Genomic DNA, 57,671 nt, shown 5'->3' with positions numbered 1-57,671 from the left:
TCCCCGGCGAGCTCTACGAAGCCGCCGAGATGGACGGCGCCAGCGCCTGGCAGCGCTTCCGCCACATCACCCTGCCCGGGCTGCGCACGGTCAGCATGACGGTGATCCTGCTCTCCACCATCTGGACCTTCAACATGTTCCCGGTGATCTTCCTGCTGACGCGGGGCGGACCGGGAGACTCCACCGAGATCCTGGTGACCCAGGCCTTCCGGGAGGCCTTCATCACGAGCCCGCGCGACTTCGCCGTCTCCGCGACGTGGGGCGTACTGATCCTCCTGCTGCTCATGATCTTCGCGCTGGTCTACCGGCGCTCGCTGCGCAAGCAGGGAGAGGTGTGGTGACCATGACCAGCACGCGTACCCGGGGCAGCCGCTCCCCCCTCGCCTCCGTCGGCCTGCACGCGACCCTCGTCGTCGCCTCCGTCATCGCCGTCTTCCCGGTCCTGTGGATCCTGCTGACCTCGCTCAAGCCCGCGCAGCACGCGATCACCACGGACTTCGTCAAGGAACCCACGCTCAGCAACTACACGTACCTGCTGGAGTCGAGCCACTTCCTCGACTGGTTCCTCAACTCCGTCCTGGTCGCCGGCGTGACCACCGTCCTCGGTGTCTTCATCGCCGCCACCACCGGATACGCGGTCAGCCGGTTCAAGTTCCCCGGCATGAAGCCGCTCATGTGGACCCTGCTCATCACGCAGATGTTCCCCATGGCCATCCTGATCGTCCCGCTCTACAACCTGATGGGACAGCTCGGGCTGCTCAACCAGCCCGTCGGCCTGATCATCACCTACCTCACCATCGCCGTGCCGTTCTGCGCATGGATGATGAAGGGCTTCTTCGACACCATCCCGGTCGAGATCGACGAATCCGGCCGCGTCGACGGACTCAACCCGTTCGGCACCTTCTGGCGGCTGATCCTCCCGCTCGCCAAGCCCGGACTCGCCGTCACCGGCTTCTACGCCTTCATCACCGCCTGGGGCGAGGTCGCCTACGCCTCCGCCTTCATGGTCGGCGAGGAGAACCTCACCCTGGCCGGCGGTCTGCAGACCTTCGTCACCCAGTACACCTCCAACTGGGGTGCGATGAGCGCCGCCTCGGTCCTCATCGCGATCCCCGCGGCGATCTTCTTCGTTTTCGCCCAGCGTCACCTCGTCGCCGGGATGACGGCAGGCGCCACCAAGGGCTGACCACCCGAGCCTGCCCGTTCCACCTCCCGGCCCGACCTCTCCAAGGACGACATGACCCAGCACCTCGCCGACGCACTTCCCACCGCCACCGGCACCACGCCCGGCTGGTGGAGAGACGCGGTGATCTACCAGGTCTATCCGCGCAGCTTCGCCGACTCCAACGGGGACGGCATGGGGGACCTCGAAGGCATCCGCAGCCGCCTGCCCCACCTCAAGGAGCTGGGCGTCGACGCCGTCTGGCTCAGCCCCTTCTACGCCTCCCCGCAGGCCGACGCCGGCTACGACGTCGCCGACTACCGGGCCATCGACCCCATGTTCGGCACCCTGCACGACGCCGACGCCCTGATCCGCGAAGCCCACGGCCTGGGCCTGCGGATCATCGTCGACCTCGTCCCGAACCACTGCTCCGACCAGCACGAATGGTTCAAGCAGGCGCTGCGCGAAGGTCCCGGGTCCCGGCTGCGGGAACGCTTCCACTTCCGTCCCGGCAAGGGCGAGAACGGCGAACTGCCGCCCAACGACTGGGAGTCGATCTTCGGCGGGCCCGCCTGGACCCGGGTCGCGGACGGCGAGTGGTACCTGCACCTCTTCGCCCCCGAGCAGCCCGACTTCAACTGGGAGCACCCGGCCGTCCAGGACGAGTTCCGCTCCATCCTGCGGTTCTGGCTCGACCTCGGCGCCGATGGCTTCCGCGTCGACGTCGCCCACGGCCTGGTCAAGGCACCCGGCCTGCCCGACCTCGGCGCCAGGGACCAGCTCAAGCTGCTCGGCAACGACGTCATGCCCTTCTTCGACCAGGACGGCGTCCACGAGATCTACCGCTCCTGGCGCCGGATCCTCGACGAGTACGAGGGCGACCGCGTCCTGGTCGCCGAGGCCTGGACCCCGACCGTCGAACGCACCGCCCGCTACGTGCGCCCCGACGAGATGCACCAGGCCTTCAACTTCCAGTACCTGACGGCCGACTGGAACGCGGACGCCCTGCGCGAGGTCATCGACGGCTCGCTGGCCGCGATGCGCCCCGTCGGCGCCCCCACCACCTGGGTGCTGTCCAACCACGACGTCACCCGCCACGCCACCCGCTACGCCAACCCCGCCGGCCTGGGCACCCAGCTGCGCGAGCCCGGCGACCGCGAGCTCGGTCTGCGACGGGCCCGCGCGGCGACCCTGCTGATGCTGGCGCTGCCCGGTTCGGCGTACGTCTACCAGGGCGAGGAGCTCGGCCTGCCCGACGTCACCGACCTGCCGGACGAGGTCCGCCAGGACCCGTCGTTCTTCCGCGCGGCCGGACAGGACGGCTTCCGCGACGGCTGCCGCGTGCCCATCCCGTGGTCGGGTACGCAGGCCCCGTACGGCTTCGGCACCGGCGGCAGCTGGCTCCCGCAGCCGGACTCCTGGGCCGAGCTGAGCGTCGAGGCGCAGACCGGCGACCCCTCCTCCACCCTGGAGCTGTACCGGGCCGCCCTGCGGCTGCGCCACGAGCACCCGGACCTGGGCGCGGGCGAGTCGGTGGACTGGCAGGAGGCCCCCGCGGGCGTCCTGGTCTTCCGTCGCGGGGACTTCCTCTGCGCGGCGAACACCACCGGCTCGGCGGTGCGGTTCCCCGTCACCGGCGAGGCCCTGCTGTCCAGCGGCGCGACGGTCGAGGACGGCGTGCTGCCGGCCGACACCACGGTGTGGTGGCAGGTGACGTCGGGGTGACCTCCCCCCTCCGGCTGACGGACATCGCCGCGCAGGCCGAGGTCAGCGAGGCGACCGTCAGCCGTGTGCTCAACGGGAAGTCGGGCGTCGCGGCCGGCACCCGGCACAAGGTGCTGGCCGCGATGGACCTGCTCGGCTACGAGCGGCCCGTGCGGCTCAAGCGCCGCAGCAACGGCCTGGTCGGACTGCTGATCCCGGAGCTCACCAACCCGATCTTCCCGGCGTTCGCGCAGGTCATCGAGCAGGCCCTGGCCGGGCACGGCTACACGCCGGTGCTGTGCACGCAGACCCCCGGTGGGGCCACCGAGGACGAGCTGGTGGAGCAGCTGGAGGCGCGGGGCGTCACCGGCATCGTCTTCCTGTCCGGGCTGCACGCCGACGCGCACGCGGACCCCGCCCGCTACCAGCGCCTCGCCTCCCGCGGACTGCCGTTCGTGATGATCAACGGCTTCAACGAGCAGGTGAACGCCCCCTTCATCTCCCCGGACGACCGGGCGGCCGCCGAGATGGCCGTACGGCACCTGCAGGACCTCGGGCACGAACGGATCGGGCTGGCCATCGGGCCGACCCGGTACGTGCCCTCGGCCCGCAAGGAGCAGGGCTTCCGCGGCGTCGTCCCGGATGCCGAGGCCGAGGGGCGGATCCAGCGCACCCTCTTCACGGTCGAGGGCGGGCACGCCGCGGGCGGCGCCCTCCTCGACCGCGGCTGCACCGGCATCGTGTGCGGCAGCGACCCGATGGCGCTCGGGGTGATAAGGGCCGTGCGCGAGCGGGGCCTGCGGGTGCCGGAGGACGTGTCGGTCGTCGGATTCGACGACTCGCCGCTGATCGCCTTCACGGACCCGCCGCTGACGACGGTCCGCCAGCCGGTACGGGCGATGGCGACGGCCGCGGTCGGGGCCCTGCTGGAGGCGGTGTCGGGAACCCCGGTCCAGCGCACGGAGTACGTCTTCCAGCCGGAACTGGTGGTCCGCGGCTCGACGGGACAGGTGCCGGGGTAGAGGGGCGGGGCGGGGCCACCCCCGCGGCCCCGCCCTCCGGGCGTGGTGTGGTCGGGGCACGGCGGCAGCCGACGGGGCGGTGCGGGGGAGCGGGAGCCGTGAGGGGCGGCGGCTTCGACGGTGCGGGGTGGTGGTGGGGGCGGGATCCACGCGGGCGGCATCAGTGACGCGTATGGGGGTTTTCCGTCAGTCCCATCGTCTCTCCGTGTCGTGCCGGTCCGTCAAGGGCGCTCCTTCGTCGCGTCGCTTCGCGATGTCGCTGCGCTCCACCCTTGACCGACCGTCCCGCCCCGGAAATCCGAAAGACTGCCGGGAAACCCCCAAAGGAACGGGCCGGGAGCAGAAAGACACTTAAGGGGCGGTGCCCTGCGCGGGCGAAGCCCGGTACGCCCCAGATCGCTACGCGCTCCTGCCAGAAGGCGTCTGCGAGCCCCGTGGGCTGGTCACAAGCCGCCCACATTCGCTACGCGCTTCTCGATCACGCGACTGCGAGCCTCTTGGGCCGGTCATAGGCCGCCATCGATCGCTACGCGCTCCTCGAAGACGGCGTCCGCCCCCAGTCTGGGGCTGATCGGGGCGAATGGGAGGGCCGAAGGCCAATCCATCGGCTCAGCCGAACTCCACCCCCGTCTGGGCCACTGTGAGATCCCATCCGTGCGTCCAGACCAGGGTAATTGGGGCATATTGACGGCTCTTTGAGGCGCACACCCTCCCAGGCCCGGATCGGCTTCGCCTCAGCCGTCATCTACCGCTTTTCCAGCCCCCGGCAGCCCGCAGGCGCCGTCCGTGAAGGAAGGTATATGCGGCTTATGTCCAGCCCAAGGGGCTTGCAGACGCCTTCCGGCAGGAGCGCGTAGCGATCGATGGCGGCCTATGTCCAGCCCAAGGGGCTTGCAGACGCCGTCGGGCAGGAGCGCGTAGCGATCGGGGGCGCACCGGGCTCCGCCCGGGCCTTCCGGCCGCCCCGTCTGTGTCTTTCTGCCCCCGGCCCGTTCCTTTGGGGGTTTCCCGGCAGTCTTTCGGATTTCCGGGGCGGGACGGTCGGTCAAGGGGGGCCGAAGGCCCTCGCGAAGCGACGCGACGAAGGAGCGCCCTTGAGGGACCGGCACGACACGGAGAGACGATGGGACTGACGGGAGACCCCCATACCCTCTCTGGCCGCCGCCCGAGTGGATCCCGCCCCCTGCCCGCCTGTGTCCCCGGCCGTCTGCTCCCACCGTCCCTGCCCGCCTGCACCCCCGCCCGCCTGCCGGCCCCGGCCGGTCTGGCTCGGCATCAAATGGCAGGAAATGGGGTTGAGTTGTTGGTGTCGGTCGGGTCTGTTCGGGAGGACACACCTCGGAAACAATCCTGCAATCTCTTGCGCAAACTCTTGCAGGGCTTCCACCTGGCACCTACGGTCGCTCCAATCCCCACCTCTTCCGCCAGGAGGCCCCCGCATGCCTGCCAGAGCCGTCAGAGCTGCAACTCTTTTCACCGCCACCGCACTTGCCGCCGCCGCGCTCACCGCCATCGCGCCGCAGGCCGCTGCCACGCCCCCCGGCGAGAAGGACGTGACCGCCGTCCTCTTCGAGTGGCGCTTCGACTCCGTCGCCAAGGCCTGCACCGATTCCCTCGGCCCCGCCGGGTACGGGTACGTGCAGGTCTCGCCCCCGCAGGAGCACGTCCAGGGCAGCCAGTGGTGGACCTCGTACCAGCCCGTCAGCTACAAGATCGCCGGTCGGCTCGGTGACCGCGCCGCCTTCCAGGCGATGGTCGGCGCGTGCCACGCCGCGGGCGTCAAGGTCGTCGTCGACTCGGTCATCAACCACATGGCCGGCCCGGCGGACGCCGGCGCGACCCTGACCGGAACGGGCGGTACTTCGTACACGAAGTACAACTACCCGGGGCTCTACTCGGGCTCCGACATGGACGACTGCCGGGCGACGATCTCGACCTACCAGGACCGCGGCAACGTCCAGAACTGCGAGCTCGTGCAGCTCGCCGACCTCGACACGGGCGAGGACTACGTGCGGGGCCGGATCGCCGGCTACCTCAATGACCTGCTCTCGCTGGGCGTCGACGGCTTCCGCATCGACGCCGCCAAGCACATGCCCGCCGCCGACCTCGCCAACATCAAGTCCCGGTTGACGAACCCCGGTGTCTACTGGAAGCAGGAGGCGATATTCGGGGCGGGGGAGGCCGTCTCGCCGAGCGAGTACCTCGACAACGGCGACGTGCAGGAGTTCCGTTACGCCCGGGATCTCAAGCGGGTCTTCCAGAGCGAGAACCTCGCCTATCTGAAGAACTTCGGTGAGGCCTGGGGGTACATGCCCTCCGCCCGGAGCGGAGTCTTTGTCGACAACCACGACACCGAGCGCGTCGGGGACACCCTGACCTACAAGGACGGGTCCGCCTACACCCTCGCGAACGTCTTCGCGCTGGCCTGGCCGTACGGGTCGCCGGACGTGCACTCCGGCTACGAGTGGACGGACAAGGACGCCGGCCCGCCGAACGGCGGCACCGTCAACGCCTGTTACTCGGACGGGTGGAAGTGCCAGCACGCCTGGCGGGAGATCTCCTCCATGGTCGGCTTCCGCAACGCGGCCCGCGGGCAGGCCGTCGGCAACTGGTGGGACAACGGCGGCGACCAGATCGCCTTCGGGCGCGGCTCCAAGGCCTACGTCGCGATCAACCACGAGGGCTCGGCGCTGACCCGGACCTTCCAGACCTCGCTCGCCGCCGGCGACTACTGCGACGTGCAGAGCAGGCGCACCGTCACCGTCGGATCCGACGGCCGGTTCACCGCCACGCTCGGCGCCGGGACCGCCCTCGCCCTGCACGTGAACGCCCGTACCTGCTCGGGCACCCCGGCGGGCTCCGGCGGGGCCGCCTTCGCCGTCAACGCCACCACCGTGCCGGGGCAGAACATCTACGTCACCGGTGACCGCGCCGAGCTCGGCAGCTGGAACACCGGCGGAGCCCTCAGGCTGGACCCGGCCGCCTACCCCGTGTGGAAGCTCGACGTCACCCTTCCGGCCGGCACGTCCTTCGCGTACAAGTACGTCCGCAAGGACGCCTCCGGGAACGTCACCTGGGAGAGCGGCGCCAACCGTACGGCCACCGTCCCCGCGAGCGGCAAGGTCACGCTGACCGACACCTGGCGCAGCTGAGCCGCCGCCCCACCGACCAGGGCCGCCCGGCACCACCTTCCCCGCCCCCCGCCGGGCGGCCCTCATCCATGCGACACGTACACAAGGAGACCCGCCTTGATACGCCCTGCCGCAGGAGTGCTCGCCGCCGCGCTGGCCGTGACGCTCCTGCCCGCCCTCCCCGCCGCGGCCGCCGAGGCCAAGGCGCCGCCCGCCCCGCCCTCGGACGCGAAACTGGCCGCCGAGCCGGCCCGCAACGACCTGACCCGCGAGCAGTTCTACTTCGTGCTCCCGGACCGGTTCGCGAACGGCGACCCGGGCAACGACCGGGGCGGGCTGACCGGCACCCGCCTCCAGACCGGTTTGGACCCCACCGACAAGGGCTTCTACCAGGGCGGTGACCTCAAGGGGCTGACCGACCGGCTCGACTACATCAAGGGGCTCGGCACCACGGCCATCTGGATGGCGCCGATCTTCAAGAACCAGCCGGTACAGGGCAAGGGCGACGACGTCTCCGCCGGCTACCACGGCTACTGGATCACCGACTTCACCCAGGTCGACCCGCACTTCGGCACCAACGCGGACCTGGAGCGGCTGATCGACAAGGCGCACGCGAAGGGGATGAAGGTCTTCTTCGACGTCATCACCAACCACACCGCCGACGTGGTCGACTACCGGGAGGCGTCCTACTCGTACCTGTCGAAGGGGGCGTTCCCCTATCTGACGAAGGACGGGGTGCCGTTCGACGACAAGGACTATTCCGACGGGAAGGGGAAGTTCCCGAAGGTGGACGGGGAGTCCTTCCCGAGGACCCCGTTCGTGCCGGACGCGAAGAAGAACCTCAAGGTCCCCGGCTGGCTCAACGACCCGACGATGTATCACAACAGGGGTGACTCGACCTTCGCCGGCGAGTCCTCCGAGCAGGGCGACTTCTTCGGTCTCGACGACCTGTGGACCGAGCGTCCCGAGGTCGTCAGCGGGATGGAGAAGATCTACGAGAAGTGGGTCGAGGATTTCGACATCGACGGCTTCCGCATCGACACGGTCAAGCACGTCAACACGGAGTTCTGGACCCAGTGGGCGACCGCCCTCGACGCGTACGCGGCCAAGCGCGGCCGCGACGACTTCTTCATGTTCGGCGAGGTGTACTCCGCCGACACGGCCGTCACCTCCCCGTACGTGACGCGCGGGCGCCTCGACGCCACCCTCGACTTCCCGCTCCAGGACGCGATCCGCGCGTACGCCTCCCAGGGCGCGGCGGCCTCGCGGCTGGGCTCGGTCCTCGCCGACGACTACCGCTACACCTCGGGCAAGGCCAACGCCTACGAGCAGGTGACCTTCCTCGGCAACCACGACATGGGCCGCTTCGGGACCTTCCTGAAGCAGGACCGGCCGGGTGCGACCGAGCAGGAGCTGCTGGGCCGCTACCGGCTCGCCAACGAGCTGATGTTCTTCTCCCGCGGCAACCCGGTGATCTACTCCGGTGACGAGCAGGGCTACACCGGCGCCGGCGGCGACAAGGACGCGCGCCAGCCGCTGTTCGCGTCGAAGACGGCCGACTACCTCGACGACGACCAGCTGGGAACGGCGCGCACGCACGCGAGCGACGCCTACGATCCGGAGCACCCGCTCTACAAGGAGATCAGTGCTCTCTCGAAGCTGACCAAGGCCCACCCGGCCCTGCGCGACGGCATTCAGAGCGAACGATTCTCCGACGGCTCCGTGTACGCCTTCGCGCGCACCGACGCCCGCACCCGCACCGAGTACCTGGTCGCCGCCAACAACGGCGCCGAGTCCCGCACCGTGGAGATCGACGCCCCGGCCGGCACCCAGTACCGCACCCTGTACGGCGGCACCGCGCTGATCCGCGCCTCCGCCGCCGGAAAGCTCACCGTCGTCGTCCCCGCCCTCGGTTCGGTCGTCCTCCGGGCCGTCGCACCGCTCGCCGCCCCCACCGCCAAGCCCGCGCTGACGCTGAAGGCCCCGGCCCCCGGCGCCACCGGCACCGTCGAGCTGTCCGCCGACGTCAGCGGCGGCGGCCTGAACCGGGTCGTCTTCGCCGCGCAGACCGGCAACGACAAGTGGCAGGTCCTCGGCTCCGCCGACCACGCCCCCTACAAGGTCACCCAGCACGTCGACGCCAAGACCCCCGCCGGGACCGCCCTGCGCTACAAGGCCGTCGTCGTCGACTCCGCCGGCCGCACCGCGAGCGCCCTCGCCCAGTCCGTCACCGGCCAGGCCCCGCCCGTCGAGGCGCCCACCGCCACCCAGCGCGACTACGCCGTCGTCCACTACAACCGCCCCGACGGCGACTACACCGACTGGCGGCTGTACGCCTGGGGCGACATCGCCGAGGGCGAGGCCACGCCGTGGCCGGCCGGTCACGGCTTCACCGGCCGCGACGCGTACGGCGCCTTCGCGTACGTCAAGCTCAAGCCCGGCGCCTCCTCGGTCGGTTACCTCGTCATCGACAAGGACGGCAACAAGGACGTCGCCGCCGACCGCACCATCGACGTCACGAAGACCGGCGAGATCTGGCTGGAGCAGGGCAAGGAGCCCGCCCGCACCGACCGCCCGGCCTACCCGCCGCAGGACCAGGGCAAGGCCGTACTGCACCACCACCGCCCCGACGGCGCCTACGACGGCTGGGGCCTGCACGTGTGGACCGGGGCCGCGACCCCGACCGACTGGTCCAAGCCGCTGCTCCCCACCCGCTTCGACCCCTACGGCGCGGTCTACGAGGTCCCCCTCGCCGCCGGCGCCACCAGCCTCAGCTACATCCTCCACAAGGGTGACGAGAAGGACCTTCCCACCGACCGGTCCCTGGACCTGAAGGCCGCCGGCCACGAGGTGTGGATGCTGGCCGGCCAGGAGAAGCACCTCCTGCCGCAGGCCGCCGGTTCCTCCGCCGCCCTGGACCTCACCAAGTCCCAGGCCGTCTGGATCGACCGCGACACCGTCGCCTGGAACGCCCCCGCGGCCGCCGCCTCCGTGCAGCTCCTCGCCTCCCGCGAAGGCGCCGTCAAGGCCGAGAACGGCACCCTGACCGGCCCGGCCCAGTGGCTGCGGCTGAACCGGACCGAGCTGACCGCCGCACAGAAGCAGAAGTTCCCGCACCTCGCCGCGTACACCGCCTTCGGCGTCGACGCGCGCGACCGCGACCGGGTCCGGGAAGCCCTGCGCGGCCAGCTCGTCGCGAGCGCCCGCGCCGCGAACGGGGCGGTCCTCGCCGCCACCGGCGTCCAGCTCGCCGGCGTCCTCGACGACCTGTACGCGACGACCGCGGCCCTGGGCCCGGTCTTCAAGGACGGCCGCCCCACCCTCTCGGTCTGGGCGCCCACCGCCCAGCAGGTCTCCCTCGAACTCGACGGCCGCACCGTCGCCATGCGCCGTGACGACGCCACCGGCGTCTGGTCGGTGCGCGGCGAGCGCTCCTGGACCGGCAAGCCGTACCGCTACGCGGTGACCGTCTGGGCCCCCAGCACCCGCCAGGTGGTCCGCAACCTCGTCACCGACCCCTACTCCACCGCCCTGACCGCCGACTCCACGCACAGCCTGGCCGTGGACCTGGCCGACCCCAAGCTCGCGCCGCCCGGCTGGAAGCAGCTGCGCAAGCCCGCGGCCGTTCCCTTCACCTCCGCGCAGATCCAGGAGCTCCACATCCGCGACTTCTCCGTCGCGGACCGCACCAGCGGCCACCCCGGCCAGTACCTGGCCTTCACCGACACCGCCTCGGCGGGCATGCGCCACCTGCGCGACCTGGCCGGCGCCGGCACCTCCTACGTCCATCTCCTGCCCGCCTTCGACATCGGCACCATCCCGGAGAAGCCGGCGGACCGCACCGAGCCCGCCTGCGACCTCACGGTGTACGCGCCGGACTCGCAGGAGCAGCAGGCCTGCGTGGCGGCGGCCGCCGCGAAGGACTCCTACAACTGGGGCTACGACCCGCTGCACTACACCGTCCCCGAGGGCAGCTACGCCAGCGACCCGAACGGCACGGCCCGCACGGTCGAGTTCCGCAGGATGGTCCAGTCCCTGAACGGCGCCGGGCTGCGCACGGTCATGGACGTCGTCTACAACCACACGGTCGCCGCCGGCCAGTCGGACAAGTCGGTCCTGGACCGCGTCGTCCCCGGCTACTACCAGCGGCTGCTGGCCGACGGCAGCGTCGCCACCTCCACCTGCTGCGCCAACACCGCCTCCGAGAACGCCATGATGGGCCGCCTCGTCGTGGACTCGATCGTCACCTGGGCGAAGGAGTACAAGGTCGACGGCTTCCGCTTCGACCTGATGGGCCACCACCCGAAGGCCAACATCCTGGCGGTGCGCGCCGCCCTCGACGCCCTGACGCCCGCCAAGGACGGCGTCGACGGCAAGAAGATCGTGCTCTACGGGGAGGGCTGGAACTTCGGCGAGATCGCCGACGACGCCCGCTTCGTGCAGGCCACGCAGAAGAACATGGCCGGGACCGGCATCGCCACCTTCTCCGACCGGGCGCGCGACGCGGTCCGCGGCGGCGGCCCCTTCGACGAGGACCCGCGCGTCCAGGGCTTCGCGTCGGGCCTGTTCACCGAGCCCAACGGATCTCCGGCCAACGGCACCCCGGCGGAGCAGCGGGCCCGCCTCCTGCACGCCCAGGACCTGATCAAGGTCGGCCTCTCCGGGAACCTCGCCTCGTACGCCTTCACCGACACCTCCGGGCGCCGTGTCAAGGGCTCCGAGGTGGACTACAACGGCGCCCCGGCCGGCTACGCGGCCGCCCCCGGCGACGCCCTCGCCTACGCCGACGCCCACGACAACGAGACCCTCGCCGACGCCCTGACCTTCAAGCTCCCGCCCGCCACCAGCAATCGCGACAAGGCCCGTATGCAGGTCCTGGCCATGGCGACGGCCACCCTCTCGCAGGGCCCGGCGCTCTCCCAGGCCGGCACCGATCTGCTGCGCTCCAAGTCCCTGGACCGCAACTCCTACGACAGCGGCGACTGGTTCAACGCCATCCAGTGGGACTGCCGGGCCGGCAACGGCTTCGGCCGCGGGCTGCCCCCGGCCGCCGACAACGCCCCGAAGTGGCCCTACGCGAAGCCCCTGCTGTCGGGACCGGCGCCCACCTGCACCGACATCACCGCCACCGCGGCCGCCCACCGCGACCTGCTGAAGATCCGCAGCACCGCACCGGAGTTCGCCCTCACCACGGCGGAAGCCGTCCAGTCCCGGATGGCCTTCCCCCTCTCGGGCCGGGAGGAGACCCCGGGCGTGATCACCATGACCCTGGGTGACCTGGTGGTGGTCTTCAACGCCACCCCCACCGCCCAGCCCCAGCGCGTCACCGCCCTCGCGGGCACCGCCTACCGCCTGCACCCGGTGCAGGCCGCCGGATCCGACGCCACGGTCAAGCAGTCCGCCTACGACGCGACGACCGGAGAGTTCACCGTCCCGGCCCGCACCGTCTCCGTCTTCACACGACGGTGAGCCGGTCGAGCCGCTTCTCCAGCAGGATCACCCCGTAGACCCTGCCGTCCTTCCCCCGCTTGTCGGGGAGCTCCCCGACCACCCGGTAGCCCGCGTCCAGGTAGTACGCGAGCAGCCGGGGGTTGGTGGAGACACAGTCCAGCCGCGCCCGCTCCCGCCCGGTCCTGGCCGTCCGCCGCTCGGCATGTTCGAGCAGGCGGCGCCCGGCCCCGGCGGGGGCGGTCTCGCGCGACACCATCAGCCGGTGCACGTAGCCCGCCACGGGAGGCTGGATCCCCCAGGCCTCCTCGTCGGACCACCACAACTCGTAGGCCCCGCAGATCCGCCCGTCGGCGTCGCCGGCGAGCCACACCTCTCCGTCGTGCATCTTCGACCGGAAGTGCGCCGCGTCCTTGTCACCGGGCTTCCACTGCTCGATCCCGTGCTTCTGCATCCAGCGGGCGGCCTCGTCGTACAGCCGCACCAGCGTCCCGGCGTCCTTCTCCACGGCAGGCCGGAACAAGATCCCGTCGTCAATGATCACGCGGGCATTATCGGCGATCACCACCGGTTGTGATCAAGAGAGTGCGCACAATGCGCGCCCCGTCACAGCGAGCCCCGTCACAGCGCGGCCCGTCATACCGCAGCCGTCACACCACGCCCCGTCACACCACGCCCCGTCATACCGCAGCCGTCACACCGCGGGTGCCACTGCGCCCGGGACGAGCCCGACCAGCCGCCCGACCAGCTCCCCGAAGGGCCCGTCCGCGGGCTCACCCGCCAGGATCCGTACGAGGATGCCCGCCATCTCCGCGTCGTACGCCGCGCTCACCGCCGCCAGCGCCGCGAAATCGTGCACCAGCTGCAGCTCCAGCTCGGCCCGCGGGATCCGGCGTCCGTCCAGCCAGATCAGCGCCGTGGACTCGGCGAGCGAGACCCAGGAGCGCACCACCAGTTCCAGCCGGGCCGGCACCTCGTCGAGCCCGATCCCCAGGTGCGTCAGGATCTGCTCGTACGCCGCCTGCCGGACCTCGTCGATCATCGCGTTGGCGCGGCTGCTCCCGGCCGCCGGACCGCCCCGCATCAGCGCGGAGAAGCCCGGCCCGTGGTCCTCGACGAACGCGAAGAACCGCCCCATCACCCGCAGCAGACGCGCTCCGAGCGGCCCCTCCCGGGGCTCCACGAACCGCTGCGCCAGCTCGTCGGCCGCCCGCCGCAGGGCCGCCTCGTACAGGCTGAGCTTGCCGGGGAAGTAGTGGTAGACCAGCGGCCGGGATATCCCCGCGGCCGCCGCGATCTCGTCGATCGACACATCGTCGGGCGACCGGTGGCTGAACAGCTCCAGGGCAACCCCGATCAGCTGTTGCCGCCGCTCCTCGACACCCATCCTGCGCCGCACTCCGGTCGTCATGCGGACACCCTACTGGGGAGCGTTCACAGGTCCAGGGTGAGGCGGTTCCCCTTTGCGCGCGAGACGCACAGCAGCATCGACTCCCCGCGCTCCTGGTCCGTGAGCAGGTCGTCGCGGTGGTCCACCTCGCCCGCGAGGACCCGGTGTTGGCAGGTCCCGCAGAAGCCCTGCTCGCACGAGTACGGGGTGTCCGGCAGCTCCCGGCGCACCGCGGCGAGCGTGCTCTCCTGGGCGCCGACCTCGACGACCCGTCCCGAGCGGCGCAGTTCGACCGTGAAGGCCCGCGCCGGACCGGGCGCGGCCGACGGCGCGAAGCGCTCCAGGTGCACCGCCGCCGGATCGCGGACCGCCGCGGTGACGGCCTCCATCAGGGGTTCCGGGCCGCAGCAGTAGACCAGGGTGCCCGGCGCCAGGGTGGCGAGCGGGGTCAGGTCCGGCAGGCCCACCTCGTCCTCGGGATGGACCGTGACCCGGTCGCCGTGGACCGCGAGGTCGTCCAGGAAGGGCATCGAGTCGAGGGAGCGGCCCCCGTACAGGAGGGTCCAGGCGGCGCCGGCCGCGGTGGCGGCGCGGAGCATCGGCAGGATCGGGGTGATGCCGATGCCGCCCGCGACGAACGCGTACGACGGGGCCGGGAGCAGCTCGAAGCGGTTGCGCGGGGGCCGCAGTTCCAGTTCGGCGCCCTCGACGAGCCGGGTGTGCGCCTCGCGGGAGCCGCCGCGGCCGTCCTCGACCAGCCGGATCGCGATCCGGTAGCGGCCCACGTCGGCCGGGTCGCCGCACAGCGAGTACTGGCGGACCAGGCCCGAGGGCAGGGTGACGTCCACGTGCGCGCCCGGCGTCCACGCGGGCAGCTCCGGGGATTCCAGGGTCAGTTCCAGTACGTCCTGCGCCGGCAGGGTACGGGAGACGATCAGCGCGCGCAGCGCGCGGCGCGGGGAGTGGCCCGAGACGGGCACCTCCAAAGCCGGCAGCGGCCACAACGGGGACCGGCCGATCCGGCGGTTCAGGGCCCGCCGGGCCGTCCAGGCGGCACCGGCGACCGTCGTGGCCGTCATGACGGCGAGGGCGCGCCTCATGGCCGCACCCCGCCGTTCGCGCCGGGGGAGGAGGCCAGGTAGGCGACGGCCTGGGCGGTGGAGCCCTCCTGGGAGGGGTGGTAGGTACGGGAGAGGTACTTGGGGATGGACTTCAGCATGGAGCCCGTCGAGGGGAGTACGCCCTGCTGCCCGGCCATGAAGAACTGCCCGAAGGAGGCCTTGCCGTCGACGAGGTGGGGGTCGTTCTCCATGAAGAAGCGGACCCCGCGCTGCCAGAGGAAGACCAGGGCGGTGAAGGCCGTCGCCCAGGTCCGGGCCCGGCGCCGGTAGCCGCCGTCGACGTGCATGAACAGGTCGAAGGCCACCGAACGGTGCTCGACCTCCTCCGCGCCGTGCCAGCGCAGCAGGTCCAGCATGGTGGGGTCGGCGCCCCGCCGGTCGAGGGCGTCGGCGTTCAGGACCCAGTCGCCGAGGAACGCCGTGTAGTGCTCGATCGCCGCGATCATCGCGACCCGCTCCATCAGCCACCAGTGCCGGGCCCGGCCCGGGGGCAGGGTCCGGTCGCCGAGCAGCTTCTCGAACAGCCAGTCCACCTGGGCGGTGTAGGGGGTCGGGTCGAGCCCCAGCCGCTTCAGGTGCGGGAGGACGTCGTCGTGGGCGGCGGCGTGCATGGCCTCCTGGCCGATGAAGCCGACGACGTCCTCCCGCAGCCGCTCGTCCTCGATGTACGGGAGCGCCTGCTTGTAGACGTGCACGAACCACCGCTCCCCGGCGGGCAGCAGCAGGTGCAGCACATTGATCATGTGCCCGGCGAAGGGTTCGCCGGGCAGCCAGTGCAGCGGGGTGCCCTCCCAGCCGAAGGACACGTTCCGGGGCCTGAGGTCCACGTGTTCCGACGCCACGGGGGCGGGCGCGAGCGGCGTATTAGACATGGCGTCAATGTACTGATCGGTACAGGAGGTGAGAAGACCCCTGCGCCGACTTCTCGCGCCCGCCGCGGCCGCCCCGGCCGATGGGCGGGCCGGCCCGGCCGGCGTGGTCCGGTTAGGGCCTCAGCGTCCGGTGCTGCCGCTCGCGAGCGCCCATTCGCGGTTCAGCGAGCCCAGCGGGATCTTGCGCTCGAAGGCGGGCGTGCCGAACAGCGACAGCTGGAGCTGCAGGTTCCCGCTCAGGTCGAAGCCGCCGTACAGCGCCCAGGCTCCGCTGACGGAGGCCTTGCCGTCGCTGGACGCGGTCGCCTTGACGTCGGCCTCGCCGCGCAGGTACGGGGCGAAGTCGCCGGTGACGCCGACGACGCCGTAGAGGCCGACGGACGCCTCGGCGCCGAGCGCGCCCTTGACCTTGCCGGCGGCGGTGACGGTCGCCTGGACCGGCGTGCTCTTCACGTTCGACGCGCTGACCGGGGTCCAGCCCTTGCCGAAGGCGTAGCTGCCGCCGACCTTGAAGTCGCCCTTCACGTCCTGCTGGACGTCGAGGGTGACCTTGCCGTCGGCCTCCACCTGGATGTAGCAGGTCAGGCCGAGGTTGACGACGACCGGCACCGGGCCGACCTGGATGACCGGGGAGGTGTGCAGCTTGGCGAAGGGGATCCGCTTGGGCCCTCCGGTGCTCGCGGCGGCGCGGCCCTGGAGCTTCCACTGCGAGGACCAGTCGCCGCTCATCCCGAGGAAGGCGCCGCGCGGCCCGGAGTCGCCGCCCTGGGTGCCGTCGTAGGAGAACTCGACCTGCGGGGCGAGCTGGACGAAGCCGGAGACGGAGGCTCCGGCCGAGGCGGGCGCGTCCGGCGCGGTGTCGACGGAGGCGTTCACGTCGAGCCGCAGGTTCCCGAGCGGCAGCTTCCCGCCCTCGGGCCCGAACTTCAGGCCGTCGCCCTTGGCCCAGGAAAAGGTGACGCCCTTCATCAGGGGCTCCACGACGACCGTCGAGGGGTCGACGGGGACCTTGCCGTCGGCCTTGTCGTCGTTGAGGACCGCCGCCAGCGTCGTGGACGCGGTCTTGACCTCGGTGCCGCGGTCGGTCTTGCCGACGACCTCGGTGACCTTGGCGAGCAGGCCGTTCGGGGCGCCGGGCGCGGGGGCGCTGGCGATGACGTCGCCCGCGGCGACGGGCTTGTCGGCCTCGGGCGACTTGTCCGTCGACGGCGCCTTGGAGGGCCCCTTCGGCGGGGCCTTGGCTATGACGGCCCGGCCGGTCGCGGCGTCGTACGAGGCGACCTTGAGCGTGGACTTCTCGGTCCGGCCCTTGGAGCCGCCGCGGGCGACGGCCGCGGGCGTGGGCTCGCCCTGGGGTGCGGCGGCCACGTCGAGCTGCTGGGAGGTGCCGGCCGCGGACGGGGTGAGGGGAGCGGGGGCGGCCGGTTCGGCGGCGCCGGTGTGGGATGTCGAGGCGCAGCCGGTGGCGGTGAGCGCGAGGGCGGTCAGACCGGGGAGGAGGAGGCTGCGGGCAAGCGTGCGCACGTGGTGGACCTTCAAAGGGGGCAGGGGTGTGGGGGATTACCGATCGGTAACCGGAACCCGATCATGCCATGTGTGCGCGGTGACCGTCATGTCCGGATCCCGCCAACTCCCTTCGGCCGCTTGGTCGTTGAAACTTCATCCGACTGGGATCCGCCGGCGCCCCGTCCGCCCGGCCCCGCCTCCGCCGGACCCGCCTCCGCCCGGTCCCGTCCGCCCGGCCCTGCCTCCGCTCGGCCTCCGCCCGGCCCTGCCTGCGCTCGGCCTCCGCCCGGCCCGGCGTCAGCGCAGGACGCCCGCCTTCGAGCCGTCCGTCAGCTTGCCCGACAGGTCCACCTGGGCGCCGGGCGGGGCCTTGACCGCAAGGCGGTTGCCGTTCGCCGAGCCGTTCACCCCGCCGCCGGACACCGACAGCGAGGCGAACTGCGCGCTGCCCGCGGCCAGGACGTACCACTGGCCCGCACGCGACTTCCACAGCACGCCCGCCAGCACCCGCGGTTCCCGGGGCCCGCAGGCGGCGGCCCCTTCCGCGGCCGCCGCCTGCGCCGCCGTGGCCGAGCCCGGCGCCAGGAACTGGGCCTGCACGCGGTCCGCCGCGCCCTGCCAGGTCTCGGCCCGGGTGCAGAGCCAGGCCGCCGTCCCGTCGCCCTCCGGCAGCGGCTGCTTCGCGTACGTCCAGGAGTTGACCGTGCGGACCCCGTGCGAGCGGACCGAGGGCAGCAGGCAGGCGATCCGCGACCAGTCCGCCAGCTCGGCGGCCTCCGTCACGTTCCGCTCGGCCCCCGGCGCCCCCGAGGTCAGCCGGGCCGGGGTCAGCTCGCCCAGGTCGGTGATCAGCCGGGTGGCTCCGTCCCCGGTCAGGGCCAGGGCGTTCCAGCTCGTGCAGTCGCCCGTCGGAGCGGGTCCCGGCACCGGCGGGGTCACCCCGTCCGGGGTCGGCTTCAGCACCGTCGGCTGACCGCCGGGCTTGAGCAGGTCCCGCAGGGCCACCCCCGTCACCCAGGGCGCCGTGAGATAGCGGACGTTGCCGTCGACGCGGCTGACGACCAGCGCGGTCGCGGTGTCCGCCGAGGCGCCGTCGGTCCGGGCGAAGTCCAGGGCCGCGCCCGCGGAACCGGAGCGCGGTTCGGCGTAACGGACCACCCGCAGGCCGTCGTACAGCAGGACCACCACGGCCTGGTCGACGGCGCCCGCGAACAGCAGCTGCGCCGGCCCCATCGGCGGCCCGGACGGGGTCCCCGGCGTGGCCGAGACGACCACGGAGGAGCCGGGCCGCGCCCAGACCGCCAGCGCCCGGCGCAGCAGCGCCGTGTCGTCCGCGCGGTCCCCGCGGGCCGGCCAGGTCGAGAAGTCCGTACGGGAGGACGTGTTCCAGAGCGCCGGCGCGGCCCGGACCAGCTCGGCGGGATCCAGGGCCCGTTCGGCCGCGGCGTTGCGCGCGTACGGCGGGGCGGCGGCCCCGTCCGAACCCCAGCCCCCGCCGGGCAGCGCCAGCAGCGCCCCGCACACGGCGAGGGCGGCCCCCGCGGCCGCCGCGGCCCGCGAGAGGCGGCGGCGCCGGAGCAGGTCGGTGGGTCGCGCCTGGAGCACGCACGGGTCGAACTCGGGGGAGGCGAACAGGGCGTCGTTCGCCGGGTCCCCGGACTCCGCGACCGCGGCGGCCGGGTCCGGGACACCGGCCTCGTCGAGCACCCGGACCACCTCCGGCTCGGGCAGCCGCTCCAGGGCGCGCAGCACGCAGGCGGCCCGGCCCGGCCCGTCCAGGGTGGCCAGCCACTGGTCGAGGGCGAGCTCCTCGGCCCCGCCCGAGCGGGGGAACAGCCGCAGGCCCCACACCTGCGGCAGCGCCGGCGGGAGCTGCGCGCGCCGGGGCAGCGCCCGGAACGTCAGCGGGAGCCCCGCCTCCAGGGCCGCGCGGAGCACCCGCAGCCGGACGTACGCGTAGCCGGAGTCCTCCGGGCCGCCCCGCTGCCCCGGGACCCCGCCCTGCACGGACGCGACGCCCGCCGTCGCGTCCCGCCGCCCGCGCGGCAGCGCCCGCTGGACCAGCGAGTGGGCGGTGAGCACCCGGCGGTTGCGGCCGAGGGCGGGGGGCAGCACCAGATAGGCGAGCCGCACCAGCCGCGGGTAGTGCTCGACGATGGCGGCCTCGGCCTGCTCGACGTCGGGCGGCACGGCAGCCGCGGGAGGCTGGGAGCGGGTGGCGGTATCCGGCGCAGTCACGTTCAGCAGAACGAGCGAATCGTCGGATGGTCACCCGTCCGCCGTCCTCCGGGTGGCTCAGGCCACCAGGCGGACGCGGAGCGCCTCGACCGTCTCGTCCGGCACGCCGAGTCCCTCGCGCACGTACTTCTCCATGGAGCCGTAGCGCGTCTCGACCTCGTCGAGGGCGGCCTCCAGGTAGGAGGGGAAGACCCCGATCAGTGCGAGCGCGATGTCCGGGTTGCCGCCGGCCGCCGTGAAGCCCTCGATCATCGGGGCGAAGGCCTGCTTCACCGCCGGGTTCACCGAGAGGTATTCGGCCATCAGGGCCTCGTCGTCCGCGCCGAGCAGCGCCAGGATCACCGTCGCGCCCCAGCCGGTGCGGTCCTTGCCGGCCGTGCAGTGGAACAGCAGCGGGCCCGCCTGCGGGTCGGCGGCCTCGGTGAGCAGCAGGCGGTACGCGGCCTGCGCGGATCCGGAGTGCACGAAGGACCGGTAGGTGTCGGCGAAGAGGGCCTGCGCCTTGCCGCCGCCCAGGTGCTCCTCGGCCACCACCGGGTCTGCGAGCAGGTCCTTGAGCTGGGCGGCGGCGGGCTTCTTCCCGGCCTCGCGCAGCTTGTCCGCGAGGACGTCGGCGACCAGGAGCCGGGCCCCGGCCGGTATGCGGTCGGGGTGGTCGGCGCGTTCCGCGTCGGTGCGGAAGTCGATGACGGTGCGCACGTCCAGCGCCGCCACCACCGTGTCGGCGTCCAGGTCGAGCCGGTCGAGCTGGCCGGAGCGCAGGACCAGGCCGGGCCGGACGGTGCGGCCGCCGGAGAGCGGGGTGCCGCCGAGGTCGCGGAGGTTGGCGACGGTGGTGGACGGGGTGGCGGTCATCGTGGCGGCTCCAGCGGTGTTCGAGTTACTCGTGTCATGCGGCGGTGTGGTCGTGCGGTCCTGCGGTCCTGCGGTCGTGCGGTCGTGCGGTCGTGCGGGTGTGGCGGTGGGAGATTTAGGTCATTTTCTGATGCTTCGTACCGGAAAGGCAATCGAGGGTCGTCGAGACCCCCATGCCGATCGCGAGCGCCGCGAGGTGCCCGGCGTCGGTGAAGGTCCGGCCGCGCTTCAGTACGGGCGCGGCCGCGAGCGCGAGCAGTCCCGCCCGGGCGGCCGTGCGGACGGTCCCGCGCGGCAGGGCGGAGGTCAGGGCGCCGAGGACGGCGTTGAACCCGTAGCTCGTCCCCACGTCCACGGCGCGCCGGGTCGCGGCATCGGCCGTCCTGCGCAGCGCGCCGTACACCAGGAGGGTCGCCGAGGCGTGCCCGAAGAGGAACACCGCGGCCGTCCACCAGGCGCCGTACGCGTATTCGGCGTAACCGAGCACCGCGACCAGCAGCAGCGCGTAGGGCAGGGGCATCGGCTCCTCGACGACGAGAGCGCTGCTGAGCAGCGTCTCCCAGCGCCCGGCGGCGAGATTGTCGACATTCGTCGAGCAGTCCCGGAGCAGCCGCTCCCGCTCGGCGGGTCCGGTGCGCGCCAGGGCGTGGGCCCCGAGCTGGACCCCGCCGGCGTACACCGCTCCCCATGGAATTGGATTCACATGCTCATGATCGGATAAGCCTCTGGCGGAGACCAAGGGGCCCCGTGCGAACATGTCCCGGCCATGTTCGAACACTTCGCGCCGCTGCGCGCCACCCGAGCCGCGATGTTCGCGGCCATGTGCGTCGCCCTGGGCGCGACGGGGCATTCGTACATGTCCGGGACGGATGTCCCCCTCTTCGGCCTTCTGGGTGCTTTCGGGGTGACCTTCGGGCTGGCCTGGCTCGTCGCCGGGCGGCGCCGGGGCCCTCTGGGCATCACGGCCGCGGTGCTCTCCGTACAGGGCGTGCTGCACCTCGTCTTCTCCGGCAGCCAGGCGGCGCGGTCCGTCTCCGGGCCCGCCGCGACGCGCGGGCACCACCCCCTTCACGCCGCCGCCACCCCTGCCGGCCCCGGTATGGCCGGTACGGCGGATGCGGCGGACGCGGCGGGCGTGGCGGACATGGCCGGCCTGGCGGACATGGCCGGCGTCGCCGATATGGCGGGCGCGGCCGGGCACGGCGGCGCCGGGATGATCACCGCGCACGTGCTCGCCGGGCTGCTCTGCGCCGCCTGGCTGGCGCGGGGCGAAGCCGCCGTCTTCCGGCTGGCCCGGGTCCTGGGCGCCGCGGCCCTGCACGCCGCCCGGCCGCTCGCCCGCGCGCTCGACCTGGTGCGGACCCGGGTGGCCGGGCCGCCGGCGCCGCCCGTGTTCCCCGCCCCGTTCCCCCGGCCGCGCCGGCTGCGCGGGGCGGTCCACGCCCACGCCGTGGTGCGCCGCGGGCCGCCGTGGAGCGGCGGTGCCTTCCGTTCCACGGCCCCCGGCCGTCCTGCCCGCGCCTGATCCGCTGATCCGGCGCACCTCCACGGCACCCGTGCGAGGGAGGCGAGACCTGGGGCCGCCGTCCCCATGCCTTCGCCGACACCGAGGACCACCATGTCCCTTGAAGAAATCCAGGACGTCCGCACCCCGGACTCCGAACCGCCCGCCGCCCCCGGGAACCGCGGCGGCAGCTGGGCCGCCGTACGCCCGCTGCTCCTGCGCATGCACTTCTACGCGGGTCTGCTCATCGCCCCGCTGCTGTTCCTCGCCGCCGCCACCGGGCTGCTGTACGCCGCCTCCTGGCAGGCCGAGAAGATCGTCTACGCCGACGAGCTGACCGTCGCCCGGGTCGGCGACGCCGCCCTCCCGCTCAGCGCCCAGGTCGAGGCCGCCAAGGGGGCCGCACCCACGGGCGAGGTCGTTTCCGTGTGGCCGGGCCCCGACGCCGAGGCCACCACCCGGGTGATCATGGAGAGTTCGGGCCTCGCGGAGGGCGAGACCCTCACCGTCTTCGTCGACCCGTACACCGCCGAGGTGCGCGGACAGCTCACCACCGTCGGCGACGCGCTGCCGCTGCGGGCCTGGCTGAGCACCTTCCACGCCGACCTCCAGCTCGGGGAGTTCGGCCGCAACTACAGCGAACTCGCCGCCAGCTGGATGTGGGTGGTCGCGCTCGGCGGCCTCGCCCTGTGGACAGGCCGCCGTCGCAAGCGCGCCTCGCAGCTCGTCCTCCCGGACCGGGGGGCCACCGGACGGCGCCGGACCCTGTCCTGGCACGGGGTCGTCGGTCTCTGGTCCGTCGCCGGACTCGTCGTGCTCTCCGCCACCGGCCTGACCTGGTCGAAGTACGCCGGTGAGAACATAGGGCAGCTCCAGGACAGCCTCGGCGGCGCCACTCCCGCCGTCTCCGCCAAGCTGAAGCCGGGCGGTGAGGCCGGCGGCGCCGACGAGCACGCGGGCCACACCATGCCCGAGGGCACCGAGATGCCCCCGCCCGCGACCACCGCCGACGTCGGCCTCGACCGGGCCGTGGCCGCCGCCCGGGACGCCGGTGTCACCGAGTCGATCCGCGTGACCCTGCCCGCCAAGGGCAAGGGCTACGTGATCAAGGAGAACGACAAGCAGGTGCCGGTGCACTTCGACACCGTCGCCGTCGACCCGGCCGACGCCCGGGTGATGGACGAACTGCGCTTCGCCGACTACCCCGTGCTCGCGAAGATGACCCGCTTCGGCATCGACCTGCACATGGGCCAGACCTTCGGCCTCGCCAACCAGATCGTGCTCGCCGCGCTGGCCGTCGGCGTGATGTTCCTCGTCTTCTGGGGCTACCGCATGTGGTGGCTGCGCCGGCCGACGAAGGACCGCACGCTGTCCGTGGGCCGCGCGCAGCCGCGCGGTGCCTGGCGCAAGCTGCCCGTGACCGTGGTGCTGCCGCTGGCCGCGGTGACCGTGCTCGTGGGCTGGTTCATCCCGCTGCTCGGGATCAGCCTGGCCGCCTTCCTGGTGGTGGACCTGCTGCTCGGTCTCGTGGCACGCCGCCGGACGGCGGGGGCCGGGGCCACCGCCGCGTAGCGCGGCTGAGGTGACAGCGGTGGGCCCGTACTTCCGGGGGGAGTACGGGCCCACCGTCGTTCCCGCATGGTTCCCGGCAGGTCAGGGGGCGTACTTGTAGCCCACCCGGCGCACCGTCTGGATGGCGCCGCGGTGCGCCCCGCCCAGCTTGCGCCGCAGCCGGGCGATGTGGACGTCCACGGTCCGGCCGTCGCCGACGTGGCCGTAGCCCCAGACCGTGGTGACCAGCTGGTCCCTGCTGTGCACCCGGTGCGGGTGCTCCACCAGGTGGGCCAGCAGCTCGAACTCCAGGTACGTCAGGTCGAGTACGCGGCCGTCGACCTCGGCGGTGCGCTGCGCCGCGTCGATACGGATCAGGGCGTCGCCCCCGCCGGCGGCCGGAGCTGTGGCGACCGGCTGGGCCGCGGGTGCCGCGGGTGCCGAGGCGGCCACGGCCTGTGGGGCGAAGCCGATCGGCGGCTGCTGGTCCGCCGGTACGAGGACCAGGTAGCCGACCATCGGCGGCCGGCCCGGCAGTGCCGGAAGGGTGTGCTGGGGCGCGGGCAGCCAGGTGGCGCCGGGCGGGAGGAGATCCACGACACGGGCCACCTCGTCACGGTCCACGGCGCGCAGCCGGGTGCGGGGACTGGGCGGATAGGTCGGGGAAGCGGTCGCAGCGGAGGTCAGGGAGCGGGGGTTCGCCATGAGTGGTCAGCTCTTTCACGCGGAGGGGCGGCAGGAGACGTACGTGCGTCATCGATGTCGTACCGCGCAGACCGAAGGCCCCGGAGGAGCTCGGAGGAGAGGTCCCGGAGGCTTTAGAGGGCCGGCGCGTTCTTCGCGCGGCAACACTCACGATCGAAGTCGTGGTCCTGACGGGACGGCCAGAACGGCTCGAGGTCGCTGCGACCTGACGAGGTGTGCGGGTGGCTGGCCATGACCCCATTCAAGCAGAAGCAATGCCCCCGGGGCAGGCGGCGTCTCGGATGTCGGATCAAGATCTCACCATCCGGTCCGAGCGCTGGGGCAAACCAGGGCAATTCATCAACGCTCCCACCGCTTGCGCCAGTCCGGTCCCGTCACGCGTACCGCATCGTGGGCAGCTCGTCCCCCCGCCCATGTGGCGTTCTCCCGGGCCGCACGGGAGGTCTACGGTGCGTGGCGCTCCGGATCGAGCGACGGCGCGGTGGGGGGCGGCTGGTGGGGCGGGAAGTCGAGCCGCTCCCAGGCCGGCCCGGCGGGCCAGGACACCGTCCCACCCGGCACTGACAACGCCCGCCGGGCCTCGGGGGCGCGGCGGGCGTGGTCGGTGTCCGGGGGAGGGGAGCGGCGGCCGTCAGGCCGGGGCGTCAGGCCGGGGCGTCAGGCCGGGGCGTCAGGCCAGGCCGTCCTTCTCCAGGCCGGTGCAGCAGGTGTCCGTGATGAGGCGGGTCACCACGTACGGGTCCACGTTCGCGTTCGGGCGGCGGTCCTCGATGTAGCCCTTGCCGTCCTTCTCCACCTGCCACGGGATGCGGACCGAGGCACCGCGGTCCGAGACGCCGTAGCTGAACTCGTTCCACGGGGCGGTCTCGTGCAGGCCCGTGAGGCGCTCGTCGATGCCGGCGCCGTAGTTCTTCACGTGGTCGAGGGGCTTGCTGCCCTCGCCCAGCGCCTCGCACGCCGAGATGATCGCGCGGTAGTCCTCGCGCATCGACTTCGTGGAGAAGTTGGTGTGCGCACCCGCGCCGTTCCAGTCGCCCTTGACCGGCTTCGGGTTCAGCGTCGCGGAGACGTTGAAGTCCTCGGCGGTGCGGTAGAGCAGCCAGCGGGCGATCCACAGCTGGTCGGAGACCTCCAGCGGGCCCAGCGGGCCGACCTGGAACTCCCACTGGCCGGGCATGACCTCGGCGTTGATGCCGGAGATCTCCAGGCCCGCCGCCAGGCAGTGGTCCAGGTGCTTCTCGACGATGTCGCGGCCGAAGATCTCGTCCGAGCCGACGCCGCAGTAGTAGCCGCCCTGCGCGGCCGGGAAGCCGCCCACGGGGAAGCCGAGCGGGCGGACCCCGTCGAAGAAGGTGTACTCCTGCTCGATACCGAAGATCGGCTCCTGGCCGGCGAACTTCTCGGCGACCGGACGCAGCAGCGCGCGGGTGTTCGACTCGTGCGGGGTCATGTCGATGTTCAGGACCTCGCACAGCACGAGGACGTCGTCCCCGCCGCGGATCGGGTCCGGGCAGGAGAACACGGGGTTGAGCACGCGGTCGGAGGCGTGACCCTCGGCCTGGTTGGTGCTCGATCCGTCGAAGCCCCAGATCGGCAGCTCGGCGCCGTCGGCCAGGATCTTCGTCTTGGAGCGAAGCTTCGCCGTCGGCTCGGTGCCGTCGATCCAGATGTACTCAGCCTTGTAGCTCACGGGCCCATCCTCAGACTCTGCGGGTGCTGCCGGCCGCCGCTTCATCGCTGCGGTGTTGACCGCAGCGTGCCCGCCCGCCATTTCTCCTCCGTTGCCCGTGTGTGAACCCCGTGTTACCGAGGTTTACGCCGCTGGTCGCGCCCCATGTGCGGGTTGGCTGCCGAGCACCCGTCCGAGTGCGGCAGACTGGCCGCGTGAGCATTTCGTCTGATTTGAGCCCCGCCGCAGACCCCGTCCCGACCGCCGCCGGGCAGGCCCCCGCAGGCCCGCGCCCCCGGGTCGGCCTGCTGGGCACCGGCCCATGGGCCCACCGCACCCACGCCCCGGCCCTCGCCGCGCACACCGGATCCGAGTTCGCCGGAGTGTGGGGCCGCCGGCCCGAAGCCGCCGCGGAACTGGCGCAGGAGTACGGCGTGAAGGTGTACGAAGACCCCGACGAGCTGTTCGCCGACTGTGACGTCGCCGCCTTCGCCCTGCCGCCCGACGTGCAGGCCCCGCTGGCGGTGCGCGCGGCCGCCGCCGGCTGCCACCTGCTGCTCGACAAGCCCGTCGCGACCACGCCGCAGGACGCCCGGGCCGTCGCCGACGCGGCCGACCGCCACGGGGTCGCCTCCGTCGTCTTCCTCACCCTGCGCTTCGCCGAGCCCACCGCCGGCTGGGTCGCCGAACAGGCCGCCCGCACCGGCTGGTTCACCGCCGCCGCGCACTGGCTCGGCGCCGTCTTCCCGCCCGACGGAACGCCCAGCGCCTACGCCGACTCGCCCTGGCGCAAGGCCAAGGGCGGCCTGTGGGACGTCGGGCCGCACGCCCTGTCGGTCCTGATCCCGATCCTCGGCGACGTCACCGAGGTCAGCGCCACCCGCGGCCCCTCCGACGTCGTCCAGCTCGCGCTGCGGCACGCCTCCGGCGCGGCCAGCGCCGCCGTGCTCAGCCTGGGCGCGCCGCGCGCGGCCGCCGGGGTGGGGCTGGAACTGCGCGGCACCGAGGGTGTGCACGCACTGCCCGGCTGGAGCGACGTACCGGGCGCGTACGGGCGGGCCCTGGACGCGCTGCTCACCGCCGCCCGCACGGGTGTGCCCGATCCGCGCGGCGCGGACTTCGGGGCCAGGCTGACGGAGATCCTGGCGCAGGCGGAGGCGCAGCTCCCGGTGTGAGGCGCGGCTCCCTGTCCGAGGCGCGGCTCATGGTCGCAAGGCGCACCTTCCTATTTGATGAGGGCGTTGGCCGCGATGATGGCGAGGCCGATGGCGGCATCGGCCAGGCCGAACATCAGCGCCCGGCCGAGCCGGTGGCCGACCCGGAGGGCCACGAGCGCGCCCCAGCCGAACAGCAGGGCGGTGTTCAGGCCGAGTCCGCCGGCCGTCACGTCGTAGGCGTCCCAGTCGCCGAGCCCCGCGGCGGCCAGCAGCAGCACGGTGGGAAGAGTGGCCACGACCAGGGGCCATTCGTCCCACAGGGCCCGGGCCAGCAGCCGCCAGCGGCGCCTGCCGGAGCCCTCCCGGTGGGAGGCCATGTGGTGTGCGTAGCCGTGCGCGAGCCCCGCCGTGGCCGCCGTCACCAGGACCCAGCTGGCGTCGTAGAACGGGGTGAAGTCCTCACCGTCCTGGTGCAGCGCGGCGATCAGGGCGCTGGCCAGGACCGTCCCGTAGACCCCGCCGAACATCCAGTCGGCGTGCCGGTGGGACGGGTGGGGTGAGTGAGGCGGGCGAGTGGTCAGGCCGCCTTCCTGCGGCTGCGGCTGCTGCTCGGTCACGACTGAGTCCTTCGGTGCGGTATGTCCTTATTTCGGCACTCCGGCCACCCTACGAGAACCGCGGGTGGGGACGGTGTGAAGACCCCGCAGCCCTCGCGGACCCCGCAGCCGCCGCAGACCCCTCGCTACCCGCCCGCCACCGCCCGGCCGACCACCTCCGTCAGGACCTCCAGGGCGCGGGTGAAGCCCGACTCCGGGGGCGCCGCGTAGCCGACGACCAGCCCCTCGCGGGACGGCGCGGGGCCGGCGGCGGGGTGCCGGTAGGAGGAGAGGCCGTCCAGGGCCAGCCCCGCCGCACGGGCCGCCGCGAGCGCCCCGGCCTCACGCCCCGGCGGGAGCTCCACCACGGCGTGCAGACCCGCCGCGATGCCCGTGACCCGGACCTGCGGGGCGCGAGCGGCCAGTACGGAGACCAGCTGGTCGCGGCGGCGGCGGTAGCGCAGCCGCATCCGCCGCACGTGCCGGTCGTACGCCCCGCGGTCGATGAAGTCGGCGAGGGTCAGCTGGTCCAGCGCGCTCGCCCAGGACTCCCGCAGTCCCTTCGCCGCCAGCACCTCCTCGACCAGGGCGTCCGGGAGGACCAGCCAGCCCAGGCGGAGCGCGGGGGACAGGCTCTTGCTGAGCGAGCCCGCGTACACCACGTGCCCCGGGGCCAGGCCCTGCACGGCGCCGACCGGTTTGCGGTCGTACCTGAACTCCCCGTCGTAGTCGTCCTCCACGATCACCCCGCCGGTGGTACGGGCCCACTCCGCGGCCGCGGCGCGCCGGGCGGGCGGCAGGTGGCCCCCGGTCGGGAACTGGTGCGCCGGTGTGAGCAGCAACGTACGTGCCCGGGAGGGCATTTCCCGCGTCCGGGCGCCGTCCTCGTCGACCGCCACGGGGTGCGGGCGGACCCCGGCGGCGTCGAGGATGCCGTGGTGGAAGGGGAGTCCGTACGCCTCGACGGCCCAGTCCCGGGGCCGCACGGACGCGAGGAGCCGCAGCCCGTTGGCGAAGCCGGAGCAGACCACGATGTTCCCGGGGGCCGTACGCACGCCACGCGTCCGGGACAGATAGCCGGCCAGGGCCCGCCGCAGCTCCGGGCGGCCCCGCGGATCGCCGGGCCCGAAGGCCTCGGTGGGCGCCCCGGCCAGTGCCCGCCGGGCGCTGGCGGCCCAGGGGCCCCGCGGGAAGGAGGCGGGGTCGGGCTTGCCCTGGAGCAGGTCGAACCGGGGCCGTGCGGGCGAGGGTCCGGACCCGGCGGCCGGTGCGGGGGTGGCCGCCGCCCCCTCCGCGACCTGGGTGCCGGAGCCCTGCCGGGCCGTGAACCAGCCCTCGGCGACCAGCTCGGCGTAGGCGTCGGCGACGGCGTTGCGCGCCAGCCCGAGGTCGGCGGCCAGAGCCCGGTACGGCGGCAGCCGTGTCCCGCCGGCCAGCCGGCCACTGCGCACGGCGTCGCGCAGCGCCTGGGCCAGTGCGGTACGCCGGGCACCCTCGGCGGGCAGCTCCAGGTGCAGGTCGGACCCCCAGCCGGATCCCGGGCCCGCTTTTTCGTCGGCGGCGGTCATGGGCGGGGGGTCGGTGTGAAGACGGCGTGGGTGGCCGTCAGGAAGCGGCGGACGGTGCTGCGTTCGGCGGGGTCGAAGGAGTCCAGCACTCCGAGCACCCCGTCGATCAGGGGGCCGAAGAACTCCCGGCCCAGCCGGATCGCCGCCGGTTCCACCCGCAGCAGGATCCGGCGCCGGTCGTGCTCGTCGCGGACCCGGGCCACGTGGCCGAGCCGTTCCAGCCGGTCGATCACGGCGGTGGTACCCGCCGAGTTGAGGCCGAGCCGGGCGCCGAGCAGGCCCGCCGTGGCCGGCTCGGCGGCGCGGGCCGCGTCCAGCAGGCAGATCAAGGCCCGCACGTCGGTCGGGTGCATGCCGTTGCGAGCGGCGAACTCCGTCTGCCGCAGGCCGAATTCGACGGTCACCGCCCGCAGGAGGTGCACCAGCCGCAGGTTCTCCGGCTCGTCGTCTCCGGGTCGGCCGTCGGCCGGTTCGTGGTTGTCGTGCACATCGCCCCCTGCTTAATATCTCGTTCAGCGAGATTATCGCCTGGCGAGGCATTGGAGCAGCCCGTGTCCCGGACCACCTCTTCCGCCCCATCCGCCGCCTTCCGCGCCGCCTACGACGAGGTGTTCGCCGGCTGGCCCGGGCCCGTCGAAGCCGTCGACCTGCCGACCCCCTACGGCGTCACCCGCGTCAACAGCTGCGGCCCGGCCGGCGCCCCGCCGCTGGTGCTGCTGCCGGGCGGGGGAGCGACCTCCGCGGTGTGGGGCGCCTGCGCCGCCGCCGGGGCGGCCCGTACCCACCGCGTGCACGCCGTGGACCTCGTGGGCGAACCGGGGCTCAGCGTCCCGGCAGCCGGGCGGCCCCTGCGGAGCCCCGAGGACCTGACCGGCTGGCTCGACGCGGTCCTCGACGGGCTCGCCCCGCACGGCCCGGTGACCCTCGGCGGGCACTCGTACGGGGCCTGGATCGCCGCCCACCACGCCGCCCGGCGGCCCGACCGGACCGGCCGTCTCGTCCTGCTCGACCCGACCGGGGTCTTCGCCGGGCTCCGCCCCGGCTACGTCCTGCGCGCCCTGCCCATGCTGCTGCGGCCCACCCCGGAGCGGATCCGCTCCTTCCTCGCCTGGGAGACCGGCGGGACGCCCCTCGACCCGGCCTGGCTCCGGCTCCAGGACGAGACCGCCCGGTTCCCCACCGCCCGCCCGGTCACCGGCCCGCGGCCGGACCTCGCCCGGCTCGCGGAACCACCGGCCGCACGGACGGACCTGCGGGTGGACGTGCTGTTCGCCGGGCGGGCCCGCTGCCACGACCCCCGCCGGGCCGCCCGCGCGGCGCGCGAGGCGCTGCCGGGCGCGCGGATCGACGTACTGCCCGGGGTCGCGCACCACGCGCTGCCCCTGACGGCCGCCGCCGAGATCGCCCGCCTGCTCGCCGGCTAAGGGGTGTCCGGCGGATCAGGGCCGGGCCCGGGCCGCCCGGGACAGCGCGTCGCGGACGGCCTCCTCGGAGCGGGCGACCACGGCGGTGCCGTCCTCGGCGCTGATGATCGGGCGCTGGATGAGCTTCGGGTGCGCGGCCAGGTGGGCGATCCACAGGGCCCGTGCCGCGTCGGTCTCCTCCCGCGGCAGGTCCCGTACGCCGGTCTCCTTCGCCAGCGGGTCCGAGGTGCGCGTGATGTCCCACGGCTCCAGCCCGAGGCGGCCCAGCACCTCGCGGATCTCGTCCTCGGACGGCACGTCCTCCAGGTACCGGCGCACGGTGTACTCGGCGCCCTCCGCGTCCAGCAGGGTGAGCGCGCTGCGGCACTTGGAACACGCGGGATTGATCCAGATCTCCATGCCGCCGACCCTACCCGGGGCCCGTCCGACCAGGGTCTTCTGTCAGTGGTCCCCGGTAAAATCGAAGGAGAACGACAGGAAGCCAACTACCGTTTGGGAGGCTGTAGATGGCCACTGCCAGCACCGTCCGGCCCGTCCAGAAGAAGCCGCTGCCGGCGGGCCTGCCCCGCGAGTGGTACGAGAGCCACAACCGCCGTCTGAAGGCGATGCGGCTGGCGATATCCCTGCTCGACTCGGGGACCTATGACGCGAAGCGCGCCACCAACCGGAAGATCCGGACGATGGCCGTCCGGACGGGGATCCACCGGCCGTCCAACGTCACCTGCAAGATGGTGCGCGCGTTCATCAAGGACTCGTGACGGCTCATCACCGCATGCCGGGGCCCCGGCCGGCCCTCCACGGGCGGCCGGGCCCCCGGACCGGATCGGACCGGACCGGATCGGACCGGACCGGACCGGACCGGGTCCGGGCCCCCGACCGCGGTCCGGCGGGGAGGTCACGCGCGGCCGTCCGGGGAGAGCAGCAGCAGGGCCACGTCGTCGCCCGGCCCGCCGTTCGTGAAGGCCGCCAGGTCCTGCCACACCGCCCCCACCAGGCCGCCCGGGTCCCGCGCCAGTACCGGCACCCGGGTCGCCAGCGGGTAGAAGTGCCCGGCCGCGTCCCGGGCCTCCGTCGCCCCGTCGGTGTGCAGCAGGAACCGGTCCCCGGGCAGCACCGGCAGCTCCACCACCTTCGGCGGATCGGGCCCCGCCAGCCCCAGACCCAGCGGAGGGCCCGGCTCCACCGGCAGCTCGTCCACCGCCGCCCCCCGCAGCCGCAGCGCCGGCGGATGCCCGCAGGACACGAACCGTACGAGGTCCTGCCCCGGCGGGAACTCCACCAGCACCGCCGTCGCGAACAGCTCCGGATGGTCCACATGGGTGTCGGCCGCGTCCGCCAGCAACCGCCGGTCCAGCCGGACCGCCACCGCCGCCAGCTCCGGGTCGTCCAGGACGGCCTCGCGGAAGGCCCCGAGCAGCGCCGCCACCGTGGCCACCGCCGCCAGGCCGTGCCCCTGCACGTCCGCGACCAGCGCCCGTACCCCGAACGGCCCGACCCGTACGTCGTACAGGTCGCCGCCCACCAGCGTGCCGCGCTGCGCCGCCCGGTAGAGGCCGGAGCAGCGCACCGCGCCCACCCGTTCCGGCACCGGCGGCAGCACCGCCAGCTGAGCCGCCTCCGCGACGGTCCGCACGCTGACCAGCTGTTCGTCCCGGCGCTGACGGACCCAGGCGATGACCACGCTCAGCAGCCCGACGACGGCCACCGTCGCCAGGTCCGTCCCCCGGGCCTGGGCGACGCCGATGTCGTGCACCCCCAGCAGCAGCAGGACGATGGCGGCGAAGATCGCGGTCCCGGCCGCCCCGTAGGCGAAGGCGGCCACCGGGGGCAGGCCCGCCAGGAAGAAGCCCAGCTCCACATCGGTCGTCAGCGCCTGTGCGAGGACGAGCGCCACCAGGGCCGCGGCGGGCGCGATCCGCGCCCAGCGCGGCGGTGGCTCGCCGCGCAGCCCGCCCGGATCCTCGCGTCCGCGTCTCACCCCTCCACCCTGGTACGGGGGCCCCGCCCGCGCACCCCGGACCGGCCCGCCGGGTGGCTCCGCGCGCCCCGGGCCGCGACAGTGGTGGCGTGACGGGAAACGAAGGCCCCGGGAGGGCGCTCGGCCGCGCCCACGTCGAGGCGCACGGCACCGGCGACGGCCCGGCGAGCGCGGGGATGAGCACCCGGCTCAACTGGCTCCGCGCGGGAGTGCTCGGCGCCAACGACGGGATCATCTCCACCGCCGGCCTGGTGGTCGGCGTGGCCGGCTCCACCACCTCCCGCGCGACGATCCTGGCGGCGGGCGTCGCCGGGCTGCTGGCGGGCTCGCTGTCCATGGCGGCCGGGGAGTACGTCTCCGTCAGCTCCCAGCGGGACTCCGAGCGGGCCGCGCTCGACATGGAACGCAAGGAACTCGCCGAGGAGCCGGAGGCGGAACTCGACGAGCTCACCGACCTGCTGGCGGAGCGCGGCCTGAGCCTGGACGTGGCCCGGGAGGCGGCGCAGCAGCTCACGGAACGCGACGCCCTGCGGGCCCACGCCCGGGTGGAGCTGGGGATCAACCCGGACGAGCTGGCCAACCCGTGGCACGCGGCCTTCGCGAGCCTCGTCGCCTTCACCGTGGGGGCCCTGCTGCCGCTGCTGGCGATCATTCTGCCGGGGCCGTCGGCGCGGGTTCCGGTGACGGTGGTGGCGGTGCTGGGGGCGCTCACGCTGTGCGGGGTGCTCAGCGCACGGCTGGGCGGGGCGCCCGTGCCGAGGGCGGTCGGCCGCAACGTCGCCGGTGGGGCCCTGGCCATGGCCGTCACCTACGCGGTCGGCACCTGGCTCGGCACCGCCACCGCCTGACCGCCCGGCCTCCCGGAAGTGCAGCCCCGCCGGCGATCGAGGCGCGGACGCGGAGCGCCGTGTGGTGAGGCCCGCCGGGGCACGCGCGTCCGGCGAAGGACGACGACGCGCCCCCGATCCGCCCGAGCACAGTGCAGCGACCCGGCAGGATGGGGCCATGCGTATCGCAGTCACCGGGTCGACCGGGCTCATCGGCAGTGCACTCGTGCGGTCCCTGCGGGCGGACGGCCACGAGGTGGTGCGGTTCGTGCGACGGGAGCCGGCCGCCCCGGACGAGGCGCGGTGGGATCCGGAGCGCGGCCACGTGGACCCGGCCGGGCTGGCCGGCTGCGGGGCTGTCGTGCACCTGGCCGGGGCCGGGATCGGGGACCACCGGTGGACCGCCGCGTACAAGCGGAAGATCCGCGACAGCCGGGTGCTGGGCACGGCCGCCATCGCGAACGCCCTCGCCGGCCTCGACGAGCCGCCCGCCGTCCTGGTCAGCGGCTCCGCCGTCGGCTACTACGGGGACACCGGCGACCGCCCCGTGGACGAGGACACCCCCGCCGGTCACGGCTTCCTGCCCTCGGTCTGCGTGGAGTGGGAGGCCGCCGCCGCCCCCGCCCGGGAGGCCGGGATCCGGACCGCGTTCGCCCGTACCGGACTGGTTGTCGCCAAGGAGGGCGGGGCTTGGGGGCGGATGTTCCCGCTGTTCCGCGCGGGCGTCGGCGGCCGGCTCGGCGACGGCCGCCAGTACTGGCCGTACATCTCCCTCCGGGACGAGGTCGCGGCCCTGCGCCACATCATCGACACCCCCTCGCTCAGCGGTCCCGTCAACCTCACCGCTCCGGAGCCGCTCACCAACCGCCAGGTCACCGCCGCCATGGGCCGGGTGCTGCGCCGGCCGGCGGTGCTGCCCGTGCCGGCCGTGGCCCTGCGGATCGCGCTCGGGGAGTTCTCCGAGGACGTGCTGGGCGGTCAGCGGGCCCGCCCCGCCCGGCTCCTGGAGTCCGGCTTCGTCTTCCGCGACCCCGGCATCGAGCAGGCCATCCGCGCCGCACTCCAGTAGCCGCACTCCAACGAACGGCACTCCGACGAGCCGCACTCCCCTCAACGGCGTGCGACCGTGTGCGACCGTTTGTGACCCGGATGCGACCGTTGTGCGACCGGAGTTGTCCGCAATACCCGACCGAACTCGGGTTCCCGCGCGACCCGTTGGGGGAAGGAGGATCCCCACACAGCCGCGCCGACCTCGGGGAGGGGCACGTGCTCAGCAGCGCACCCAATGCCGCACACCATGCGGACGTCGTCATCGTAGGAGCCGGGGTCTCAGGACTCGCGGCCGCGCACCACCTGATCGCAGCCGGGGTCACCGTCACCGTCCTGGAGGCCGCGGACGACCCCGGCGGGCGGATGGCCACCGAATCGGCCGACGGGTTCCGGCTCGACCGGACCGCCCAGTTGCTCAACACCGCGTACAGCGAACTCGAACGCACCCCCGCCCTGCGGGCCCTGGTCCTGCGCCCCTTCTCGCCCGGGGTCCTGGTCCACACCGACGGGAGGCAGGTGCGGGCCGCGTCCCTCACACCCGCCCGCGCCCTGGCCAGCGGCTCCCTCGACCAGGCCCGGCTCGGCGCCGCCCTCGGCCGACTCGCCGCGCTGCCCGCGGACAAGCTGCTCGCCCGGCCCGAACGCACCGCGGCCGCCGCCCTGCGCACCCGCGGCCTGCCGTCGCGGACCCTGCACGGCGTACTCCGGCCGCTGCTCTCCGCCCTGCTCCGCGACCCGGAGCTCACCACCTCCAGCCGGGTCGCCGACCTGGCCCTGCGCACCTTCGCCCGCGGCCGCCTCGCCGTGCCCGAAGGCGGTGCGGGGACCCTGCCCGACCTGCTCGCCGAGGGCCTGCCGCCCGGCACCGTACGGACCGGCGTCACGGTCCGGTCGGTGGCCACCAACCTGGTCACCACCGAGGAGCACGGCGACTTCCGCTGCCGCTCCGTCCTGCTCGCCACCGGCGCCCGCGCCGCCGCCGAGCTCCTGCCCGGCCTGCGCGTGCCCGCCTTCCACGAGCTCACCGTCCTGCACCACGCCACCGCCACGCCGCTGCACCGGGACGGCTCGCTGATCGTGGACGGGGACCCCGACTGGCCCGTCTGCCACACCGCCGTCATGAGCGCGGTCGACCCCACCCGGGCCCCGGCCGGCCGCAGCCTGGTCACCACGACCGTGCTCGGCCCGCCGCCACCGCTGCGCACCGTCGCCTCGCGCCTCGCCCGCCTCTACGACACCGGCACCCGCACATGGGAACTGCTGGCCGTCCACCACACCCCGGACGCCGTCCCCGCGATGCCCCCGCCCCACGACCGGCGCCGCCCCGTCCGGGTGCTCGCCGGGCTCTATGTGTGCGGCGACCACCGCGACACCAACACCGTCCAGGGCGCCCTGCACTCGGCCCGCCGCGCCGCCGGCGCGATCCTGCGCGACTTCGGCATCCCGCTCCCGGTCGCCCCGGAGCCCGCACTCCCGGTGGCGGCCTGAGAACCACCCACGACCCAGGGGCCCGGTCCTTCCGCCTCGGGACCGGGCCCCTGCCGCGCACAGCCCCACCCCGGGCGGCCCCTCAGGACAGCGCCGCCACCCGGTCCCGGTACGTCCGCACGGCCGAGGCGTCCCGGTACGGCTCCAGCCGCCGCTCGAAGTCCCGTACGTACTCCACCGCACGCACCGACCGCATCTCCATCGCCTGCTGCGCCGCCTCCGCGCCCAGCGCGCACGCCTGGTCCAGCTCGCCCAGCCCCAGCCGGGCCGTCGCCAGCACCACCCGGCAGAACAGCCGCGACCGCGCGAACCCCGGCGCCCTGAGCTGCAGGGACCGCTCCGCGTGCTGCGCCGAGGCCCGGTACTGCTGGAGGTCCCGGTGGCAGTGCCCGAACTCGTCCGCCAGCTGCGCCTCGTCGTACTGGCGCGCCCAGTGCGGCACGTCGTCCCCCGGCCGGGCGGCGCCCAGCGCGCGTTCGGCCCGCACCAGCGAGGCCGTGGCCGCCCTGACCTCGCCGAGGACCGCGTGCCCCCGCGCCTCCGCCGCGTGCAGCAGGGCCTGCACCACGGGCGGCGGCCCGGAGCCGACGCCCTGCTGGGCCACCCGGGCCAGCTGCACCGCCTCCCGGCCGTGGCCGAGGTAGACCGCCTGCCGGCTCATGGTGACCAGCACGTACGAGCCGTAGGGGCGGTCCCCGGCCGCCTGCGCGAGCCGCAGGGCCTGCACGAAGTACCGCTGGGCGAGTCCGTGCGCGGCGATGTCGTACGAGGTCCACCCCGCGAGCCGGGTCAGGTCCGCGGCGGCGGCGAACAACCGCCGCCCGGTGGTCTCGCCGTAGGTGCCCCGGAGCATCGGCTCGGCCTCGTGCTCCAGGTACCGCACGAGCGCCTGGCGGGCGTGCCCGCCGCCGTAGGTGTGGTCCAGCGTCCGGAACAGCTCGCTCACCGACCGCAGCGCGGCGATGTCGCCGGCCGTCACGCGCTGCCCGGGTCCGCGGTCGATCTGCCGCTGCCGCGGCACCGAGGTCCGGCCCTGGAGCGGGACGCGGGCCGCGGCCGGTTCCGCGCCCCGTGCCACGCGCTCGTCGGGCCGCCCGATCAGCCAGTCCCGGCTGGGCACCACCAGCCCGGCCGGGGTGAAGGCGATCTTCCGGAGCTCGGCGTGGGAGCCGGAGTCCTTGCGCCACAGGCCGCTCGCGATGTCCACGGCCTCCTCCGGGGTGGCCGCGAACTCCAGCCCCGCGTAGACCGGAGCACAGGCGTCCAGGCCCAGGTCCTGCGCGGAGAGCCGGCGGCCGAGCCGCCGGGTGAAGACCTCCGCGATCAGCGCCGGGGTGGTCCCGCGCGGCTGCTGGCCGCGCAGCCAGCGGGTCACGGAGGTCTTGTCGTACCGCAGGTCGAGACCGTGTTCCAGACCGAGCTGGTCGACGCGGCGGGCGAGCCCGGCGTTGGAGAACCCGGCTTCCGCGATCAGCGCCGCGAGCTGCCGGTTGGGGACACGCTGGGCAGGTCGTTCCGTCATCGGCTCCACGGTTTCCTGACGTGACGGACCGGAGTCCCGGCCCTTGAACGGCGTGAATGTAGCGGCGAACTCCGCCCGGGCCGCCCTCTCTGCCCCACATTCATCCGATCGTGTGCAGAATCGGTAGGGCTCTTTACGGACTCGCCCCCTCCGTCCGCGTACGCTGCGGGCCATGACCCGCCGGCACCACCCGTCACACCTGCCCGAGGAGCGGCCCGAATCCACCGCTCCGCTGCCTGCGCCCGAGCTGACCGAGGCCGAGTGCCGGCGCTGCGGCACCTACATCGCGGGGCTCGACGGACGTTACGCCTGTGGCGTGTGCGGCTGGGTGAACGACCACTCGGAGGGCCACCGGCGGCTGCCGCGCGCGGACGAGGATCCGGACCGCCCGCCGAAGGGCCGCCGACGGCCGAAGCAACTGCCGTGGCCCCTGCCGGAGCCCGGGCCGCAGCCCGGGCCGCAGCCGGAGGCGGGTCCGCGGACCGGGCCGCGAACGGGGTCCTGAAGGGGCTCGTACGGGCCGCCGTACCCTTGCTCAGTGAAGTACGTGCACACAGCAGGTTCAATGAGGAGGCGCTGCGGTGGCTGAGCTTGGGTTTGTCCGTCTGGGCTTCGGAGCGGAATCCGTCGAGTACACCCGGGCCTGGGAAGAGCAGCGCAGGGTGCACGCGGCCCGCTTCGCGGACGAGATCGAGGACACCTGCCTGCTGGTGGAGCACCTTCCGGTCTACACGGCCGGCCGGCGCACGGACCCCAGCGAGCGCCCGCTGGACGGCACCCCCGTGGTGGACGTCGACCGCGGCGGCAAGATCACCTGGCACGGCCCGGGCCAGCTGGTCGGCTACCCGATCATGAAGCTGCCCCGCCCGGTGGACGTCGTGGCCCACGTCCGCCGCCTGGAGGAGGCGCTGATCCGCACCGCCGCCGAGTTCGGCCTGGAGACCACCCGGGTCGAGGGCCGCTCCGGTGTCTGGGTGCTCGGCGACCCCGTGGAGGAGCGCCCGAAGATCGGCGGCCTCTCCCTGGAGCTGGACCCGCGCCTGCACGACGAGGAGTTCGACCCCCGGCTCAACGGCCCGGAGTACGCCCCCTCCAACGCCGGCCAGCGCCGCGAGGACCGCAAGCTCGCCGCCATCGGGATCAGGGTCGCCAAGGGCGTCACCATGCACGGCTTCGCGCTCAACGTGAACCCGGACAGCACCTGGTTCGACCGCATCATCCCGTGCGGGATCCGGGACGCCGGTGTGACCTCGCTCTCGTACGAACTGGGCCGCGACGTCACCGTCGCCGAGGTGCTCCCGGTCGTCGAGCGTCACCTGAAGGACGTACTGGAGCACGCCGAGTTGCGGCCCCGCGAGATCGAGACCGCATAGAGACCTCCCGGCGACGGGAATGAGTCCGGCCGCTCGCAGGTTGGTCGGCGTAAGAGCGTACGAAATTACGGGCGTACCCTGGTGGGCGCCCGAACAATCGAAGTCACAGGGAGCCGGTCGTGTCCGCAGTCGCACCCGACGGTCGCAAGATGCTGCGCCTGGAGGTCCGGAATGCCCAGACCCCCATCGAGCGCAAGCCCGAGTGGATCAAGACGCGGGCGAAGATGGGTCCCGAGTACACCAAGATGCAGGCCCTGGTGAAGGGCGAAGGGCTGCACACGGTGTGCCAGGAGGCCGGCTGCCCCAACATCTACGAATGCTGGGAGGACCGCGAGGCCACCTTCCTCATCGGCGGTGACCAGTGCACCCGGCGCTGTGACTTCTGTCAGATCGACACGGGCAAGCCCGAGGCGCTGGACCGCGACGAGCCGCGCCGCGTCGGCGAGTCCGTCGTCACGATGGACCTGAACTACGCCACCATCACCGGTGTCGCCCGCGACGACCTCGCCGACGGCGGTGCCTGGCTGTACGCGGAGACCGTGCGCCAGATCCACCAGCAGACGGCGGGCCGCGAGGCCGGGCACACCAAGGTCGAGCTGCTGGCCCCCGACTTCAACGCGGTGCCGGAGCTGCTGGAGGAGGTCTTCGCCTCCCGCCCCGAGGTCTTCGCGCACAACGTCGAGACGGTGCCGCGGATCTTCAAGCGGATCCGCCCCGGCTTCCGCTACGAGCGCTCGCTCGAGGTGATCACCAAGGCGCGTGAGTACGGCCTGGTCACCAAGTCGAACCTGATCCTCGGCATGGGCGAGGAGCGCGAGGAGGTCTCGCAGGCCCTGAAGGACCTGCACGAGGCCGGCTGCGAGCTCATCACCATCACCCAGTACCTGCGGCCCTCGCCGCGGCACCACCCCGTCGAGCGCTGGGTGAAGCCGGCCGAGTTCGTGGAGCTGGCGAAGGAGGCCGAGGAGATCGGCTACTCGGGCGTGATGTCCGGCCCGCTCGTCCGCTCGTCCTACCGGGCCGGCCGTCTGTACCAGCAGGCGATGGAGAAGCGCAGCGGAGCCGTAGCGTAGGTTGCGGGTCCGCCCGAGGCACGAGGGCGGGCACGCGGCCGCAGCGGTGGCGAGGCGGAGCTCGACCGAGAGGGCGAGAAGCGCGCGACCGTGTGACGTGGGGCGCGACTGTACGTGTGAAGTCGCGCACAAAGTGCTACCAACGAGTAATACCGCATCGGCGCGGCCCCTAGGCTCTTTCCTGAGGAAAGAACCCGGCGGGCCGCGTCGGCGTATGCAACGTGTCCATCACATTTGACCGCCCGGTCACGCCCTGGTAACACCAGTCAGTGACGCTTGGACCACGCACCGTACCCGCCCGCCCACCTCGCGCAGACGTGAGCATCGTGAAAGGGATCGACATCATGCAGGCCGCGCCCGTACGCGCCATCGCCATCCCGACGCTCTCCGACGCCTTCCGGGGCATCGAGTCCCTCCTCATGAGCGGGGCCCGCCGCAATGCCTGGACGGCGGTTCTGGAGGATCGCAAGAGGGCCAAGGACCGCGTCGAAACCGAACACGTACTTGAGGCCGCGGCTACCCGGACCCCGCAGGCCACGTAAACTCTGGGTATGGCGAGGAAGTCAAACGCAGAGACTGCTGCGAACCCCGGGCGACTGAAGCAGATCGCCCTGACGTACAAAATGACGCGCAAGGCCGACCCGAAGGTCGGTCTGATCGTCGCGGGCGTGGGAATCGTCACCTTCGGTGTCTTTCTTGCGATCGGCTTCCTGATCGACCACCCGGTCTACCTGGGCATCCTGGGCTTCCTGGTGGCGTTCCTCGCGATGGCGATCGTCTTCGGGCGACGGGCCGAGCGGGCTGCCTTCGGGCAGATGGAGGGGCAGCCGGGAGCGGCCGCGGCCGTACTGGACAACGTGGGACGGGGCTGGACGACCACCCCGGCCATCGCGATGACCCGGCAGCAGGACATCGTCCACCGTGCCGTGGGCAAGGCCGGCGTCGTCCTGATCGCCGAGGGCAACCCGAACCGGGTGAAGCCGCTGCTCGCGAACGAGAAGAAGAAGATGGCCCGGATCATGCCGGACGTGCCGGTCCACGACTTCATCGTGGGCACGGGCGAGGGCGAGGTGCCGCTCAAGAAGGTGCGCACCACCCTGCTCAAGCTGCCGCGCGTACTGACCGGACCGCAGATCACCCAGGTCAACGACAAGCTGCGGGCCATGGGTGACCTCATGAGCAACATGCCGCTGCCGAAGGGCCCCATGCCCAAGGGCATGAAGATGCCGCGCGGCGGAAAGATGCGCTGACGCGCCGACGCGCTCAGCAGATTTTCGTATACGAGACAGGGGCGCCCCCCGAGCCGGCCGGCTCGGGGGGCGCCCCTGTCCCCGTCTGGTCCCCGCTCGCAACCTGCTAGATGCGGACCTGGACGGCGCGCGCGAGCCGGTCGTGGAGGCCGCGGCCGTCGCGGTCCCAGATCAGCGCCGGGACGACCAGGGCCAGCAGCAGCGTGCGCACGACCACCCGGACGAAGCCGAGGCGGCCGCCGTCCTCCGCGATCACCCGCAGGCCCAGGGCCCGCTTGCCGGGTGTGAAGCCCACGGTGCCGACCGTCAGGATCGTCAGGGCGACGAAGAGCCCGAGGGTCCAGTTGCCCGCGGCGGCCAGGTTCCCGCCGGTGATCAGCCCGTACGCGATGAGCTGGCAGCCGACCCAGTCGAGGGCCACGGCTGCGATCCGGCGCCCGAAGCGCGCCACCGAGCCGGGCCCCTCCTGCGGCAGACCGAGCTGCTGGCCCGGATAACCGAAGTCGACGCCCATCTCCTCGGCGGCCGCCTTGGGGCCGGAGAGCCAGGATCCGATTGCCTGTCTGTTGTCCACCCGACCACGGTACCGGTGGCGCCTCACGGCACTCCGGCCGGACCCTGGTTAACTTGTGCGAAACAAATGGGTCATGCTTGGGAAATCCCGTCTGCTTATGGTCGGGTCAGCGTGCGGCACCGCACTGACGCACCACGAGCTATAAAGCCCGTCCCTCCCCCGGGGCCGGGAGTAGGAGGAGTTGGATGTTCCAGAACGCCGACGAAGTCAAGCAGTACATCGAGGAGAACGACGTCAAGTTCGTCGACGTCCGCTTCTGCGACCTGCCTGGTGTGATGCAGCACTTCACGATCCCGGCGCGGGCATTCGACCCGGCGGAGGAGCTCGCCTTCGACGGATCCTCGATCCGCGGCTTCCAGGCGATCCACGAGTCCGACATGGCCCTGCGCGCCGACATCACCACCGCGCGTCTGGACCCGTTCCGTCGCGACAAGACGCTGAACATCAACTTCTTCATCCACGACCCGATCACGGGTGAGGCCTACAGCCGCGACCCGCGCAACATCGCGAAGAAGGCCGAGGCGTACCTCGCCTCCACCGGCATCGCCGACACCGCGTTCTTCGGTCCCGAGGCCGAGTTCTACATCTTCGACAGCGTGCGCTTCGCGACCACCGCGAACGAGGGCTTCTACCACATCGACTCCGAGGCCGGCGCCTGGAACACCGGTTCCGAGGAGAACAACCGCGGCTACAAGGTCCGCTACAAGGGCGGTTACTTCCCCGTAGCCCCGGTCGACCACTTCGCGGACCTGCGCGCCGAGATCTCCCTGGAGCTCGACGCCCAGGGCCTCCAGGTCGAGCGCCAGCACCACGAGGTCGGCACCGGCGGCCAGGCCGAGATCAACTACAAGTTCAACACGCTGCTGGCCGCGGCCGACGACCTGATGCTCTTCAAGTACATCGTGAAGAACGTCGCCTGGAAGAATGGCAAGACCGCGACGTTCATGCCGAAGCCGATCTTCGGTGACAACGGCTCGGGCATGCACGTCCACCAGTCGCTGTGGGCCGGCGGCGAGCCGCTCTTCTACGACGAGGCCGGCTACGCGGGCCTGTCGGACACCGCCCGCTACTACATCGGCGGCATCCTCAAGCACGCCCCGTCGCTGCTCGCCTTCACCAACCCGACGGTGAACTCGTACCACCGCCTGGTGCCGGGCTTCGAGGCGCCGGTCAACATGGTGTACTCGCAGCGCAACCGCTCCGCCGCCATGCGCATCCCGATCACGGGCTCGAACCCGAAGGCCAAGCGTGTCGAGTTCCGCGCGCCGGACCCGTCCTCGAACCCGTACCTGGCCTTCTCGGCCCTGCTCCTCGCGGGCCTCGACGGCATCAAGAACAAGATCGAGCCGATGGAGCCGATCGACAAGGACCTCTACGAGCTCTCCCCGGACGAGCACGCGAGCGTCCCGCAGGTCCCGACCAGCCTCGAGGACGTCCTCAAGGCCCTGGAGGAGGACCACGAGTACCTCCTGGCCGGCGGTGTCTTCACCCCCGACCTGATCGAGACCTGGATCGACTACAAGCGCACGCACGAGATCGCCCCGATCGCGCAGCGTCCGCACCCGCACGAGTTCGAGCTCTACTTCGACCTCTAAAAATGCCTGATGGGAGGCCCCCCGCCACGCTCCACGGAGCGCGGCGGGGGGCCTTTCCGCTTTGACAGGTCGGCCGGGCGGAGTGAGGGTGGAAAGGACCGTAAAGGCCTGATAAGCGAGACATGTTCGGAGGTGCATGAGAATGCGCCGTAGGATCGTTGCGGCAACCATGGCGGGCGCCGCAGGAATCGCCATCGGTCTGCTGCCCGTCGCGAGTGCCTCCGCCTCGGTCGTCTCCGGCAGCGGCGGCGGGAACGGCGGCTACGACTGCTACCGGTACCCCTCGAACCGTTCCGACGCGCGGTGGGACTACTGCTGCAACCACGACTGGCGCGACCGGCCCAGCTGGTGCTGGGACAACGCGGGCGTCGGCGGCGACCGCGGCTACTGGCGGGACAGCAACTGGAACGACTCCGACTGGCGCCGCCACAACTGGAACAACTGGCACGACGATGCCAACTGGAACTCCGGCCGCGGCGGCAACGGCAACTGGAACGACTGGGGCAACGGCCGCGGCGGCAACGGCGACTGGGGCGACGGCCGGGGCGGCAACGGTGACTGGGGCAACGGCCGCGGCGGCAATGGCAACGGCGACTGGGGCGGCGGCGGTGGCGGCGGCAACGGTGACTGGGGCGGCCGCGGCGGTGGCGGCGGTGGCAACGGCGACTGGGGCGGCGGCAACGGCGGCGGAGGCAACGGTGGTGGCGGCGACGGCGGCGGCTGGGGTGGTGGCCGCTGAGGCCTGTCCGACCACGAAGGGCCGTGGGACCTGACCGGGGCGATGCCCCTGCGGCGCTGGTTCAGCGCAGCAGGGGCATCGCTCCTGTGAGGTCCCGCAGGCACAGGACCGCGAGCTCGGCGGGGGAGCCGGGCCCCGAGACCGGGGCGTCCGTCGCCGACCACAGCTCCAGCGCCACGCGGATCGCGTCCGTGGCGGCGGCGGCCAGCAGCCGCACCTCCCGCACGTCGGCGTCCGCCCCCGCCAGCCCGCCGATCACCGGCGCCAGACGCTCCTCGGACTCCTGGTTCACGCGGTACCAGACCGCGCGCAGCGCCGGATCGTCCGCCGCCGCGCGCAGCAGGCCGCGGGTCACCTCCAGGCCCTCCTCGACCGCCTGCGGGCCGCTCAGCGACCGGGTGACGGCACGTTCCAGCGCCTCCGCGAGGGGGGTGCCCGGGTCCTCCTCCGCCAGCAGTGCGCGCCAGGCGTCGCCGCCGCCCGCCAGCAGCGGGGCCACGGCCTCCTGCTTGCTGCGGAAGTAGCGGTAGAAGGTGCGCAGCGCCACGCCCGCGCGGTGGGCGATGTCCTCGGCGGTGGTGCCGTCGGGACCGTGCTCGGCGAACAGCTCGCAGGCGGCGCGGGCGATGTCGAGCTGCGTGGCGGCCTTGCGGCGCTCGGTCAGCGACGGGGCTCCGGGGCCGGCCTGGGGGGCGTACGGACGAGGGGATCTCACGGGAGCAGCCTACCGTTCACCCACTCCGAGAAAGACATTTTTTGTCGGCATGACAAAACGTGTCACTGCTTCGGTACGCTCACGCCATGAACCGTTACGAAGGACGTCGCGTCCTCATCACCGGCGGCGGCTCCGGCATCGGCCGGGCCACCGTTCACCGCCTCCTCGCCGAGGGCGGCCGGGTCCACGCCGTGGACGTCAGCGAGGCCGGCCTGAAGGCCACCGCCGAACACGCCGCCGCCGCGGGCCACGGGGACCGGCTGACCACCGCGCTCCTCGACATATCCGACGAGAGCGCCGTCAGGGAGGGCGTGGCCGTCGCGGCCCGCACCCTCGGCGGAATCGACGTACTGGTCAACGCGGCGGGCATCCTGCGCTCCGAGCACACGCACCTGACCACGCTGGAGCTGTGGAACCAGGTCATCGCGGTCAACCTGACCGGCACCTTCCTGATGATCCGCGAATCCCTCCCGGCCCTGCTGGCCGCGGACCGGCCGGTCGTCGTGAACTTCAGCTCCACCTCGGCGTCCTTCGCCCACCCCTACATGTCCGCCTACGCGGCCAGCAAGGGCGGCATCCAGTCCATGACCCACGCGCTGGCCGCCGAGTACAGCAAGCAGGGTCTGCGCTTCGTCAGCGTCGCGCCGGGCTCCATCGAGAGCGGCATGACCACCGGCAGCGGCCCCGGCCTGCCCGAGGACACCGACTGGTCCCTCTTCGCCAAGCTCGCCCCGGCCATCGGCCAGGGCTTCGCCGGCCCCGAGACCGTCGCCGGAGTCGTCGCCATGCTGGGCTCCGAGGACGGCGCCTTCATCACCGGCACCGAGATCCGCATCGACGGCGGCACGCACTGCTGAACCGGGGCCTCAGCCCCGGAACCGGCTCCAGAGCCGGGGGAAGCGCTCCGCGAGCACGGCTTCGTTCTCGAAGTCCAGCGGGGTACCCTCCGGCTCCGCCGCCTGCAGCGGGATCCCCAGATCCGGGGCCACCGCCCCGGTCAGCTGCTCGTACGCCTCGTCGGCCGCGTAGCCGAGCTCCTCGCCGTCCCCGTCGATCTCCTCGTCGAAGTCGCCCAGCAGCTCCGCCAGATGGTCCGGGTCGTGCACCCCGCCCTCGAAGACCTCCCGCCCCTGGCCGATCAGCCAGCAGCGGAAGTAGTCGAAGGCGTCGTCGCTCGCCCCGTCGAGCAGCACCCAGGCCGCGCCCCACAGGTCCCAGGTGTACGCCCGGTTGTACCGGGACTCGAAATGGCGGGCGAAGTCCAGGACGGAGTCCGGATCGAGCTGCGCCAGCCGCTCCACGAGCAGCTCGGCATGGTCCTCGGGGTCGCCGTCGGCGGCCTCGCGGGTACGGTCGACGATCTCCCAGAACTCCGTCTCGTCCATCACCGCTCCAGCATCACGGGTCGGCCCCGCCGCCGCCACCGCTCGTACGGCGAAAGGCCGGTGCCCACCCCCTGGGGGGCGGACACCGGCCTTTCGCGTCCGGATTCACACGGCTCAGAGGCCGTAGCGCTCCCGGGCCTCCTTGACCGAGGAGGCCGGCACCTCGCCGCGGCGGGCCAGCTGGGCCAGCGCGGCCACCACGATCGACCGGGCGTCGACACCGAAGTGCCGGCGGGCGCCCTCACGGGTGTCGGACAGGCCGAAGCCGTCGGTGCCCAGCGAGGTGTAGTCCTGCTCCACCCACTGGCTGATCTGGTCCGGGACCTGACGCATCCAGTCGGAGACGGCGAGGACCGGGCCGGCCGCACCCTCCAGGGCGCGGGTGACGTACGGGGTGCGCACCTCGCCGCGCAGCAGCGCCTCGTCGCACTCCAGCGCGTCGCGGCGCAGCTCGCCCCAGGAGGTGGCGGACCAGACGTCGGCGGCCACGTTCCATTCGGCGGCGAGCAGCGCCTGCGCCTCGAGGATCCAGTGGATCGCGGTGCCCGAGGCCATCAGCTGGATCTTCGGGGAGTCGGCGGCGGGCGCGTTCTCCAGGTCGGAGGCCTGGTTGAAGCGGTAGAGGCCCTTGAGGATGCCCTCTTCCACGCCCTCCGGCATGGCCGGCTGGACCTTCGGCTCGTTGTAGACCGTGAGGTAGTAGAAGACGTCCTCGGGCGTCTCGCCGTACATCCGGCGCAGACCGTCCTTGACGATCACCGCGATCTCGTACGCGAAGGCCGGGTCGTAGTTCAGCGACGCCGGGTTCGTGGACGCGATCAGGTGCGAGTGGCCGTCCGCGTGCTGCAGGCCCTCACCGGTCAGCGTGGTGCGGCCGGCGGTGGCGCCGACGATGAAGCCCTTGCCGAGCTGGTCGGCGAGCTGCCACATCTGGTCGGCGGTGCGCTGCCAGCCGAACATCGAGTAGAAGATGTAGAAGGGGATCATCGGCTCGCCGTGCGTCGCGTACGACGTGCAGGCGGCGATGAAGTCGGCCATGGCGCCGGCCTCGGTGATCCCCTCGTTGAGGATCTGGCCGTCCTTGGCCTCCTTGTAGTACATCAGCTGGTCGCGGTCGACCGGCTCGTACGTCTGGCCCAGCGGGGAGTAGATGCCGGCCGACGGGAAGAGCGACTCCATACCGAAGGTACGGGCCTCGTCGGGGACGATCGGCACCCAGCGCTTGCCGGTCTCCTTGTCCCGCATCAGGTCCTTGACGAGGCGGACGAAGGCCATGGTGGTGGCCATCTCCTGCTTGCCGGAGCCCTTGATGAGCGGGGCGAAGGAGCGGTCGGCCGGGGCCGGCAGGGCCACGTGGTGGACCTTGCGGGCCGGAGCCGGGCCGCCGAGGGCCGCGCGGCGCTCGTTCAGGTACCGCACCTCGGGGCTGTTCGCGCCCGGGTGGCCGTAGGGGACCTGGCCGCCTTCGAAGGCGCTGTCCGGGATCGGGAGTCCGAGCTTGTCGCGCATGCTCTTGAACTCGTCGATCGTCAGCTTCTTCATCTGGTGGTTCGCGTTCTTCGACTCGAACCCGGCACCGAGGGTGTAGCCCTTGACGGTCTGCGCAAGGATGACCGTCGGCGCGCCCTTGTGCTCCAGGGCGGCCTTGTACGCGGCGTAGACCTTGCGGGGCTCGTGGCCGCCGCGGGAGGTGTGGAAGCACTCGGCGATCTTCGCGTCGGAGAGCACACCGGCCAGCTGCACGAGCTCGGCGTTGACGCCGAAGAAGTGCTGGCGGATGTAGGCCACGTCGCGGGTCGCGTACGTCTGGAACTGCGCGTCCGGTACCTCGCGCAGGCGGCGCACCAGGGCGCCGGTGGTGTCGAGCTGGAACAGCTCGTCCCAGGCGGAGCCCCACAGGGTCTTGATGACGTTCCAGCCGGCGCCGCGGAACTGGGCCTCCAGCTCCTGGACCACGCGGAAGTTGGCGCGGACCGGACCGTCGAGGCGCTGCAGGTTGCAGTTGATGACGAAGGTCAGGTTGTCGAGCTGCTCGCGGGAGGCCAGGGCCAGGGCGGCGGTCGACTCGGGCTCGTCCATCTCGCCGTCGCCGAGGAAGGCCCAGACGTGCGAGTTGGCGGTGTCCTTGATGTTCCGGTTCTGCAGGTAGCGGTTGAAGCGCGCCTGGTAGATCGCGGAGAGCGGGCCGAGGCCCATGGAGACCGTGGGGAACTCCCACAGCCACGGCAGGCGCCGCGGGTGCGGGTAGGAGGGCAGGCCGTTGCCGCCGGACTCCTGGCGGAAGTTGTCGAGCTGCTGCTCGGAGATCCGCCCGTCGAGGAAGGCGCGGGCGTAGATGCCGGGGGAGGCGTGGCCCTGGATGTAGAGCTGGTCGCCCGAGCCGTCCGTCTCCTTCCCGCGGAAGAAGTGCTGGAAGCCGGTCTCGTACAGCCACGCGGCGGAGGCGAAGGTGGCGATGTGGCCGCCGACGCCGTACTTGGAGCCGCGGGTCACCATCGCGGCCGCGTTCCAGCGGTTCCAGGCGGTGATCTTCGCTTCCATCGCCTCGTCACCCGGGAACTCGGGCTCCGCGGCGGTGGGGATGGTGTTGACGTAGTCCGTCTCCAGCAGCTTCGGCAGGGCCAGGCCGGCGGCCTCGGCGTGCTGGAGCGTGCGGCGGAGCAGGTATTCGGCGCGGCGCGTACCGGCGGCCTGTGCGACGGCGTCGAGGGAGGCCGCCCATTCGGCGGTCTCCTCGGTGTCGCGGTCCGGGAGCTGGTCGAGCTCGCTCGGAAGCTTTCCTACGGGGTCGGACATCGCTGTGCGCCGCCTTCCGGACAAAGGAGAGGTGGTGAAGAAAATCCCTGACGGGCAGGACAGGGTCGATGGACCTGGTTGAGGTCCGCGACGACTGTAAATCCCTGATCGATGATCGATCAAATAAAAGTGACGAAGAAACGTCGATCCGACAAAAGTCGGCACCGCGTGCCAGGAAAACGGGCACGCGGTGCCCGGTCAAAACGGGGCGAAACGGTGGCTCAGGCCCGGGGTGCGCACCCCAGGACATGCCGCTTCACCAGCACACCGATGTCCGGATCCCGACTGCGGAAGGCCTCGACGAGCGCCTCGTGCTCCTCGGCGTAGGACTTCTGCACGGTGCCCAGCCACCGGATGGACAGAGCCGTGAACACCTCGATGCCCAGGCTCTCCCAGGTGTGCAGCAGCACGCTGTTCCCGGCGGCCCGCACCATCTCCCGGTGGAAGCCCACCGTGTGCCGCACCTGGGCCGTGCCGTCCGAGCTGCGGTCGGCCTCCCACAGGGCCGCCACGTGCGGCTCCAGCGCCGAGCAGTCCGCCGCCAGCCGCGGCGCCGCCAGCTCGGCGGCGATCTGCTCCAGACCGGCCCGGACCGGGTAGATCTCCTCCAGGTCGGCGGCGGAGAGGTTCCGTACGCGCACGCCCTTGTTCGGCGCGGACTCGATCAGCCGCAGCGTCTCCAGCTCGCGCAGCGCCTCCCGTACGGGGGTCTGGCTGACCTCCAGCTCCACCGCGATGCGCCGCTCCACGATCCGCTCACCGGGCTTCCAGCGGCCGCTGACGATCCCCTCCACGATGTGCTCGCGGATCTGCTCGCGCAGCGAGTGCACGACGGGTGGGGTGATCATCGGGGCTTCATCTCCTGGTGGGTGTGCAGGGACACGGCGGGGCCTGATGCGTAGACAATACGGCGGCGCCCCCGCCCGGGAGTATCCCGGACGGGGGCGCCGACAGTGAGGCTGGTTACAAGCCGTTCGGCTCAGAGGCCCAGCTCGACCTCGAACTCGCCGGCCTCGAGGATCGCCTTGACCGCGGTGAGGTACCGGGCCGCGTCCGCGCCGTCCACCAGACGGTGGTCGTAGGACAGGGTCAGGTACGTCATGTCGCGGATGCCGATGTTGGTGCCCTCGGCGGTCTCGATGACCACCGGGCGCTTCACCGTGGCACCGATGCCCAGGATGGCGACCTGGTTCGGGGGCACGATGACCGTGTCGAACAGCGCACCGCGCGAACCGGTGTTGCTGATGGTGAAGGTCGCGCCCGACAGCTCGTCCGGCGTGATCTTGTTGCCGCGGACCTTGGCGGCCAGGTCGGCGGTCGCCTTGGAGATGCCCGCCAGGTTGAGGTCGCCCGCACCCTTGATGACCGGGGTCATCAGGCCCTTCTCGGAGTCGACGGCGATGCCGATGTTCTCCGAGTCGAAGTAGGTGATGGTGCCCTCGTCCTCGTTGATCCGGGCGTTGACGACCGCGTGGGCCTTCAGCGCCTGGGCAGCGGCCTTGACGAAGAACGGCATCGGGGACAGCTTGACGCCCTCACGGGCGAGGAAGCCGGCCTTGGCCTTCTCGCGCAGCTTCATGATCTTGGTGATGTCCACCTCGACCACGGAGCTGAGCTGTGCCTGCGAGTGCAGGGCCTTCATCATGTTGTCGCCGATGACCTTGCGCATGCGGGTCATCTTGACCGTCTGACCGCGCAGCTCGGAGACCGCGGCGGCCGGAGCCTTCGCGGCGGCCGGGGCGGCGGCCGGAGCCGGGGCGGCAGCGGCGGCCTTGGCGGCCTCGGCGGCGGCCAGGACGTCCTGCTTGCGGATACGGCCACCCACACCGGTGCCCGAGACCGCGGACAGGTCCACGCCGGACTCCGAGGCGAGCTTGCGCACCAGCGGGGTCACGTACGCGGCCTCGTCACCGGCGGACGCCGGCGCGGCGGCCGGAGCGGCCGGGGCGGCGGCCGGAGCCGGGGTCACCGGAGCCGGAGCGGCGACCGGAGCGGCAGCCTGGACCGGAGCCGGAGCGGCGGCCGGGGCGGGCTGGACCGGAGCCGGAGCCGGAGCCGGAGCCGCGGCGGGCGCCGGGGCGGCGGCCGGAGCCGGAGCGGCCTCGACCGGAGCCGGGGCGGCGGCCGGAGCGGCAGCGGCCGGGGCGGCACCGGCGACGCCGATGACGGCCAGACGGGCGCCGACCTCGGCGGTCTCGTCCTCGCCGACCAGGATCTCCAGCAGGGTGCCGGAGACCGGCGCGGGGATCTCGGTGTCGACCTTGTCCGTGGAGACCTCGAGCAGCGGCTCGTCGGCCTCGACGGACTCGCCGACCTGCTTCAGCCAGCGGGTGACGGTGCCCTCGGTGACGGACTCGCCCAGCGCGGGCAGCACCACGTCCGTGCCGGAGGCGGCCGGGGCGGCAGCCTCGGCCGGCGCCTCGGCGGCCGGAGCCGGGGCCGCGGGGGCCTCGGCGACGGGGGCCGGAGCGGCCGCGGGGGCCTCGGCGGCGGCCGGCTCGGCGGCCGGGGCCGCGGCGGCAGCCGGAGCGCCGGAGCCGTCGTCGATGACGGCCAGCTCGGCGCCGACCTCGACGGTCTCGTCCTCGGCGACCTTGATCGAGGCCAGGATGCCGGCGACGGGCGACGGGATCTCGGTGTCGACCTTGTCGGTCGAGACCTCGAGCAGCGGCTCGTCGGCCTCGACGCGCTCGCCCTCGGCCTTCAGCCAGCGGGTGACAGTTCCCTCGGTGACGCTCTCGCCGAGCGCCGGAAGGGTTACGGAAACCGACATGGTTTCTGTTGCTCCTTACGAAAGTGCGGAAGTGGTCGTCGCGCCCGGGACGAACTAGTCGTGCGAGTGAAGCGGCTTGCCGGCCAGGGCCAGGTGGGCCTCGCCGAGCGCCTCGTTCTGGGTCGGGTGCGCGTGGATGAGCTGCGCGACCTCGGCCGGCAGGGCCTCCCAGTTGTAGATCAGCTGGGCCTCGCCGACCTGCTCGCCCATCCGGTCACCGACCATGTGGACGCCGACCACGGCACCGTCCTTGACCTGGACGAGCTTGATCTCGCCCGCGGTCTTCAGGATCTTGCTCTTGCCGTTGCCCGCCAGGTTGTACTTGAGGGCCACGACCTTGTCCGCGCCGTAGATCTCCTTGGCCTTGGCCTCGGTGATGCCGACGGAAGCGACCTCGGGGTGGCAGTAGGTGACGCGCGGGACACCGTCGTAGTCGATCGGGACGGCCTTGAGGCCGGCCAGACGCTCCGCGACCAGGATGCCCTCGGCGAAGCCGACGTGCGCGAGCTGCAGGGTCGGGACGAGGTCGCCGACCGCCGAGATCGTCGGCACGTTGGTCTGCATGTACTCGTCGACCAGGACGTAGCCGCGGTCCATCGCGACGCCCTGCTCCTCGTAGCCCAGGCCCTGCGAGACCGGGCCGCGGCCGACGGCGACCAGCAGCACCTCGGCCTCGAAGGTCTTGCCGTCGGCCAGCGTCACGCGGACGCCGTTCTCCGTGTACTCGGCCTTGTCGAAGAAGGTGCCGAGGTTGAACTTGATGCCGCGCTTGCGGAAGGCGCGCTCCAGCAGCTTGGAGCTGTTCTCGTCCTCGACCGGCACGAGGTGCTTGAGGCCCTCGATGACGGTGATGTCGGAGCCGAAGGACTTCCACGCCGAGGCGAACTCGACGCCGATGACGCCGCCGCCCAGGACGATCGCGGACTCGGGCACGCGGTCCAGGACCAGCGCGTGGTCCGAGGAGATGATGCGGTTGCCGTCGATCTCCAGGCCCGGCAGGGACTTCGGCACGGAGCCGGTCGCCAGCAGGATGTGGCGGCCCTGGATGCGCTGCCCGTTCACGTCGACGGAGGTCGGCGAGGAAAGGCGGCCCTCACCCTCGATGTAGGTCACCTTGCGGGAGGCGACAAGGCCCTGCAGGCCCTTGTACAGGCCCGAGATGACCTCGTCCTTGTACTTCTGCACACCCGCGATGTCGATGCCCTCGAAGGTGGCCTTCACGCCGAACTGGGCCGCCTCGCGAGCCTGGTCCGCGATCTCACCCGCGTGCAGCAGAGCCTTCGTGGGGATGCAGCCGTTGTGCAGGCAGGTGCCGCCGAGCTTGTTCTTCTCGATCAGGGCAACGTCCAGACCCAGCTGGGATGCGCGCAGCGCCGCGGCGTAACCGCCACTGCCACCGCCGAGGATCACTAGGTCGAAAACGGTGCTGGCGTCGTTCGCCACGTCACGTCCTCCATGCATGTGCGCCGGGCACCGGTCCTCTGTGACCGGGCGGCGGCTGGTAATCGGCCGCTGTTTCTTCGGCCCTGTGGTGGGGGCCCTGTCCTGCCGAGAACCCATCTTCGCATTTGTCGGGGGAACGCGGGACGCCGGGCCCACGTTGTGAGAGGGCGTTCTCTCCGAAGCGAGGGTTACCGCTGCGTAGAAACCTACGGATTTCGTTGTCGGCTGAACGCACCCCGGAGCCCGCGGGGCCCGCGGGGGCCCGGGGTGCGTCACGCGTCACACCGAAGTGTCAGCCCAGGTCGCCCGTGGCCGTACGCTCGGCCAGCCGCACCAGGGTGCGCACGGCCGAGCCGGTGCCGCCCTTGGGGGTGTAGCCGTGCGGCGCGCCCTCGTGGAAGGCCGGACCGGCGATGTCGAGGTGGGCCCAGGTGATGCCCTCGCCGACGAACTCCTGGAGGAAGAGGCCGGCCACCAGGCCGCCGCCCATGCGGACACCCATGTTCGCGATGTCGGCGGTGGGGGAGTCCATGGTCTTGCGCAGCTCCGCGGGGAGCGGCATCGGCCAGGAGGACTCGCCGACCTCCTCCGCGATCTCGTGGATCGCGGTGCGGAAGGAGTCGTCGTTCGCCATGATCCCGAAGGTGCGGTCGCCGAGGGCCAGCACCATCGCGCCGGTCAGGGTGGCGACGTCGACGATCGCGTCCGGGGCGTCCTCGGAGGCCTTGGTCAGCGCGTCACCGAGGACCAGACGGCCCTCGGCGTCCGTGTTGAGGACCTCGACGGTCTTGCCGCTGTACATGCGCAGGACGTCACCGGGCTTGGTGGCGGAACCGGACGGCATGTTCTCGGCGAGCGCGAGCCAGCCGGTGACGTTGACCTTCAGGCCCAGCTTCGCGGCCGCGACGACGGAGGCGAAGACGGCGGCGGCGCCGGCCATGTCGCACTTCATCGTCTCGTTGTGGCCGGCCGGCTTCAGGGAGATGCCGCCCGAGTCGTAGGTGATGCCCTTGCCGACGAAGGCCAGGGTCTTCTCCGCCTTGGGGTGCGTGTACGTGAGCTTCACCAGGCGCGGCAGGTTCTCGGAGCCCTTGCCGACGCCCATGATGCCGCCGTAGCCGCCCTTGAGCAGCGCCTTCTCGTCCAGCACCTGGACCTTGATGCCGTTCTCCTTCGCGGCCGCGGAGGCGACCGCGGCGAAGGCCTCGGGGGTCAGGTCGTTCGGCGGGGTGTTCACCAGGTCACGGGCGACGTTGACCTCGGTCGCGACGACCGTGGCGCGCTCCGCGGCGGCCTTGTGCTCCTTGTCGCGCGGCTTGGCACCCAGCAGGGCCACCTCGGCGAGCGGCTGCTTCGGACCGGAGTCCTTCTCCTTGCCGGCCTTCTTCTCGCCGCCCTGGTAGGCGGTGAAGGAGTACGCGCCCAGCAGCGCGCCCTCGGCGACGGCGGTGACGGCGGAGGCGTCCTCCAGCGGGAGGGCGAAACCGGCCTTCTTGCTGCCGTGCAGCGCGCGGGCGGCGGCGCCGGCGGCGCGGCGCAGCACCTCCTCGTCGAACGACTCGTCCTTCTCCGGGACGGAGCCGAGCCCCACCGCCAGCACGACCGGGACCTTGAGGCCCGCCGGGGCCGGCAGCTTGGTGACCTCGCCTTCGGCACCCGAGGCGCCGAGTGCGTCGAGGACACCGCCGAGCTTGCCGTCGAACGCCTTGTCCACGGCCTCGGCGCCCGCGGCGACGATCGCGCCCTTGGGGCCCTTGGCGACACCGACGACGAGGGCGTCGGCGCGCAGCGTCGCCGCGCCGGCAGTGCTGAGAGTCAGAGCAGTCACGGTGGTGAAGTCTCGCTTCCGTTTGTGTGGGTGGGCCGAGTGGGTGGACGGCCGTCCTAGCGATCGTATTCGGGGCCCGACGGCCGCCTGAAAGGAGCCTACGCGCACGGGCTCGCCCGTACGGCACTCGAAGGTTTGGCAAGTTGTTCGATCAAGCAGTCATCAGGTTCACCCGTCCGTGGACTCTGCTCCAGGTTTGCCTCGTAGACCTGACGAGGTCCGAAAGACTCGGTCCACTCTCGCAAGGGGACGCGGGGTCCTTTTGCATGATTTCCACAGAGCCTCCCACGGCCCGGCACACCGCCCAAGGCCGCGTCGAGGGACGCCTGCGGGGGGAAAGGCCGAAATGGTCAACAAGAACCGGATGAACAGGCTGGCCGCCGTCATGGCCGCGGCCGCCCTGGTGTCCGTGGCAGTACCCGCCGCGACCGCCCAGGCGGCCGCGACACCACCGCGGATCGACCTCAAGGTGCTCGTCGTCGACGACGGCGGCAGCTCGGTCGAGGCCATCGCCGCGGAGCTCCGGGACACCGGAGTGCCCTTCACCCGCGTCCAGCTGGGCAGCGCCAGCCGCCCGGTCATCAACGCGGCGTTCCTCAGCGACACGGTCGACGGCCGGCCGCGCGCCAAATACCAGGGCGTCGTCCTGCCCAACGAGAACCCCTTCGGCGCGGGCTCCGCCGAGATGGCCGCGCTCACCGCGTACGAGACGACGTACGGAATCCGCCAGGTCGACGCCTACACCTGGGCCCACCCGGGCGTCGGGCTGGAATACACCGACAACGGCGGATACAGCGGACAGCTCGACGGAACCCAGGCCGCCGTCACCACCGCCGGCAAGGCCGGCCCCTTCGCCTACCTCGGCGGACAGGTCACCTTCGAGGACAACTCCGCCCTCGTCCCCGAGAGCTACGGCTACATGGGCAAGCCGCGCCCCGGCTACACCAGCTTCGTCGACGCCCCCGTCGGCTCCGGACGGGCCTCGCTCGTCGGCGAGTACGTCCACGACGGACGCAGCGAGCTGGTCGTGACCTTCGGCTACAACCAGTACCAGCAGCAGTTCCGGCTGCTCGCCCGCGGCATCGTCGACTGGCTGACGCAAGGGGTGCACCTCGGCCAGAGCCGCAACTACTTCGCGGTCCACGTCGACGACGTCTTCGCCCCCGACGCCCGCTGGAACAAGGAGCTGAACTGCACGCCGGGCGACTACGCCTGCCCGGGTGGCGAGGGCCAGGAGAGCACCATCCGGATGAGCGCCGCCGACGCCGTGTACGCGGCGCAGTGGCAGACCTCCAAGAACTTCAAGCTCGACATGCTCTTCAACGGCGGCGCCGGCGAGGAGTGGAAGGCCGAGAACGGCGGCGTCGACGCGCTGACCGCCCAGCTCGTCGCCGACCGCGCCAAGTACCGCTGGATGAACCACACCTACACCCACCCGTTCCTCGGCTGCGTCCAGGACACCACGACCATCCCGTGGACCTGCACGAAGAACGCCCAGGGCGCGATCCAGTACATGAGCCGCGCCGAGATCTCCGCCCAGATCCGCGACAACAACAACTGGGCCGCCTCCAAGGGCATCACCCTCGACAGGTCCGAGCTCGTCACCGGCGAGCACTCCGGCCTCAAGACCGCCCCGCAGCAGCCCGTGGACAACCCCAACCTGGCCGGCGCCCTCGCCGACAACGGGGTCAAGTGGGCCGGCAGCGACAACTCCCGCGAGCCCGCGCAGCGGGCGATCGGCTCCACCCTCACCGTCCCCCGGCACCCGATGAACGTGTACTACAACACGGGCACCAACGCCGAGATGGCCGACGAGTACAACTGGATCTACACCAGCCGTGCCCACGGCGGAAGCGGCGTCTGCGAGGACAATCCGGCGACCTCCACCTGTCTGCCGGCCCCGCTGGACGTCAACACCGGCTACCTGAACCACATCGTCCCGGCCGAGGCCCGCACCGCCCTGCGCCACGTCCTGGCCAACGACCCGCGGCCGCACTACGTCCACCAGTCCAACCTCGCCGAGGACCGCACCCTCTACCCCGTGCTCAACCAGGTCCTCGACACCTACCGCGGGCTCTACGCGCCCAGCGCGCCGATCGTCAACCAGAGCATGAAGGACACCGGCGTCGAGCTCCAGCGCCGCGCAGCCTGGGACAAGGCGCTCGCGGACGGCAAGGTCACGGCCTACCGCATCGGCAACGACGTCACCATCAAGGCACCGTCCGGAGTCGTGGCCCCGGTCACCGCCCCCAACGGCACCAAGAAGCAGATGCTGCTCGGCTCCTCGGACTTCGGCACCGCCTACGCCGGCAACCGCTCCGCCTGGACCGGCCCCGAGCTGCTGCAGAGCGCCGTCACGCTCAAGCTGCCCAGCTGACCCACCGGCAAGCCATCACCCGTAACACCTACTGCCGGCGCTCCGCGATCCCGACGGGCGCCGGCCCCTTTTCCGTCCTGGGGGGACACACCGCATGAGTCATGGGCGTCACGTCACCATGCTCACCGAAGGCACCTATCCACACGTTCACGGGGGCGTCAGCACCTGGTGCGACCAGCTGGTCCGCGGCATGCCGGAGGTCGACTTCAACGTCATAGCCCTGACCGGATCCGGCCGCGAGCCGGTCACCTGGGAACTGCCC

Annotated in this window: 48 protein-coding genes (2 of these 48 running past the window's edge); 24 read left to right on the top strand and 24 right to left on the bottom strand. The window is 72.4% G+C overall.

The annotated features are described in order from the left end of the window. The 6 genes from NRK68_RS10155 to pulA all read left to right on the top strand — a co-directional run. On the top strand, positions 1–341 hold the 3' end of the coding sequence (locus tag NRK68_RS10155; protein ID WP_183065113.1) for a carbohydrate ABC transporter permease. It extends 706 nt beyond the left edge of the window; only the last 341 of its 1,047 coding nucleotides appear in the window; its start codon lies beyond the left edge, outside the window; the stop codon is at positions 339–341. A 2-nt stretch (positions 342–343) separates the two neighbouring features. After that, complete coding sequence (locus NRK68_RS10150) at positions 344–1,186, top strand: sugar ABC transporter permease (protein WP_037927691.1); 843 nt, start codon at positions 344–346, stop codon at positions 1,184–1,186. Between the two features lie 51 nt (positions 1,187–1,237). Further along, the gene (locus NRK68_RS10145) at positions 1,238–2,887 is read left to right on the top strand and encodes a glycoside hydrolase family 13 protein (protein WP_183065112.1); all 1,650 of its coding nucleotides are present in this window, start codon (positions 1,238–1,240) and stop codon (positions 2,885–2,887) included. Next, positions 2,884–3,888, top strand: coding sequence for a LacI family DNA-binding transcriptional regulator (locus NRK68_RS10140; protein WP_257855622.1), 1,005 nt, complete (start codon positions 2,884–2,886; stop codon positions 3,886–3,888). Before NRK68_RS10145 ends, NRK68_RS10140 begins: the two co-directional genes overlap by 4 nt. A 1,439-nt stretch (positions 3,889–5,327) precedes the next feature. Beyond that, on the top strand, positions 5,328–7,040 hold the full coding sequence (locus tag NRK68_RS10135) for a carbohydrate-binding module family 20 domain-containing protein (RefSeq protein ID WP_257855621.1): 1,713 nt from the start codon (positions 5,328–5,330) through the stop codon (positions 7,038–7,040). A 96-nt stretch (positions 7,041–7,136) separates the two neighbouring features. Continuing rightward, the gene (gene pulA, locus NRK68_RS10130; protein WP_257855620.1) at positions 7,137–12,488 is read left to right on the top strand and encodes a pullulanase-type alpha-1,6-glucosidase; all 5,352 of its coding nucleotides are present in this window, start codon (positions 7,137–7,139) and stop codon (positions 12,486–12,488) included. On the opposite strand, the gene NRK68_RS10125 is transcribed toward pulA, so the two are convergent. The 8 genes from NRK68_RS10125 to NRK68_RS10090 all read right to left on the bottom strand — a co-directional run bounded on the left by NRK68_RS10125 (position 12,475) and on the right by NRK68_RS10090 (position 21,152). Continuing rightward, on the bottom strand, positions 12,475–13,011 hold the full coding sequence (locus NRK68_RS10125; RefSeq protein ID WP_030961691.1) for a GNAT family N-acetyltransferase: 537 nt from the start codon (positions 13,009–13,011) through the stop codon (positions 12,475–12,477). The genes pulA and NRK68_RS10125 overlap by 14 nt on opposite strands. 150 nt (positions 13,012–13,161) lie before the next feature. Beyond that, on the bottom strand, positions 13,162–13,878 hold the full coding sequence (locus NRK68_RS10120) for a TetR/AcrR family transcriptional regulator (RefSeq protein ID WP_030961689.1): 717 nt from the start codon (positions 13,876–13,878) through the stop codon (positions 13,162–13,164). 23 nt (positions 13,879–13,901) lie between these two features. Further along, positions 13,902–14,957 carry a PDR/VanB family oxidoreductase gene (locus NRK68_RS10115; RefSeq protein WP_257855619.1) on the bottom strand — a complete coding sequence of 352 codons (1,056 nt, stop codon included), beginning with the start codon at positions 14,955–14,957 and terminating at the stop codon, positions 13,902–13,904. Beyond that, positions 14,954–15,850, bottom strand: a complete 897-nt coding sequence (locus NRK68_RS10110) for a metal-dependent hydrolase (RefSeq protein WP_183065108.1) — start codon at positions 15,848–15,850, stop codon at positions 14,954–14,956. Before NRK68_RS10110 ends, NRK68_RS10115 begins: the two co-directional genes overlap by 4 nt. Before the next feature lie 120 nt (positions 15,851–15,970). After that, positions 15,971–17,374: a hypothetical protein gene (locus NRK68_RS10105; RefSeq protein ID WP_257855618.1), complete on the bottom strand. Its 1,404-nt coding sequence runs from the start codon at positions 17,372–17,374 to the stop codon at positions 15,971–15,973. Between the two features lie 279 nt (positions 17,375–17,653). After that, positions 17,654–19,594, bottom strand: a complete 1,941-nt coding sequence (locus tag NRK68_RS10100; RefSeq protein ID WP_257855617.1) for a hypothetical protein — start codon at positions 19,592–19,594, stop codon at positions 17,654–17,656. Positions 19,595–19,651: 57 nt separating this feature from the next. After that, complete coding sequence (locus NRK68_RS10095) at positions 19,652–20,449, bottom strand: tyrosine-protein phosphatase (protein ID WP_183065105.1); 798 nt, start codon at positions 20,447–20,449, stop codon at positions 19,652–19,654. A gap of 115 nt (positions 20,450–20,564) precedes the next feature. Next, complete coding sequence (locus NRK68_RS10090; RefSeq protein WP_257855616.1) at positions 20,565–21,152, bottom strand: rhomboid-like protein; 588 nt, start codon at positions 21,150–21,152, stop codon at positions 20,565–20,567. 63 nt (positions 21,153–21,215) lie between these two features. On the opposite strand from NRK68_RS10090, the gene NRK68_RS10085 reads away from it, so the two are divergent. Both NRK68_RS10085 and NRK68_RS10080 read left to right on the top strand, forming a co-directional pair. Further along, positions 21,216–21,974: a hypothetical protein gene (locus NRK68_RS10085; RefSeq protein ID WP_257855615.1), complete on the top strand. Its 759-nt coding sequence runs from the start codon at positions 21,216–21,218 to the stop codon at positions 21,972–21,974. 93 nt (positions 21,975–22,067) lie between these two features. After that, entirely contained in the window at positions 22,068–23,525 is a 1,458-nt protein-coding gene (locus NRK68_RS10080; protein WP_257855614.1) for a PepSY-associated TM helix domain-containing protein, read from the top strand. Positions 23,526–23,606: 81 nt separating this feature from the next. On the opposite strand, the gene NRK68_RS10075 is transcribed toward NRK68_RS10080, so the two are convergent. Then, positions 23,607–24,209, bottom strand: coding sequence for a winged helix-turn-helix domain-containing protein (locus tag NRK68_RS10075; protein ID WP_257855613.1), 603 nt, complete (start codon positions 24,207–24,209; stop codon positions 23,607–23,609). 670 nt (positions 24,210–24,879) lie between these two features. Continuing rightward, positions 24,880–25,899 carry a glutamine synthetase gene (gene glnII / locus NRK68_RS10070; protein WP_183065100.1) on the bottom strand — a complete coding sequence of 340 codons (1,020 nt, stop codon included), beginning with the start codon at positions 25,897–25,899 and terminating at the stop codon, positions 24,880–24,882. 200 nt (positions 25,900–26,099) lie between these two features. Between glnII and NRK68_RS10065 the strand changes: the two genes are divergently transcribed. Continuing rightward, positions 26,100–27,053, top strand: a complete 954-nt coding sequence (locus NRK68_RS10065) for a Gfo/Idh/MocA family protein (RefSeq protein WP_373024433.1) — start codon at positions 26,100–26,102, stop codon at positions 27,051–27,053. Between the two features lie 50 nt (positions 27,054–27,103). Here NRK68_RS10065 and NRK68_RS10060 read toward each other — a convergent pair whose 3' ends face one another. The 3 genes from NRK68_RS10060 to NRK68_RS10050 all read right to left on the bottom strand — a co-directional run bounded on the left by NRK68_RS10060 (position 27,104) and on the right by NRK68_RS10050 (position 29,687). After that, positions 27,104–27,652 (bottom strand): hypothetical protein, encoded by a 549-nt coding sequence (locus tag NRK68_RS10060; RefSeq protein ID WP_257855612.1) that lies wholly within the window; start codon positions 27,650–27,652, stop codon positions 27,104–27,106. 125 nt (positions 27,653–27,777) lie between these two features. Beyond that, positions 27,778–29,199 (bottom strand): MocR-like pyridoxine biosynthesis transcription factor PdxR, encoded by a 1,422-nt coding sequence (gene pdxR / locus NRK68_RS10055; RefSeq protein WP_257855611.1) that lies wholly within the window; start codon positions 29,197–29,199, stop codon positions 27,778–27,780. Then, positions 29,196–29,687 carry a MarR family winged helix-turn-helix transcriptional regulator gene (locus NRK68_RS10050; protein ID WP_257855610.1) on the bottom strand — a complete coding sequence of 164 codons (492 nt, stop codon included), beginning with the start codon at positions 29,685–29,687 and terminating at the stop codon, positions 29,196–29,198. Before NRK68_RS10050 ends, pdxR begins: the two co-directional genes overlap by 4 nt. Positions 29,688–29,750: 63 nt before the next feature. Here NRK68_RS10050 and NRK68_RS10045 point away from each other — a divergent pair, with 63 nt between their 5' ends. Next, positions 29,751–30,623 carry an alpha/beta fold hydrolase gene (locus NRK68_RS10045; RefSeq protein ID WP_257855609.1) on the top strand — a complete coding sequence of 291 codons (873 nt, stop codon included), beginning with the start codon at positions 29,751–29,753 and terminating at the stop codon, positions 30,621–30,623. Positions 30,624–30,638: 15 nt separating this feature from the next. On the opposite strand, the gene NRK68_RS10040 is transcribed toward NRK68_RS10045, so the two are convergent. Next, positions 30,639–31,022 carry an ArsC/Spx/MgsR family protein gene (locus NRK68_RS10040; RefSeq protein WP_257855608.1) on the bottom strand — a complete coding sequence of 128 codons (384 nt, stop codon included), beginning with the start codon at positions 31,020–31,022 and terminating at the stop codon, positions 30,639–30,641. 107 nt (positions 31,023–31,129) lie between these two features. Between NRK68_RS10040 and NRK68_RS10035 the strand changes: the two genes are divergently transcribed. After that, positions 31,130–31,381: a hypothetical protein gene (locus NRK68_RS10035; protein ID WP_030961661.1), complete on the top strand. Its 252-nt coding sequence runs from the start codon at positions 31,130–31,132 to the stop codon at positions 31,379–31,381. A 137-nt stretch (positions 31,382–31,518) separates the two neighbouring features. On the opposite strand, the gene NRK68_RS10030 is transcribed toward NRK68_RS10035, so the two are convergent. Then, positions 31,519–32,601 carry a PP2C family protein-serine/threonine phosphatase gene (locus tag NRK68_RS10030; RefSeq protein ID WP_183065096.1) on the bottom strand — a complete coding sequence of 361 codons (1,083 nt, stop codon included), beginning with the start codon at positions 32,599–32,601 and terminating at the stop codon, positions 31,519–31,521. Between the two features lie 176 nt (positions 32,602–32,777). On the opposite strand from NRK68_RS10030, the gene NRK68_RS10025 reads away from it, so the two are divergent. From NRK68_RS10025 to NRK68_RS10015, 3 genes are all read left to right on the top strand, one after another. Next, positions 32,778–33,449 carry a VIT1/CCC1 transporter family protein gene (locus tag NRK68_RS10025; RefSeq protein ID WP_183065579.1) on the top strand — a complete coding sequence of 224 codons (672 nt, stop codon included), beginning with the start codon at positions 32,778–32,780 and terminating at the stop codon, positions 33,447–33,449. A gap of 157 nt (positions 33,450–33,606) precedes the next feature. After that, positions 33,607–34,497, top strand: coding sequence for a TIGR01777 family oxidoreductase (locus NRK68_RS10020; protein ID WP_257855607.1), 891 nt, complete (start codon positions 33,607–33,609; stop codon positions 34,495–34,497). Between the two features lie 197 nt (positions 34,498–34,694). Continuing rightward, positions 34,695–35,966: an NAD(P)/FAD-dependent oxidoreductase gene (locus NRK68_RS10015; protein WP_257855606.1), complete on the top strand. Its 1,272-nt coding sequence runs from the start codon at positions 34,695–34,697 to the stop codon at positions 35,964–35,966. A gap of 82 nt (positions 35,967–36,048) precedes the next feature. Here NRK68_RS10015 and NRK68_RS10010 read toward each other — a convergent pair whose 3' ends face one another. After that, a complete protein-coding gene (locus tag NRK68_RS10010) occupies positions 36,049–37,488 on the bottom strand; it encodes an NsdA family TPR-like regulatory protein (protein ID WP_030961654.1) in 1,440 nt (479 codons plus the stop codon). Positions 37,489–37,660: 172 nt separating this feature from the next. Between NRK68_RS10010 and NRK68_RS10005 the strand changes: the two genes are divergently transcribed. The 5 genes from NRK68_RS10005 to NRK68_RS09985 all read left to right on the top strand — a co-directional run bounded on the left by NRK68_RS10005 (position 37,661) and on the right by NRK68_RS09985 (position 41,184). After that, positions 37,661–37,993 (top strand): hypothetical protein, encoded by a 333-nt coding sequence (locus NRK68_RS10005; RefSeq protein WP_183065093.1) that lies wholly within the window; start codon positions 37,661–37,663, stop codon positions 37,991–37,993. A 76-nt stretch (positions 37,994–38,069) separates the two neighbouring features. Then, positions 38,070–38,861, top strand: coding sequence for a lipoyl(octanoyl) transferase LipB (lipB, locus tag NRK68_RS10000; RefSeq protein WP_183065092.1), 792 nt, complete (start codon positions 38,070–38,072; stop codon positions 38,859–38,861). 119 nt (positions 38,862–38,980) lie between these two features. After that, the gene (gene lipA / locus NRK68_RS09995) at positions 38,981–39,934 is read left to right on the top strand and encodes a lipoyl synthase (RefSeq protein WP_183065091.1); all 954 of its coding nucleotides are present in this window, start codon (positions 38,981–38,983) and stop codon (positions 39,932–39,934) included. Between the two features lie 344 nt (positions 39,935–40,278). Next, positions 40,279–40,476, top strand: a complete 198-nt coding sequence (locus tag NRK68_RS09990) for an SCO2195 family GlnR-regulated protein (protein WP_030010916.1) — start codon at positions 40,279–40,281, stop codon at positions 40,474–40,476. 9 nt (positions 40,477–40,485) lie between these two features. Next, complete coding sequence (locus NRK68_RS09985; RefSeq protein WP_030961648.1) at positions 40,486–41,184, top strand: DUF4191 domain-containing protein; 699 nt, start codon at positions 40,486–40,488, stop codon at positions 41,182–41,184. A gap of 106 nt (positions 41,185–41,290) precedes the next feature. Here NRK68_RS09985 and NRK68_RS09980 read toward each other — a convergent pair whose 3' ends face one another. After that, complete coding sequence (locus NRK68_RS09980; RefSeq protein WP_046775156.1) at positions 41,291–41,758, bottom strand: RDD family protein; 468 nt, start codon at positions 41,756–41,758, stop codon at positions 41,291–41,293. 185 nt (positions 41,759–41,943) lie between these two features. Here NRK68_RS09980 and glnA point away from each other — a divergent pair, with 185 nt between their 5' ends. Further along, positions 41,944–43,353 (top strand): type I glutamate--ammonia ligase, encoded by a 1,410-nt coding sequence (gene glnA / locus NRK68_RS09975; RefSeq protein WP_030654817.1) that lies wholly within the window; start codon positions 41,944–41,946, stop codon positions 43,351–43,353. Positions 43,354–43,495: 142 nt separating this feature from the next. Further along, complete coding sequence (locus NRK68_RS09970; RefSeq protein ID WP_257855605.1) at positions 43,496–44,092, top strand: hypothetical protein; 597 nt, start codon at positions 43,496–43,498, stop codon at positions 44,090–44,092. Between the two features lie 61 nt (positions 44,093–44,153). Here the strand turns inward: NRK68_RS09970 and NRK68_RS09965 are convergent, their stop codons facing one another. Then, positions 44,154–44,807, bottom strand: coding sequence for a TetR/AcrR family transcriptional regulator (locus NRK68_RS09965; RefSeq protein ID WP_257855604.1), 654 nt, complete (start codon positions 44,805–44,807; stop codon positions 44,154–44,156). A gap of 86 nt (positions 44,808–44,893) precedes the next feature. Here NRK68_RS09965 and NRK68_RS09960 point away from each other — a divergent pair, with 86 nt between their 5' ends. Next, on the top strand, positions 44,894–45,664 hold the full coding sequence (locus NRK68_RS09960; RefSeq protein WP_183065088.1) for an SDR family NAD(P)-dependent oxidoreductase: 771 nt from the start codon (positions 44,894–44,896) through the stop codon (positions 45,662–45,664). A gap of 9 nt (positions 45,665–45,673) precedes the next feature. On the opposite strand, the gene NRK68_RS09955 is transcribed toward NRK68_RS09960, so the two are convergent. The 6 genes from NRK68_RS09955 to NRK68_RS09930 form a co-directional block, all read right to left on the bottom strand. Next, positions 45,674–46,192 carry a DUF4240 domain-containing protein gene (locus NRK68_RS09955; protein ID WP_220818586.1) on the bottom strand — a complete coding sequence of 173 codons (519 nt, stop codon included), beginning with the start codon at positions 46,190–46,192 and terminating at the stop codon, positions 45,674–45,676. Between the two features lie 114 nt (positions 46,193–46,306). Continuing rightward, entirely contained in the window at positions 46,307–48,988 is a 2,682-nt protein-coding gene (gene aceE / locus NRK68_RS09950; protein WP_183065086.1) for a pyruvate dehydrogenase (acetyl-transferring), homodimeric type, read from the bottom strand. Positions 48,989–49,209: 221 nt separating this feature from the next. Next, entirely contained in the window at positions 49,210–49,833 is a 624-nt protein-coding gene (locus NRK68_RS09945; protein ID WP_030654838.1) for a GntR family transcriptional regulator, read from the bottom strand. A 134-nt stretch (positions 49,834–49,967) separates the two neighbouring features. After that, positions 49,968–51,761: a 2-oxoglutarate dehydrogenase, E2 component, dihydrolipoamide succinyltransferase gene (gene sucB / locus NRK68_RS09940; RefSeq protein WP_183065085.1), complete on the bottom strand. Its 1,794-nt coding sequence runs from the start codon at positions 51,759–51,761 to the stop codon at positions 49,968–49,970. A 54-nt stretch (positions 51,762–51,815) separates the two neighbouring features. Continuing rightward, a complete protein-coding gene (gene lpdA / locus NRK68_RS09935; protein ID WP_183065084.1) occupies positions 51,816–53,204 on the bottom strand; it encodes a dihydrolipoyl dehydrogenase in 1,389 nt (462 codons plus the stop codon). A gap of 292 nt (positions 53,205–53,496) precedes the next feature. Next, positions 53,497–55,032 carry a leucyl aminopeptidase gene (locus tag NRK68_RS09930; RefSeq protein WP_183065083.1) on the bottom strand — a complete coding sequence of 512 codons (1,536 nt, stop codon included), beginning with the start codon at positions 55,030–55,032 and terminating at the stop codon, positions 53,497–53,499. Between the two features lie 346 nt (positions 55,033–55,378). On the opposite strand from NRK68_RS09930, the gene NRK68_RS09925 reads away from it, so the two are divergent. Both NRK68_RS09925 and pelF read left to right on the top strand, forming a co-directional pair. Continuing rightward, positions 55,379–57,409, top strand: coding sequence for a hypothetical protein (locus tag NRK68_RS09925; protein ID WP_183065082.1), 2,031 nt, complete (start codon positions 55,379–55,381; stop codon positions 57,407–57,409). 94 nt (positions 57,410–57,503) lie between these two features. Then, positions 57,504–57,671, top strand: partial view of a GT4 family glycosyltransferase PelF gene (gene pelF, locus NRK68_RS09920; protein WP_183065081.1) — the 5' portion only. Its footprint extends 1,386 nt past the window's final position; 168 of the gene's 1,554 nt are visible here — the first part of the coding sequence; it begins with the start codon at positions 57,504–57,506; its stop codon lies off the right edge, out of view.

It is taken from the genome of Streptomyces yangpuensis (assembly GCF_024666385.1).
In the GTDB taxonomy this organism is placed as follows: domain Bacteria; phylum Actinomycetota; class Actinomycetes; order Streptomycetales; family Streptomycetaceae; genus Streptomyces; species Streptomyces yangpuensis.
Note: the sequence above shows the minus strand (reverse complement) of the source record. Positions and strands in the feature narration are given on the sequence as shown.

What these genes read in the sequence shown, in the direction of transcription:
- NRK68_RS09925 (WP_183065082.1), top strand. Translation starts at nt 55,379, where the DNA reads ATGGTCAACAAGAACCGGATGAACAGGCTGGCCGCCGTCATGGCCGCG.
- NRK68_RS10095 (WP_183065105.1), bottom strand. Translation starts at nt 20,449, where the DNA reads ATGACCGCCACCCCGTCCACCACCGTCGCCAACCTCCGCGACCTCGGC.
- NRK68_RS10115 (WP_257855619.1), bottom strand. Translation starts at nt 14,957, where the DNA reads ATGAGGCGCGCCCTCGCCGTCATGACGGCCACGACGGTCGCCGGTGCC.
- NRK68_RS09955 (WP_220818586.1), bottom strand. Translation starts at nt 46,192, where the DNA reads ATGGACGAGACGGAGTTCTGGGAGATCGTCGACCGTACCCGCGAGGCC.
- NRK68_RS10035 (WP_030961661.1), top strand. Translation starts at nt 31,130, where the DNA reads ATGGCCACTGCCAGCACCGTCCGGCCCGTCCAGAAGAAGCCGCTGCCG.
- NRK68_RS09985 (WP_030961648.1), top strand. Translation starts at nt 40,486, where the DNA reads ATGGCGAGGAAGTCAAACGCAGAGACTGCTGCGAACCCCGGGCGACTG.
- NRK68_RS10120 (WP_030961689.1), bottom strand. Translation starts at nt 13,878, where the DNA reads ATGACGACCGGAGTGCGGCGCAGGATGGGTGTCGAGGAGCGGCGGCAA.
- aceE (WP_183065086.1), bottom strand. Translation starts at nt 48,988, where the DNA reads ATGTCCGACCCCGTAGGAAAGCTTCCGAGCGAGCTCGACCAGCTCCCG.
- NRK68_RS10040 (WP_257855608.1), bottom strand. Translation starts at nt 31,022, where the DNA reads ATGGAGATCTGGATCAATCCCGCGTGTTCCAAGTGCCGCAGCGCGCTC.
- NRK68_RS09990 (WP_030010916.1), top strand. Translation starts at nt 40,279, where the DNA reads ATGCAGGCCGCGCCCGTACGCGCCATCGCCATCCCGACGCTCTCCGAC.
- NRK68_RS10150 (WP_037927691.1), top strand. Translation starts at nt 344, where the DNA reads ATGACCAGCACGCGTACCCGGGGCAGCCGCTCCCCCCTCGCCTCCGTC.
- NRK68_RS10135 (WP_257855621.1), top strand. Translation starts at nt 5,328, where the DNA reads ATGCCTGCCAGAGCCGTCAGAGCTGCAACTCTTTTCACCGCCACCGCA.
- NRK68_RS10080 (WP_257855614.1), top strand. Translation starts at nt 22,068, where the DNA reads ATGTCCCTTGAAGAAATCCAGGACGTCCGCACCCCGGACTCCGAACCG.
- NRK68_RS09970 (WP_257855605.1), top strand. Translation starts at nt 43,496, where the DNA reads ATGCGCCGTAGGATCGTTGCGGCAACCATGGCGGGCGCCGCAGGAATC.
- glnA (WP_030654817.1), top strand. Translation starts at nt 41,944, where the DNA reads ATGTTCCAGAACGCCGACGAAGTCAAGCAGTACATCGAGGAGAACGAC.
- NRK68_RS10025 (WP_183065579.1), top strand. Translation starts at nt 32,778, where the DNA reads ATGAGCACCCGGCTCAACTGGCTCCGCGCGGGAGTGCTCGGCGCCAAC.
- pdxR (WP_257855611.1), bottom strand. Translation starts at nt 29,199, where the DNA reads ATGACCGCCGCCGACGAAAAAGCGGGCCCGGGATCCGGCTGGGGGTCC.
- NRK68_RS09960 (WP_183065088.1), top strand. Translation starts at nt 44,894, where the DNA reads ATGAACCGTTACGAAGGACGTCGCGTCCTCATCACCGGCGGCGGCTCC.
- NRK68_RS10085 (WP_257855615.1), top strand. Translation starts at nt 21,216, where the DNA reads ATGTTCGAACACTTCGCGCCGCTGCGCGCCACCCGAGCCGCGATGTTC.
- NRK68_RS10075 (WP_257855613.1), bottom strand. Translation starts at nt 24,209, where the DNA reads ATGGCGAACCCCCGCTCCCTGACCTCCGCTGCGACCGCTTCCCCGACC.
- NRK68_RS10020 (WP_257855607.1), top strand. Translation starts at nt 33,607, where the DNA reads ATGCGTATCGCAGTCACCGGGTCGACCGGGCTCATCGGCAGTGCACTC.
- NRK68_RS10145 (WP_183065112.1), top strand. Translation starts at nt 1,238, where the DNA reads ATGACCCAGCACCTCGCCGACGCACTTCCCACCGCCACCGGCACCACG.
- NRK68_RS10005 (WP_183065093.1), top strand. Translation starts at nt 37,661, where the DNA reads ATGACCCGCCGGCACCACCCGTCACACCTGCCCGAGGAGCGGCCCGAA.
- NRK68_RS10110 (WP_183065108.1), bottom strand. Translation starts at nt 15,850, where the DNA reads ATGTCTAATACGCCGCTCGCGCCCGCCCCCGTGGCGTCGGAACACGTG.
- sucB (WP_183065085.1), bottom strand. Translation starts at nt 51,761, where the DNA reads ATGTCGGTTTCCGTAACCCTTCCGGCGCTCGGCGAGAGCGTCACCGAG.
- NRK68_RS10010 (WP_030961654.1), bottom strand. Translation starts at nt 37,488, where the DNA reads ATGACGGAACGACCTGCCCAGCGTGTCCCCAACCGGCAGCTCGCGGCG.